Annotated in this window: 68 protein-coding genes and 1 tRNA gene (2 of these 69 cut by a window edge); 22 read left to right on the top strand and 47 right to left on the bottom strand. The window is 60.1% G+C overall.

From position 1 onward, the window contains the following. Together AC097N_RS15370 and AC097N_RS15375 are read left to right on the top strand one after the other, a co-directional pair. Positions 1 to 186: the 3' portion of a phospholipase A gene (locus AC097N_RS15370; RefSeq protein ID WP_479582454.1), read on the top strand. The gene continues 1,080 nt to the left of window position 1, outside the view; 186 of the gene's 1,266 nt are visible here — the last part of the coding sequence; the start codon falls outside the window, past its left edge; its stop codon occupies positions 184 to 186. An 89-nt stretch (positions 187 to 275) separates the two neighbouring features. Beyond that, entirely contained in the window at positions 276 to 1,964 is a 1,689-nt protein-coding gene (locus tag AC097N_RS15375; RefSeq protein ID WP_479582455.1) for an isovaleryl-CoA dehydrogenase, read from the top strand. A gap of 123 nt (positions 1,965 to 2,087) precedes the next feature. On the opposite strand, the gene AC097N_RS15380 is transcribed toward AC097N_RS15375, so the two are convergent. The 27 genes from AC097N_RS15380 to AC097N_RS15510 form a co-directional block, all read right to left on the bottom strand. Then, positions 2,088 to 2,468, bottom strand: coding sequence for a glutaredoxin family protein (locus AC097N_RS15380; protein ID WP_479582457.1), 381 nt, complete (start codon positions 2,466 to 2,468; stop codon positions 2,088 to 2,090). Positions 2,469 to 2,670: 202 nt separating this feature from the next. Next, positions 2,671 to 2,747: transfer RNA gene (locus AC097N_RS15385), tRNA-Met, on the bottom strand. A 21-nt stretch (positions 2,748 to 2,768) separates the two neighbouring features. Beyond that, positions 2,769 to 3,167, bottom strand: a complete 399-nt coding sequence (gene rplQ, locus AC097N_RS15390; RefSeq protein ID WP_479582460.1) for a 50S ribosomal protein L17 — start codon at positions 3,165 to 3,167, stop codon at positions 2,769 to 2,771. A gap of 78 nt (positions 3,168 to 3,245) precedes the next feature. Next, positions 3,246 to 4,235, bottom strand: a complete 990-nt coding sequence (locus AC097N_RS15395; RefSeq protein WP_479582462.1) for a DNA-directed RNA polymerase subunit alpha — start codon at positions 4,233 to 4,235, stop codon at positions 3,246 to 3,248. A gap of 117 nt (positions 4,236 to 4,352) precedes the next feature. Further along, a complete protein-coding gene (gene rpsD, locus AC097N_RS15400) occupies positions 4,353 to 4,976 on the bottom strand; it encodes a 30S ribosomal protein S4 (protein ID WP_479582609.1) in 624 nt (207 codons plus the stop codon). 81 nt (positions 4,977 to 5,057) lie between these two features. Further along, complete coding sequence (rpsK, locus tag AC097N_RS15405) at positions 5,058 to 5,462, bottom strand: 30S ribosomal protein S11 (protein ID WP_114972515.1); 405 nt, start codon at positions 5,460 to 5,462, stop codon at positions 5,058 to 5,060. 19 nt (positions 5,463 to 5,481) lie between these two features. Further along, positions 5,482 to 5,847, bottom strand: coding sequence for a 30S ribosomal protein S13 (gene rpsM, locus AC097N_RS15410; protein ID WP_342620440.1), 366 nt, complete (start codon positions 5,845 to 5,847; stop codon positions 5,482 to 5,484). 24 nt (positions 5,848 to 5,871) lie between these two features. Further along, positions 5,872 to 5,985, bottom strand: coding sequence for a 50S ribosomal protein L36 (gene rpmJ, locus AC097N_RS15415; RefSeq protein ID WP_084795560.1), 114 nt, complete (start codon positions 5,983 to 5,985; stop codon positions 5,872 to 5,874). 64 nt (positions 5,986 to 6,049) lie between these two features. Next, the gene (gene infA, locus AC097N_RS15420) at positions 6,050 to 6,268 is read right to left on the bottom strand and encodes a translation initiation factor IF-1 (RefSeq protein ID WP_077563621.1); all 219 of its coding nucleotides are present in this window, start codon (positions 6,266 to 6,268) and stop codon (positions 6,050 to 6,052) included. A 14-nt stretch (positions 6,269 to 6,282) separates the two neighbouring features. Continuing rightward, the gene (secY, locus tag AC097N_RS15425; protein ID WP_479582467.1) at positions 6,283 to 7,593 is read right to left on the bottom strand and encodes a preprotein translocase subunit SecY; all 1,311 of its coding nucleotides are present in this window, start codon (positions 7,591 to 7,593) and stop codon (positions 6,283 to 6,285) included. A 23-nt stretch (positions 7,594 to 7,616) separates the two neighbouring features. Further along, on the bottom strand, positions 7,617 to 8,048 hold the full coding sequence (gene rplO / locus AC097N_RS15430) for a 50S ribosomal protein L15 (protein WP_479582469.1): 432 nt from the start codon (positions 8,046 to 8,048) through the stop codon (positions 7,617 to 7,619). Between the two features lie 10 nt (positions 8,049 to 8,058). After that, positions 8,059 to 8,241 (bottom strand): 50S ribosomal protein L30, encoded by a 183-nt coding sequence (gene rpmD, locus AC097N_RS15435; protein WP_479582472.1) that lies wholly within the window; start codon positions 8,239 to 8,241, stop codon positions 8,059 to 8,061. A 15-nt stretch (positions 8,242 to 8,256) separates the two neighbouring features. After that, on the bottom strand, positions 8,257 to 8,781 hold the full coding sequence (gene rpsE / locus AC097N_RS15440) for a 30S ribosomal protein S5 (RefSeq protein WP_479582474.1): 525 nt from the start codon (positions 8,779 to 8,781) through the stop codon (positions 8,257 to 8,259). Positions 8,782 to 8,798: 17 nt separating this feature from the next. After that, a complete protein-coding gene (gene rplR, locus AC097N_RS15445) occupies positions 8,799 to 9,164 on the bottom strand; it encodes a 50S ribosomal protein L18 (RefSeq protein WP_479582476.1) in 366 nt (121 codons plus the stop codon). Positions 9,165 to 9,175: 11 nt separating this feature from the next. Next, on the bottom strand, positions 9,176 to 9,709 hold the full coding sequence (rplF, locus tag AC097N_RS15450; protein WP_479582478.1) for a 50S ribosomal protein L6: 534 nt from the start codon (positions 9,707 to 9,709) through the stop codon (positions 9,176 to 9,178). 25 nt (positions 9,710 to 9,734) lie between these two features. Next, positions 9,735 to 10,130 carry a 30S ribosomal protein S8 gene (rpsH, locus tag AC097N_RS15455; RefSeq protein ID WP_479582480.1) on the bottom strand — a complete coding sequence of 132 codons (396 nt, stop codon included), beginning with the start codon at positions 10,128 to 10,130 and terminating at the stop codon, positions 9,735 to 9,737. A gap of 18 nt (positions 10,131 to 10,148) precedes the next feature. Beyond that, a complete protein-coding gene (gene rpsN, locus AC097N_RS15460; RefSeq protein WP_479582482.1) occupies positions 10,149 to 10,454 on the bottom strand; it encodes a 30S ribosomal protein S14 in 306 nt (101 codons plus the stop codon). A gap of 8 nt (positions 10,455 to 10,462) precedes the next feature. After that, entirely contained in the window at positions 10,463 to 11,002 is a 540-nt protein-coding gene (rplE, locus tag AC097N_RS15465; protein ID WP_479582483.1) for a 50S ribosomal protein L5, read from the bottom strand. 2 nt (positions 11,003 to 11,004) lie between these two features. After that, entirely contained in the window at positions 11,005 to 11,325 is a 321-nt protein-coding gene (gene rplX, locus AC097N_RS15470; protein ID WP_479582485.1) for a 50S ribosomal protein L24, read from the bottom strand. A gap of 9 nt (positions 11,326 to 11,334) precedes the next feature. Continuing rightward, positions 11,335 to 11,703 (bottom strand): 50S ribosomal protein L14, encoded by a 369-nt coding sequence (gene rplN, locus AC097N_RS15475; protein WP_114972526.1) that lies wholly within the window; start codon positions 11,701 to 11,703, stop codon positions 11,335 to 11,337. Between the two features lie 192 nt (positions 11,704 to 11,895). Beyond that, entirely contained in the window at positions 11,896 to 13,503 is a 1,608-nt protein-coding gene (locus AC097N_RS15480; RefSeq protein WP_479582487.1) for a glycerol-3-phosphate dehydrogenase/oxidase, read from the bottom strand. Between the two features lie 77 nt (positions 13,504 to 13,580). Beyond that, a complete protein-coding gene (locus AC097N_RS15485) occupies positions 13,581 to 15,311 on the bottom strand; it encodes an ABC transporter substrate-binding protein (protein ID WP_479582488.1) in 1,731 nt (576 codons plus the stop codon). An 88-nt stretch (positions 15,312 to 15,399) separates the two neighbouring features. Continuing rightward, positions 15,400 to 15,708, bottom strand: coding sequence for a DUF2160 domain-containing protein (locus tag AC097N_RS15490; protein ID WP_479582490.1), 309 nt, complete (start codon positions 15,706 to 15,708; stop codon positions 15,400 to 15,402). A gap of 12 nt (positions 15,709 to 15,720) precedes the next feature. Beyond that, complete coding sequence (locus AC097N_RS15495; RefSeq protein WP_479582491.1) at positions 15,721 to 16,533, bottom strand: carbohydrate ABC transporter permease; 813 nt, start codon at positions 16,531 to 16,533, stop codon at positions 15,721 to 15,723. Further along, complete coding sequence (locus tag AC097N_RS15500) at positions 16,526 to 17,419, bottom strand: carbohydrate ABC transporter permease (RefSeq protein ID WP_479582493.1); 894 nt, start codon at positions 17,417 to 17,419, stop codon at positions 16,526 to 16,528. The genes AC097N_RS15495 and AC097N_RS15500 overlap by 8 nt, the downstream gene beginning before the upstream one ends. Then, complete coding sequence (locus AC097N_RS15505) at positions 17,416 to 18,492, bottom strand: ABC transporter ATP-binding protein (RefSeq protein WP_479582496.1); 1,077 nt, start codon at positions 18,490 to 18,492, stop codon at positions 17,416 to 17,418. Before AC097N_RS15505 ends, AC097N_RS15500 begins: the two co-directional genes overlap by 4 nt. Before the next feature lies 1 nt (position 18,493). After that, positions 18,494 to 19,570, bottom strand: coding sequence for an ABC transporter ATP-binding protein (locus tag AC097N_RS15510; RefSeq protein WP_479582498.1), 1,077 nt, complete (start codon positions 19,568 to 19,570; stop codon positions 18,494 to 18,496). Between the two features lie 162 nt (positions 19,571 to 19,732). On the opposite strand from AC097N_RS15510, the gene AC097N_RS15515 reads away from it, so the two are divergent. The 3 genes from AC097N_RS15515 (at position 19,733) to proC (ending at position 22,954) form a co-directional block, all read left to right on the top strand. Then, positions 19,733 to 20,500, top strand: coding sequence for a DeoR/GlpR family DNA-binding transcription regulator (locus AC097N_RS15515; protein WP_479582501.1), 768 nt, complete (start codon positions 19,733 to 19,735; stop codon positions 20,498 to 20,500). 43 nt (positions 20,501 to 20,543) lie between these two features. After that, positions 20,544 to 22,034, top strand: coding sequence for a glycerol kinase GlpK (gene glpK / locus AC097N_RS15520; RefSeq protein ID WP_479582503.1), 1,491 nt, complete (start codon positions 20,544 to 20,546; stop codon positions 22,032 to 22,034). A gap of 104 nt (positions 22,035 to 22,138) precedes the next feature. Further along, the gene (proC, locus tag AC097N_RS15525) at positions 22,139 to 22,954 is read left to right on the top strand and encodes a pyrroline-5-carboxylate reductase (RefSeq protein WP_479582505.1); all 816 of its coding nucleotides are present in this window, start codon (positions 22,139 to 22,141) and stop codon (positions 22,952 to 22,954) included. A gap of 59 nt (positions 22,955 to 23,013) precedes the next feature. On the opposite strand, the gene ubiA is transcribed toward proC, so the two are convergent. Genes ubiA through AC097N_RS15540 form a run of 3 tightly spaced genes read right to left on the bottom strand, consistent with a single transcriptional unit; the run spans position 23,014 to position 25,797 of the window. Further along, positions 23,014 to 23,931, bottom strand: coding sequence for a 4-hydroxybenzoate octaprenyltransferase (gene ubiA / locus AC097N_RS15530; protein WP_479582507.1), 918 nt, complete (start codon positions 23,929 to 23,931; stop codon positions 23,014 to 23,016). Further along, entirely contained in the window at positions 23,928 to 24,824 is an 897-nt protein-coding gene (locus tag AC097N_RS15535; protein WP_479582509.1) for a Dyp-type peroxidase, read from the bottom strand. The genes ubiA and AC097N_RS15535 overlap by 4 nt, the downstream gene beginning before the upstream one ends. 19 nt (positions 24,825 to 24,843) lie before the next feature. Further along, on the bottom strand, positions 24,844 to 25,797 hold the full coding sequence (locus tag AC097N_RS15540; protein WP_479582511.1) for a LysR substrate-binding domain-containing protein: 954 nt from the start codon (positions 25,795 to 25,797) through the stop codon (positions 24,844 to 24,846). A 200-nt stretch (positions 25,798 to 25,997) separates the two neighbouring features. On the opposite strand from AC097N_RS15540, the gene AC097N_RS15545 reads away from it, so the two are divergent. Further along, positions 25,998 to 27,119 (top strand): NADH:flavin oxidoreductase/NADH oxidase, encoded by a 1,122-nt coding sequence (locus AC097N_RS15545; protein ID WP_479582513.1) that lies wholly within the window; start codon positions 25,998 to 26,000, stop codon positions 27,117 to 27,119. A 35-nt stretch (positions 27,120 to 27,154) separates the two neighbouring features. On the opposite strand, the gene AC097N_RS15550 is transcribed toward AC097N_RS15545, so the two are convergent. Further along, positions 27,155 to 27,457, bottom strand: coding sequence for a putative signal transducing protein (locus AC097N_RS15550; protein ID WP_479582515.1), 303 nt, complete (start codon positions 27,455 to 27,457; stop codon positions 27,155 to 27,157). 31 nt (positions 27,458 to 27,488) lie between these two features. Beyond that, a complete protein-coding gene (gene recG / locus AC097N_RS15555) occupies positions 27,489 to 29,615 on the bottom strand; it encodes an ATP-dependent DNA helicase RecG (protein ID WP_479582517.1) in 2,127 nt (708 codons plus the stop codon). A 92-nt stretch (positions 29,616 to 29,707) separates the two neighbouring features. Here recG and AC097N_RS15560 point away from each other — a divergent pair, with 92 nt between their 5' ends. Further along, positions 29,708 to 30,037, top strand: a complete 330-nt coding sequence (locus AC097N_RS15560) for a nucleotidyltransferase family protein (RefSeq protein ID WP_479582519.1) — start codon at positions 29,708 to 29,710, stop codon at positions 30,035 to 30,037. Beyond that, positions 30,006 to 30,350 (top strand): HepT-like ribonuclease domain-containing protein, encoded by a 345-nt coding sequence (locus tag AC097N_RS15565; protein ID WP_479582521.1) that lies wholly within the window; start codon positions 30,006 to 30,008, stop codon positions 30,348 to 30,350. Before AC097N_RS15560 ends, AC097N_RS15565 begins: the two co-directional genes overlap by 32 nt. 111 nt (positions 30,351 to 30,461) lie before the next feature. On the opposite strand, the gene AC097N_RS15570 is transcribed toward AC097N_RS15565, so the two are convergent. The 3 genes from AC097N_RS15570 to AC097N_RS15580 all read right to left on the bottom strand — a co-directional run bounded on the left by AC097N_RS15570 (position 30,462) and on the right by AC097N_RS15580 (position 31,482). Beyond that, positions 30,462 to 30,701, bottom strand: a complete 240-nt coding sequence (locus AC097N_RS15570; protein ID WP_479582523.1) for a hypothetical protein — start codon at positions 30,699 to 30,701, stop codon at positions 30,462 to 30,464. A 113-nt stretch (positions 30,702 to 30,814) separates the two neighbouring features. Next, the gene (locus AC097N_RS15575; protein ID WP_479582525.1) at positions 30,815 to 31,246 is read right to left on the bottom strand and encodes a putative toxin-antitoxin system toxin component, PIN family; all 432 of its coding nucleotides are present in this window, start codon (positions 31,244 to 31,246) and stop codon (positions 30,815 to 30,817) included. Then, positions 31,243 to 31,482 (bottom strand): CopG family transcriptional regulator, encoded by a 240-nt coding sequence (locus AC097N_RS15580; RefSeq protein ID WP_479582527.1) that lies wholly within the window; start codon positions 31,480 to 31,482, stop codon positions 31,243 to 31,245. Before AC097N_RS15580 ends, AC097N_RS15575 begins: the two co-directional genes overlap by 4 nt. A 129-nt stretch (positions 31,483 to 31,611) precedes the next feature. On the opposite strand from AC097N_RS15580, the gene AC097N_RS15585 reads away from it, so the two are divergent. The 3 genes from AC097N_RS15585 (at position 31,612) to tgt (ending at position 35,949) form a co-directional block, all read left to right on the top strand. Then, entirely contained in the window at positions 31,612 to 33,555 is a 1,944-nt protein-coding gene (locus AC097N_RS15585; protein WP_479582529.1) for a pyruvate kinase, read from the top strand. Between the two features lie 101 nt (positions 33,556 to 33,656). Further along, positions 33,657 to 34,757, top strand: a complete 1,101-nt coding sequence (queA, locus tag AC097N_RS15590) for a tRNA preQ1(34) S-adenosylmethionine ribosyltransferase-isomerase QueA (protein WP_479582531.1) — start codon at positions 33,657 to 33,659, stop codon at positions 34,755 to 34,757. Continuing rightward, a complete protein-coding gene (gene tgt, locus AC097N_RS15595; protein ID WP_479582533.1) occupies positions 34,744 to 35,949 on the top strand; it encodes a tRNA guanosine(34) transglycosylase Tgt in 1,206 nt (401 codons plus the stop codon). The genes queA and tgt overlap by 14 nt, the downstream gene beginning before the upstream one ends. Before the next feature lie 56 nt (positions 35,950 to 36,005). On the opposite strand, the gene AC097N_RS15600 is transcribed toward tgt, so the two are convergent. The 5 genes from AC097N_RS15600 to AC097N_RS15620 all read right to left on the bottom strand — a co-directional run bounded on the left by AC097N_RS15600 (position 36,006) and on the right by AC097N_RS15620 (position 39,675). Then, positions 36,006 to 37,280, bottom strand: coding sequence for an FIST signal transduction protein (locus tag AC097N_RS15600; RefSeq protein WP_479582535.1), 1,275 nt, complete (start codon positions 37,278 to 37,280; stop codon positions 36,006 to 36,008). 49 nt (positions 37,281 to 37,329) lie between these two features. After that, complete coding sequence (locus AC097N_RS15605) at positions 37,330 to 38,031, bottom strand: PhaM family polyhydroxyalkanoate granule multifunctional regulatory protein (protein WP_479582537.1); 702 nt, start codon at positions 38,029 to 38,031, stop codon at positions 37,330 to 37,332. A gap of 93 nt (positions 38,032 to 38,124) precedes the next feature. Further along, positions 38,125 to 38,616, bottom strand: a complete 492-nt coding sequence (locus AC097N_RS15610) for a copper chaperone PCu(A)C (protein ID WP_479582538.1) — start codon at positions 38,614 to 38,616, stop codon at positions 38,125 to 38,127. Positions 38,617 to 38,668: 52 nt separating this feature from the next. Continuing rightward, positions 38,669 to 39,238 (bottom strand): YcnI family copper-binding membrane protein, encoded by a 570-nt coding sequence (locus tag AC097N_RS15615; protein WP_479582540.1) that lies wholly within the window; start codon positions 39,236 to 39,238, stop codon positions 38,669 to 38,671. A gap of 77 nt (positions 39,239 to 39,315) precedes the next feature. Continuing rightward, the gene (locus tag AC097N_RS15620; protein ID WP_479582542.1) at positions 39,316 to 39,675 is read right to left on the bottom strand and encodes a DUF2946 family protein; all 360 of its coding nucleotides are present in this window, start codon (positions 39,673 to 39,675) and stop codon (positions 39,316 to 39,318) included. A gap of 96 nt (positions 39,676 to 39,771) precedes the next feature. Here AC097N_RS15620 and AC097N_RS15625 point away from each other — a divergent pair, with 96 nt between their 5' ends. Genes AC097N_RS15625 through AC097N_RS15635 form a run of 3 tightly spaced genes read left to right on the top strand, consistent with a single transcriptional unit; the run spans position 39,772 to position 41,241 of the window. Next, positions 39,772 to 40,176, top strand: a complete 405-nt coding sequence (locus AC097N_RS15625; RefSeq protein WP_479582544.1) for a TraR/DksA family transcriptional regulator — start codon at positions 39,772 to 39,774, stop codon at positions 40,174 to 40,176. An 18-nt stretch (positions 40,177 to 40,194) separates the two neighbouring features. Continuing rightward, entirely contained in the window at positions 40,195 to 40,608 is a 414-nt protein-coding gene (locus tag AC097N_RS15630) for a VOC family protein (RefSeq protein WP_479582546.1), read from the top strand. A gap of 27 nt (positions 40,609 to 40,635) precedes the next feature. Beyond that, positions 40,636 to 41,241 (top strand): MarC family protein, encoded by a 606-nt coding sequence (locus AC097N_RS15635; protein WP_479582548.1) that lies wholly within the window; start codon positions 40,636 to 40,638, stop codon positions 41,239 to 41,241. 8 nt (positions 41,242 to 41,249) lie between these two features. Here the strand turns inward: AC097N_RS15635 and AC097N_RS15640 are convergent, their stop codons facing one another. Beyond that, positions 41,250 to 42,263, bottom strand: coding sequence for a fumarylacetoacetate hydrolase family protein (locus AC097N_RS15640; protein ID WP_479582550.1), 1,014 nt, complete (start codon positions 42,261 to 42,263; stop codon positions 41,250 to 41,252). A gap of 140 nt (positions 42,264 to 42,403) precedes the next feature. On the opposite strand from AC097N_RS15640, the gene AC097N_RS15645 reads away from it, so the two are divergent. The 4 genes from AC097N_RS15645 (at position 42,404) to AC097N_RS15660 (ending at position 44,780) form a co-directional block, all read left to right on the top strand. Further along, positions 42,404 to 43,516 carry a DUF3108 domain-containing protein gene (locus tag AC097N_RS15645; protein ID WP_479582552.1) on the top strand — a complete coding sequence of 371 codons (1,113 nt, stop codon included), beginning with the start codon at positions 42,404 to 42,406 and terminating at the stop codon, positions 43,514 to 43,516. A 98-nt stretch (positions 43,517 to 43,614) separates the two neighbouring features. Then, positions 43,615 to 43,911 (top strand): BTH_I0359 family protein, encoded by a 297-nt coding sequence (locus AC097N_RS15650; protein WP_479582554.1) that lies wholly within the window; start codon positions 43,615 to 43,617, stop codon positions 43,909 to 43,911. A gap of 59 nt (positions 43,912 to 43,970) precedes the next feature. Continuing rightward, the gene (locus AC097N_RS15655; protein ID WP_479582556.1) at positions 43,971 to 44,540 is read left to right on the top strand and encodes a ChaN family lipoprotein; all 570 of its coding nucleotides are present in this window, start codon (positions 43,971 to 43,973) and stop codon (positions 44,538 to 44,540) included. Positions 44,541 to 44,546: 6 nt separating this feature from the next. Further along, positions 44,547 to 44,780, top strand: coding sequence for a hypothetical protein (locus tag AC097N_RS15660; RefSeq protein ID WP_479582558.1), 234 nt, complete (start codon positions 44,547 to 44,549; stop codon positions 44,778 to 44,780). Between the two features lie 29 nt (positions 44,781 to 44,809). On the opposite strand, the gene asd is transcribed toward AC097N_RS15660, so the two are convergent. Next, entirely contained in the window at positions 44,810 to 45,655 is an 846-nt protein-coding gene (gene asd, locus AC097N_RS15665) for an archaetidylserine decarboxylase (RefSeq protein ID WP_479582560.1), read from the bottom strand. A 75-nt stretch (positions 45,656 to 45,730) separates the two neighbouring features. Here asd and AC097N_RS15670 point away from each other — a divergent pair, with 75 nt between their 5' ends. The 4 genes from AC097N_RS15670 (at position 45,731) to AC097N_RS15685 (ending at position 49,346) form a co-directional block, all read left to right on the top strand. Then, positions 45,731 to 46,603 (top strand): LysR substrate-binding domain-containing protein, encoded by an 873-nt coding sequence (locus tag AC097N_RS15670; protein WP_479582562.1) that lies wholly within the window; start codon positions 45,731 to 45,733, stop codon positions 46,601 to 46,603. Between the two features lie 162 nt (positions 46,604 to 46,765). Beyond that, a complete protein-coding gene (locus AC097N_RS15675) occupies positions 46,766 to 48,268 on the top strand; it encodes an FAD-linked oxidase C-terminal domain-containing protein (RefSeq protein WP_479582564.1) in 1,503 nt (500 codons plus the stop codon). A 12-nt stretch (positions 48,269 to 48,280) separates the two neighbouring features. Beyond that, entirely contained in the window at positions 48,281 to 48,628 is a 348-nt protein-coding gene (locus AC097N_RS15680; RefSeq protein WP_479582566.1) for a CidA/LrgA family protein, read from the top strand. Further along, complete coding sequence (locus AC097N_RS15685; RefSeq protein ID WP_479582568.1) at positions 48,621 to 49,346, top strand: LrgB family protein; 726 nt, start codon at positions 48,621 to 48,623, stop codon at positions 49,344 to 49,346. Before AC097N_RS15680 ends, AC097N_RS15685 begins: the two co-directional genes overlap by 8 nt. Positions 49,347 to 49,348: 2 nt before the next feature. Here AC097N_RS15685 and ptsP read toward each other — a convergent pair whose 3' ends face one another. The 5 genes in view from ptsP to AC097N_RS15710 are tightly spaced (each overlapping or abutting the next) and all read right to left on the bottom strand, a layout consistent with a single transcriptional unit that may run on beyond the window. Beyond that, positions 49,349 to 51,124 carry a phosphoenolpyruvate--protein phosphotransferase gene (gene ptsP / locus AC097N_RS15690; protein WP_479582570.1) on the bottom strand — a complete coding sequence of 592 codons (1,776 nt, stop codon included), beginning with the start codon at positions 51,122 to 51,124 and terminating at the stop codon, positions 49,349 to 49,351. Continuing rightward, positions 51,121 to 51,390, bottom strand: a complete 270-nt coding sequence (locus AC097N_RS15695) for an HPr family phosphocarrier protein (RefSeq protein WP_479582572.1) — start codon at positions 51,388 to 51,390, stop codon at positions 51,121 to 51,123. Before AC097N_RS15695 ends, ptsP begins: the two co-directional genes overlap by 4 nt. Then, positions 51,359 to 51,805, bottom strand: coding sequence for a PTS sugar transporter subunit IIA (locus AC097N_RS15700; RefSeq protein WP_479582574.1), 447 nt, complete (start codon positions 51,803 to 51,805; stop codon positions 51,359 to 51,361). Before AC097N_RS15700 ends, AC097N_RS15695 begins: the two co-directional genes overlap by 32 nt. Beyond that, positions 51,802 to 53,037, bottom strand: coding sequence for an MFS transporter (locus tag AC097N_RS15705; protein WP_479582576.1), 1,236 nt, complete (start codon positions 53,035 to 53,037; stop codon positions 51,802 to 51,804). The genes AC097N_RS15700 and AC097N_RS15705 overlap by 4 nt, the downstream gene beginning before the upstream one ends. Beyond that, positions 53,034 to 53,124, bottom strand: partial view of a hypothetical protein gene (locus AC097N_RS15710; RefSeq protein WP_479582578.1) — the end only. Its footprint extends 431 nt past the window's final position; only the last 91 of its 522 coding nucleotides appear in the window; the start codon falls outside the window, past its right edge; it ends in the stop codon at positions 53,034 to 53,036. Before AC097N_RS15710 ends, AC097N_RS15705 begins: the two co-directional genes overlap by 4 nt.

Consider the following 53,124-nt stretch of genomic DNA (forward strand, 5'->3'; position numbering starts at 1 on the left):
CGGGCGAATGCCAACGGCTCCGTGCGACTGGAATGGCTGCGCAACGTGAGTGACAGCGGCGTCCCCGGCGGGCGCAACGGTTTGCGTTTTCACACCCAGTTGTTCAGCGGCTACGGTGATTCGCTGGTCGACTACAACCGCCGCAGAACGGTGCTGAGCCTCGGTCTGAGTCTGGTGGACTGGTAAACCTCAACGGCCTGGTCATGGGCATTGCCAAACCCCATTGACAGCGCGCCCATGCCGATTCATGCTGCGCTCCTGATTGGAGGTGCTTCATGGACAGACCTGTCGAGACCGCAAAAGGCGCACGGTACCTTGCCGACACACACGTCGTGAGCAACGTCTCGCGCGAGCTGTGCGGCTACAACATGTACAGCGCAGACATCGCCTTGACAGAGGCGGTGCAACGCGAAGGTGCGGCATGGGCACAGCCCGAACTCGTGGAATTTGGCGCGTTGACGGGGTCGGCGGACTACCTGGAGCTGGGGCATCTGGCCAACAAGTTCCCTCCCGAACTGGACACCCATGATCGCTTTGGCAACCGCACTGACCTGGTGAAGTTCCACCCGGCCTACCACCAGTTGATGACCACCAGCATCGAGCACGGCCTGCATGCATCGCCCTGGACCGCCCCCGGCCCGGGCGCCCACGTGGCCCGGGCCGCCAAAAGCTATTTGCACACCCAGGTCGAGGCGGGCCACGGCTGCCCCATCACCATGACGTTTGCGGCCGTGCCCACCTTGCGTCTGCAGCCGGACCTGGCCAACGTGTGGGAACCCCAATTGACCGCACGCGTTTATGACCCCCGCAACCTGCCTGTGGCGCAGAAACAAGGCATTACCATCGGCATGGCGATGACCGAGAAACAGGGCGGATCGGACGTGCGGGCCAACACCACGCGCGCATTTTCCGTCGGCACCGGCGGGCCGGGGCAAGCCTACGAACTGGTAGGGCACAAGTATTTTGTGTCGGCGCCCATGTGCGACGCGTTTCTAGTTTTGGCCCAGGCGCCTGGTGGCCTGTCCTGCTTTCTGATGCCGCGCTGGCGCCCGGACGGCAGCAAGAACTCGATGCAGTTGCTGCGGCTCAAGAAGAAGATGGGCAACGCGTCCAACGCCTCGTCCGAGACCGAACTCCGCGGCGCGCTGGGTTGGATGGTGGGTGAAGAAGGACGTGGCGTGCGCACCATCATTGAAATGGTCAGCATGACCCGCTTCGACTGCATGGTTGGCTCCAGCGCCGGCATGCGCATGGCGACCTCACAAGCCTTGCACCACTGCAGCATTCGATCGGCTTTTGGCAAGGTGCTGAACCAGCAGCCCCTGATGCAAAACGTGCTGGCCGACCTGGCACTGGAGAGTGAAGCCGCGCTGACGCTCACCCTGCGCATGGCCCGCGCCATGGACCACCGCGCCGACGAACAAGAAGACTTGCTGGTGCGTCTGGTCACAGCGGTTGGTAAATACTGGATTTGCAAACGCACCCCGAACCACGCGTACGAGGCCATGGAATGCATGGGCGGCAGCGGCGTGATGGAAGACTGCATGATGCCGCGCCTGTACCGGGAAGCGCCCGTGAATTCAATCTGGGAGGGTAGTGGCAATGTGCAATGCCTCGATGTACTGCGTGCCCTGTCCAAAACACCAGCGGTCATGGAGGCATTCTTTGCAGAAGTCAGTAGAGCCAAAGGAGCCCACGCTGTCCTCGACGGGTTGGTTACCCGCCTCATGATGGATCTGCACGATCTGCAGGATTTCGAATACCGGGCCCGGGATCTGGTAGACCGCATGGCCGTGGCCTTGCAGGCCTCGCTGTTGATTCGCCATGCACCGGCCTTTGTCAGCGACGCCTTTTGCCACTCACGCCTGAAGCAGAGAGGGCATCACAACTATGGCACGCTGCCACACGGCGTGGACACCACCGCCATCATCGCCCGTGGGACGCCCAGGAGCCTTAAAAACTGAGTTGCTATTGGCAACATCGACAAAGAAGGAGCAGATCTTCCAATGCGCCCATCGATCAATATGGATATCGCAGTACGCTTGCGAAAGTCGTTGTTCACCCGTTCAATCAGAAACCCATACAACTCAATTGCTGGCAAAACGCCCTTGCAGGTAGGCAATAACCGCGCTCGAATCGGTGAGCCACTGGCTACTGCCGGTTGCATCCGTGATTTTCAAACAAGGTACCTTGGCCTTGCCGCAACCGCGTATCAAATCCGCACGGTTTACTTCATTTTTTTGTGCATCACGGCGTTCAATCGGGAGTGACAAACGGTGCATTTCCTGTCGAACCTTGATGCAGAAGGGGCAAGTCCGGTATTGGTAAAGAACAAGGTCACGGCATTGCTGATCGACGCGGGTTTGCGCTGCAGTCTGACGGACGAGACCTTTCGGGCGAGTGATCATTTCCCAAAGCAACATGACCGGACCGAGGACGATGCGCACGAATTTAAAGAAGATTTTCATGTGGGTACGGAAATTGGGGAAGGCAGGATATCTGTACTTCAAACCCGAGCAAGCCGGGGACTTCAATGATGGTGATCATGCCGCGATACACACAATGGTAGATCAGCACGCCTGGAAGTTGTGATGACACAGGTGCTAGCAGAAAGCAAAACGCCAACTCGGAAGTTGGCGTTTTTCTTACGGGGAAAGCCCCATATCTATCTGGTTGCGCGAGTAGGATTTGAACCTACGACCTTTGGGTTATGAGCCCAACGAGCTACCAGGCTGCTCCATCGCGCGGTATGTCTATATTATAACCTATTATGCAGCTTCAACTTCAATAGTTTCAACTTCATTTGATGGAGCGCGATCCACCAATTCAACCAGAGCCATTGGCGCATTGTCACCAACACGGAAGCCCATCTTCAAAATACGTGTGTAGCCACCTGGACGTGCTTTGAAACGTGGTCCGAGGTCGTTGAACAATTTGACAACGCTGTCACGGTCACGAAGACGATCAAAAGCCAAACGACGGTTTGCGACCGTAGCTTCTTTGGCCAAAGTGATCATCGGCTCAATGACGCGACGCAGTTCTTTTGCTTTTGGAACCGTGGTTTTGATGGCTTCGTGCTCGATGAGCGAATTCATCATGTTGCGCAGCATAGCCAAACGATGTGAGCTAGTGCGGTTAAGTTTACGTAGTCCGTGTCCGTGACGCATGGTAATTTCCTTTAGGTATTTAACAGGCAGCCGTATCAGGTACTGCCCGAGTCACTGAATCCCTTGCGGGTTCAAAATTTAGCGCTTTTCCAAAGCCGCTGGTGGCCAGCTTTCGAGCTTCATGCCCAAAGTCAGACCGCGGGAAGCCAGAACTTCCTTGATTTCATTGAGCGATTTACGGCCAAGATTTGGAGTCTTCAACAACTCGTTCTCGGTGCGCTGAATCAGATCGCCGATGTAATAGATATTTTCAGCTTTTAAACAGTTGGCTGAACGCACCGTCAACTCAAGCTCGTCAACAGGACGGAGCAGGATCGGATCAAATTGCGTATTGCCACGTGGCGCTGGTGCATCAAATGCAGCCAACTCACTGCCTTCCAACTGTGCAAACACGGCGAGTTGCTCGACGAGGATTTTAGCCGAAGCACGAACTGCATCTTCGGCAGAGATCGCGCCATTCGTCTCAATGTCAACCACAAGTTTGTCGAGGTCAGTACGCTGCTCAACGCGGGCGCTTTCCACCGTGTAGCTCACGCGCTTGACGGGTGAAAACGAAGCGTCGAGAACGATGCGACCAATTGACTTGGTGGGCTCATCCGCATGACGGCGCATTGTTCCAGGAACATAGCCGCGACCTTTTTCAACCTTGATCTGCATGTCCAACTTGCCGCCGTGCGACAAATGGGCAATCACGTGATCAGGGTTGATGATTTCAACATCGTGCGGCGTCTGGATATCACTTGCCGTGACAACACCTTCGCCATCTTTACGCAAGCTAAGGGTCACTTCGTCACGATTGTGCAACTTGAACACGACGCCTTTGAGGTTCAATAAAATGTTAACAACATCTTCTTGCACGCCATCAATCGAAGAGTACTCGTGCAACACACCAGCAATCGTGACTTCAGTTGCAGCGTAACCGGACATGGACGACAACAGAACTCGACGCAACGCATTGCCCAAGGTATGTCCGTAACCACGCTCAAACGGCTCGAGAGCAACCTTGGCGCGATTGGCGCCAAGTTGCTCAACATTGATTGCTTTGGGTTTTAATAGACTATTTTGCATGCAGACTTCCTCTCAATACCCCCGGCTCGTTACACCGGTAAGGCTGGTGAAGCGCCTAAAACGCGAAGCTTCGCGTTTTAGGAACAGTTTCAAATGAAAAAACGCGATTAAACGCTATTAACGCGAGTACAACTCAACGATCAACGATTCGTTGACGTCTGCTGCAAACTGATCGCGGTCAGGTACCGATTTGAAAGTACCTTCAGCCTTTTCAAGGCTCACTTCAACCCAAGCGGGCATGCCAACTTGCTGAGCCAACTGAAGCGCTTCGGCAATGCGGTTTTGCTTCTTTGACTTGTCGCGAACTGCAATGATGTCACCGGTCTTAACCATGTAAGAAGGAATATTCACGCTCTTGCCATTGACGGTCATGGCTTTGTGGGAAACCAATTGACGAGCTTCGGCACGTGTGGAACCAAAACCCATCCGGTAAACCACATTGTCAAGACGCGACTCGAGCAAAGCCAACAGGTTTGCACCGGTGTTGCCTTTGCGACGATCAGCCTCTTCAAAATAACGGCGGAACTGTTTTTCCAGAACGCCATACATGCGCTTGACTTTTTGTTTCTCACGCAACTGCAGACCGTAGTCAGACGTACGTGCACCCGAGGTGCGTCCGTGTTGACCTGGCTTGGAGTCGAATTTTGCCTTGTCTCCGATAGAACGGCGTGCGCTCTTGAGAAACAGGTCAGTGCCTTCACGGCGGGATAATTTGGCCTTGGGGCCGAGGTAGCGTGCCACTTGATCTTCCTTTATGTCATCTGACGCAACGAGTTGCGCGAGCCACCGGCGCAATGCCAGTGGCGGTGGGCTTGTTGATAATTAGATACGACGACGCTTTTGTGGTCGGCATCCGTTGTGCGGAACCGGCGTCACATCGGCGATCATGTTGATGCGAATACCAAGGGCAGCGAGGGCGCGAACCGAAGATTCACGACCAGGACCAGGGCCTTTGATTTCGACATCAAGATTCTTGATACCTTGTTCAATAGCGGCGCGACCAGCCACTTCCGAAGCCACCTGGGCTGCGAACGGCGTGGACTTGCGAGAGCCCTTGAAACCTTGACCACCCGACGAAGCCCAAGACAACGCATTGCCCTGACGATCGGTGATGGTGATGATGGTGTTGTTAAACGAAGCGTGAACGTGCGCTACACCGTCTGCAACATTTTTGCGGACTTTTTTGCGGACACGTTGTGCCGCATTATTGGCGGGAGCTTTTGCCATAGTGGTCTTTCAATCCCTTTTATTTCTTCAGTGACGCAGCAGCCTTACGGGGGCCTTTGCGGGTACGGGCGTTGGTGCGTGTACGCTGGCCACGCATGGGCAGGCCACGACGGTGGCGGAAGCCACGGTAGCAACCGATATCCATCAAACGCTTGATGTTCATCGTCGTCTCACGACGCAGATCACCTTCAATGGTGAATTGAGCAATCTGATCACGAATTTTTTCGAGATCAGCGTCAGTCAAATCTTTGACCTTCTTGGAATAAGCGATGCCACAGGCCTCGCAAATTTTTCGTGCCCGGGTGCGACCGATTCCAAAGATGGCAGTCAAGCCAATTTCAGAATGCTGTTGCGGCGGAATATTGATGCCAGCGATACGTGCCATTTTCGTCCTCTAAAACTCTTGCAATTAACCCTGGCGCTGCTTGTGGCGAGGATCTGTACAGATCACACGCACAACGCCCTTGCGCCGAATTACCTTGCAGTTACGGCATATTTTTTTGACCGAAGCCGAAACCTTCATTTCATTCTCCTAAAACTGTTTGAAGGATCTGCACGTTACTTCGTGCAAACCGATACCATTACTATTACTTAGCCCTGAATACAATCCGTGCCCGACTCAAATCGTAGGGCGTCAATTCGACAGTGACCTTGTCCCCTGGAAGAATTCGGATGTAATGCATGCGCATTTTCCCGGATATATGCCCCAGTACGATATGGCCGTTTTCCAACTTCACGCGAAAAGTCGCGTTTGGCAGGTTTTCAACCACCTCTCCTTGCATCTGAATAACATCGTCTTTTGACATATTTACCAATCGCCTTATGAAGACTTGAAATTAGCCTTCTTCAACAGCGATTCATATTGCTGCGACATCATGTAGTTCTGAACCTGGGACATGAAGTCCATCGTCACAACCACGATGATCAAAAGGGAAGTACCGCCAAAATAGAATGGCACGTTGTACTTCAAAATAAGGAATTCAGGCAGCAGACAAACCAACGTTATATAGATAGCACCAGCAAACGTCAGGCGGAGCAAGATTTTATCAATATATTTAGCAGTCTGATCACCAGGGCGAATTCCGGGAATAAAAGCGCCACTCTTCTTTAGGTTATCTGCCGTCTCACGGCTGTTGAATACCAGAGCAGTGTAGAAAAAACAGAAAAACACAATCGCTGCTGCATAAAGCATGACATAGATTGGTTGTCCGGGTGTCAATGATCCTGCGATGTCTTTCAACCAACGCATTGAATCACCTGCACTGAACCAACCGACCACCGTCGCTGGCAGCAAAATAATGGACGAGGCGAAAATTGGAGGGATGACACCTGCCATGTTCAACTTCAGGGGCAAGTGTGATGACTGACCGCCGTAGACCTTGTTACCGACTTGACGCCTGGCGTAATTTACCAAAATCTTCCGCTGGCCACGTTCAACGAAAACAACGAAGAATGTCACCAGTGCAACGAGAACTACGATAAACAACGCAACAATGATGCTCATTGCGCCAGTTCTAACCAGTTCGAGCAACCCGCCAATTGCATTCGGCAAACCCGCCGCAATGCCACCGAATATCAAAATAGAGATACCGTTACCCAAACCGCGCTCAGTGATCTGCTCACCTAACCACATGAGGAACAAGGTCCCAGCAGTCAAGGTCACGACCGCAGTCATTCTGAATCCAAAACCTGGTGAAATCACCAAACCTGCAGAGCTTTCCAAAGCCAAGGCAATGCCGATGGACTGGAACAATGCCAATCCCAACGTGCCGTAGCGGGTGTACTGAGTGATACGGCGGCGTCCAGCTTCGCCTTCTTTTTTCAGCTGCTCAAACGCAGGCAATACGTAACCTAGCAGTTGCATGATGATCGACGCCGAGATGTACGGCATGATTCCCAGTGCAAATACTGTAAATCGGGACAGCGCACCACCTGAAAACATGTTGAACATGCCCAAGATACCTCCCTGCTGGCCTTTGAAGAACTGCGCCAATTGCGCAGGGTCGATGCCAGGGACAGGGATGTGCGCACCCACACGGTAGACCACCAGCGCGAGCAGCAGAAAAACAAGCCGCCGACGCAGGTCGCCGAATTTGCCCGTCTTTGCTAATTGAGTCGCGTTAGTTGCCACGTGTGTTGTCTTTCAAATGCTGATTAAGCAATACTTCCACCAGCCGCTTCAATCGCGACTTTGGCAGCAGCTGTTGCACCAATACCAGTGAGTTTCACAGCCAAAGTGAGTTCACCGGTTTTGATGACCTTAACCACTTTTGCAAGCTCACCAACCAAGCCAGCCTGCTTGAGGACGACCAAGTTGATATCGGTAGCACCCAATTGCTCCAACGCTGTCAAGGTAACTTCTGCATTGAACTTCAACAGATGAGACTTGAAACCGCGTTTTGGCAAGCGGCGCTGCATAGGCATTTGACCGCCTTCGAAGCCAACTTTGTGGTATCCACCAGCACGAGATTTCTGGCCTTTGTGACCACGACCTGCCGTCTTACCGATACCTGAGCCGATACCACGACCAACACGACGCTTGTAGTGCTTAGCACCGTCAGCAGGCTTAATGCCATTGAGTTCCATCATCAACCTCTTAGAGCACTTTGACCAGGTAACTGATCTTGTTAATCATGCCGCGGACTGCAGGTGTATCAACCAATTCGCTTACGCTGCGAATTTTGCGAAGACCCAGTCCACGAACGGTGGCACGGTGCGATTCCTGGCAACCGATAGGGCTGCGAATCAATTGCACTTTGACTGTTTGTTGCGTTGTCATTTGTCAGACTCCCGCTTAGACGAAAATTTCTTCAACCGTCTTGCCACGCTTAGCCGCCACTTGCGACGGAGTCGTAGCGCGAGAAAGTGCGTCAAGAGTTGCGCGAACCATGTTGTAAGGATTGGATGATCCGTGGCTCTTTGCCACGATATCGGTGATACCAATCACTTCAAAAACGGCGCGCATCGGACCACCAGCAATAATGCCAGTTCCCTTAGGCGCTGGAGCCATCATCACTGCAGCAGCTCCGTGCTGGCCCATCACCTTGTGGTGAATAGAACCATTTTTCAGAGAAACTTTGGTCATGTTGCGACGGGCTTCTTCCATCGCTTTTTGCACAGCTGCAGGCACTTCTTTTGACTTGCCTTTACCCATGCCCACGCGGCCTTCGCCATCACCAACCACGGTCAATGCTGCGAAACCAAGAATACGGCCACCTTTGACCACCTTGGTAACGCGATTGATCGCGATCATCTTTTCGCGCAGACCATCTTCAGGCCCTTCGGCCTTACCCTGCATTTTCGCTTGAACTTTAGCCATCATTATTTCCGATCTGCTTAGAACTGCAAGCCAGCTTCACGTGCTGCATCGGCCAACGCCTTAACGCGGCCATGGTACGCAAAGCCTGCACGATCAAACGCTACTTTTTCAACACCAACCGCCTTGGCTTTTTCTGCCAGACGCTTGCCAATAGCTTGGGCAGCAGCAACATTGCCACCTTTGCCCGAGCCGCCCAATGCTTCACGCACTTCGACTTCTGCCGTCGACGCGCTTGCCAAGACCGTGCCACCGTCGCCAGAAATTACGCTGGCATAGATGTGCAGGTTGGTGCGGTTTACCGTCAATCGGGCAACGCCTTGCGATGCAATCCGAATACGGGTTTGACGGGCTCTGCGAAGACGCTGCTCTTTTTTGGTCAACATGATGCAGCTCCTTATTTCTTCTTGGTTTCTTTGATCGTGATTTTTTCGTCCGAATAACGGATGCCCTTGCCTTTGTAGGGCTCCGGCGGACGAATTGCACGAATCTCAGCAGCCACTTGGCCCACACGTTGACGATCCGCACCCTTGATCACGATTTCCGTGGGGGTTGGTGTTGCAACGGTGATGCCAGCAGGCATTTCTTTATTGACAGGATGTGAATAACCAACAGCGAGGTTGAGTTTTTCACCTTGTGCCTGGGCCTTGTAACCCACACCAACCAACTGTAGCTTCTTCTCAAAGCCCTTGGTCACACCGATCACCATGTTATTCACCAGCTGACGCATGGTTCCACTCATGGCATTGGCTTCACGAGATTCATTGGCAGGCTGAAAACTCAACTTGCCATCTTCACTGGTGACTTTAACCAAAGAATTTTGAGTCAAAACCAAGGCTCCACCAGTGCCTTTGACACTGATCTGATCTTGTTTGATTGACACATCCACGCCAGCCGGAACGGCGACGGGCATTTTTCCAATACGGGACATCTTAATTTCTCCTCAATGTCACGCTTTAGGCGACGTAGCAGAGCACTTCGCCACCGACACCGGTAGCGCGCGCTTTGCGATCAGTCATGACGCCCTGGGGTGTTGTGACAATTGCCACACCGAGGCCGTTTTGGACTTGGGGAATGGCATCGCTGCCACGGTAAACACGCAAACCAGGACGGCTAACGCGCTCAATACGCTCGATAACTGGACGGCCAGCGTAGTATTTCAATGCTATTTCCAACTCAGGCTTGCCTTCATTGGCATTGACCTTGAATCCGTCAATATAGCCTTCGTCTTTCAACACTTGCGCAATAGCCACCTTCACCTTGGAAGATGGAACGCTAACAGTGGTTTTTGCCACCATCTGCGCATTGCGAATGCGTGTCAACAGGTCGGCGATGGGATCACTCATGCTCATATCTATGTCTCCTACCGCTTACCAGCTGGCTTTAGTGATGCCAGGGATTTCCCCAGCGAAAGCCATTTCACGAATTTTTGCACGAGCCAAGCCAAAGTGCTGGAATGTGCCACGTGGACGACCGGTGATAGCGCAACGATTGCGCTGACGCGTCGGATTTGCATTGCGAGGAAGCTTCTGCAATCCAAGACGCGCTGCCGCACGCTCTTCGTCAGAACGCTTAGCGTCGCTTGCAATTGCCTTGAATTCCGCGTGTTTTTTCGCGTACTTGGCAACCAGGTTGTCGCGCTTGATTTCGCGCTGAATTAAAGCCATCTTAGCCACAGGTCACCTCAGTTCTTGAAGGGGAAACGGAAACCTGTGAGCAGTGCCTTGCACTCTTCATCGGTCTTGGCCGTTGTGGTGATACTGATATTGAGTCCGCGCAAAGCATCCACTTTGTCGTATTCAATTTCAGGGAAAATAATCTGCTCTTTAACGCCGATGTTGTAGTTACCACGACCATCAAACGCACGACCCGAGATACCACGGAAGTCGCGAACACGAGGAAGAGCAACCGTCACAAAACGATCGAGAAACTCGAACATCTGGACGCCACGCAGAGTCACCATGCAGCCGATGGCTTGGTCTTCACGAATCTTGAAACCAGCAATGGCTTTCTTGGATTTCGTGACAACTGGCTTTTGACCTGCAATCTTGGTCAGATCGCTGACAGCGTGATCCATAACCTTCTTGTCAGCCACAGCCTCGCTCACACCCATATTCAGAGTGATCTTTGTGAGACGCGGAACCTGCATCGGAGAGGTATAGCCAAACTTGGCCATCAACTCTGGAGCCAATTTTTCGCGATAGTGTTGTTGCAAACGAGCCATGCTTATGCCACCTTGATTTCTTCGCCGCTTGACTTGTAAACGCGAACGCGTTTTCCATCAGCCGCCAGCTTGATACCCACACGGTCAGCCTTGCCCGTAGCAGCATTGAAAATGGCTACGTTAGACTGATGGATAGGCATTGATTTTTCTACGATGCCACCCGCCGCACCCTTGAGAGGATTAGGCTTCGTGTGCTTCTTGACTACATTGATACCCTCAACGAGCACATAGGAATCATCTTTGCGCAACGCAATCTTGCCGCGCTTACCCTTGTCGCGCCCTGTGAGCACGATAATGTCGTCGCCTTTGCGAATCTTGTTCATGGCGCGTCCTTACAAAACTTCAGGAGCCAAAGACACGATCTTCATGAACTTTTCAGTGCGCAACTCGCGCGTCACTGGTCCAAAGATGCGGGTGCCGATTGGCTCCAACTTGGCATTGAGCAACACTGCCGCATTGCCGTCGAATTTAACCAAAGAACCGTCACTACGACGAATACCCTTGGCCGTACGAACTACCACCGCACTGTAGATCTCGCCTTTTTTGACGCGACCACGCGGAGCAGCTTCTTTAATACTTACTTTGATGACATCACCGACGCTTGCATAGCGACGCTTTGAACCACCCAGCACTTTGATGCACAGGACGGATTTAGCGCCAGTATTGTCGGCAACTTCTAATCGAGATTCAGCTTGGATCATTTCAATTATTCCCAACTTGCACCAGAATCGCCAACCAACTAATCTTTCGATCAGCAGCCAACACCCCAGTCAGTCTTGGGCCCGTCGTTTACAACATGAACCACTCACATTGCACCTTTTGGGCAGATACTTCATACTTTTTCAAGCGAAGCCCACAATTATGCCGAACTTTTCGGAGGCCTGCAAGCCTTTTTATTGCGGCAATCGTAAATAGTGGGCTGCCAGCTCTATAAATGCGGCTATTTCGGGGTCCAACCCCGTCTCCTGGCACAGGATCTCACCGACCTGAGAGGCCAGCGAACTCGCCAGAGCGGCATCAAGAAACAACAGACGAGTTCGTCGTGCCAAGACGTCTTCCACCTTGATTGCATATTCATACCGTGCGGCGAACCTCACCATACCTTCGGTCAACCCGTCGCACAGCTGGTTTTCGGACCCCGGCATCGCCAGCACCTCGGCTTGCTCAGTACCGTAAGAGTGAAGACCTGGCGGTTTGCAAATCGACTGTTGCTGATCGTCACCCCCTTCCGCACCCACGAGTTTTAAATGCGTGGTCACGCCTTTGGGACGATTTTCAAGCAACGCCTTTTCAGCACATTTGTCCAGGACATCTTCTGCCATGGCACGGTAGGTCGTCCATTTACCACCCGTGACAGTGACGAGACCGCTGCGACTCACCAGCACAGTATGTTCGCGACTGATGCCTTTTGTGTTTTCACCATCGTCATCCTGCGGCTTGACCAGCGGCCGCAACCCCACCCAAACACTTTTGACATCTGTGCGAACCGGGGCACGGCGCAAATAACGGGCGGACTCACTCAGAATGAACTCAACCTCCTCCCTAAAAGGAAGCGGCTCGCGCGCCAGATCATTTCGTGGCGTGTCGGTGGTGCCAAGAATCACTTTGCCTAACCAAGGCACGGCAAACAATACACGGCCATCGGCGGTCTTGGGCACCATCAAGGCAACGTCGCCCCCCAGAAAGTCGCGTTCCACCACGATGTGGACACCCTGACTTGGCGCCACGATGGGCTTAGTCGGGTGTTTTCCATTGCCGGGGTTAGCCTTTCCGTCTTTTTCCCTGAGCTCATCAACCCACACGCCGGCGGCGTTAACGACACAACCACTGTCGATTTGATATTGCTTGCCGGTCTGGGTGTCTTCACAAACAAGTCCTGCTATTTTTCCGGCTTCATAGCGCAAATCGACGGCACGGCAGTAATTCACAAGCAGTGCGCCTCGTTTCGCGGCAGTCCGTGCCAGCGCCAAAGCCAACCGAGCATCATTGAACTGGCCGTCCCAATACTTGACGCCTCCCTTGAGCCCTTGCGGTAGAACCGTTGGCAAATAACTCAATGTCTCGGCACGGTTCAGAAATTCTGTTTTCCCCAGCCCAGCCTTGCCTGCAAGAGCGTCGTACATCTTTAAGCCAAGACCATAAAACGGAGTCTCCCACCATTTGTAGGAGGGCATGATGAATGCCAATGGCTGCGCCAAATGAGGTGCATTGTTCAGCAAGGTGGTGCGTTCATGCAGCGCTTCACGCACCAGGGAGATATTGCCCTGCGCAAGATACCGGACACCGCCATGAACCAGTTTGGTCGCCCGGGACGATGTCCCCTTGGCAAAGTCATGCGACTCCACCAATACAACCCTGAAGCCACGCGCCACAGCGTCCAGCGCTACGCCCAGCCCGGTCGCACCGCCCCCGACAATCGCAATGTCATAGGGCTGACGCTCTGCCAATCGGGAGATCAGTTCACTTCGCGGGGTCAATAAGGGCTGCATGATGTGTGCCATAAAACAAATTAAAAAGCCGTGTGGCACTTCTGCTCACACGGCCATCTTTCAGAGCATTGAAAACCTCAATGGACTAACTAGCGGGTCTTGCCGTTCTTCCAGGCGTTCAACAACGTATCGTAGGCAATGGTTTCGCCTTTGGGCTTCTCGTTGGCCAACTTGGCCCAGGGAGCCCCTTTGTCGCTCAGCCATTTGCCGGGGTCACTCTTCGCATTGAGCTTGGGTGGACAATGCGCCATGCCAGCACGCTCCAAACGACCCATCACGTCGTCCATCTCGCTGGCCAGGTTGTCCATGGCGGCCTGCGGGGTCTTCTCGCCTGTTACAGCAACCGCTACGTTTTTCCACCACAGCTGGGCCAACTTCGGATAGTCAGGCACATTGGTGCCGGTGGGCGTCCAAGCGACGCGGGCAGGGCTGCGGTAGAACTCAACCAGGCCACCCAGCTTGGGCGCCATGGCGGTCATCGCAGCCGATTGAATATCGCTCTCGCGAATAGGTGTGAGACCCACTATCGTCTTTTTCAGCGACGTGGTTTTAGCCGTCACAAACTGTGCGTACAACCAGGCGGCTGCAACCTTGTTGGCATCGTGGTCCTTGAAGAAAGTCCATGAACCAACGTCCTGATAGCCATTTTGCATGCCCTGCTTCCAATACGGACCATTGGGACCCGGCGCCATCCGCCACTTGGGTGTGCCATCCGCATTCACCACAGGCAAACCAGGCTTGACCATGTCCGCTGTGAACGCGGTGTACCAGAAAATCTGCTGGGCAATTTGACCCTGCGCAGGGACGGGTCCAGCCTCGCCGAAAGTCATGCCAATCGCTTCCTTGGGCGAGTACTTCTTCATCCAGTCGATGTACTTGGTCAACGCATAAACGGCGGCGGGAGAATTGGTTGCGCCACCACGTGACACAGACGCACCTTGTGGTGTGCAGCCATCAGCGGAAGCCCGAATGCCCCATTCATCAACCGGTTTTCCGTTCGGGATGCCAATATCTGCAGTACCCGCCATCGACAACCAGGCATCGGTAAAGCGCCATCCCAACGAGGGGTCTTTTTTGCCGTAGTCCATGTGGCCATAGATTGGCTTGCCGTCGATGGTCTTGACATCTTCACTGAAGAAAGCTGCGATGTCCTCGTAAGCACTCCAGTTCAAAGGCACGCCAAGGTCATAGCCATACTTGGCTTTGAATTGGGCCTTCAGTTCTGGCTTGGCAAACAAATCAGCACGGAACCAATAAAGATTGGCAAACTGCTGGTCTGGCAGCTGGTACAACTTCTTGTCAGGTCCGGTGGTGAAGCTGGTACCAATGAAGTCTTTCAAGTCCAGACCTGGATTGGTCCACTCTTTGCCAGATCCGGCCATGTAATCGGTCAAATTCATGACCTTGCCATAACGGTAGTGTGTACCGATCAGGTCGGAGTCCGTGATCCAGCCGTCATAAATTGACTTGCCAGACTGCATCGAGGTCTGCAGCTTTTCAACCACGTCACCTTCACCAATCAGGTCGTGTTTGACTTTGATGCCGGTGATTTCTTCAAACGCTTTGGCAAGCGTCTTGGATTCGTATTCGTGGGTAGTGATCGTCTCGGAGACCACCGATATCTCCTTCACACCCTTGGCCTGAAGCTTTTTCGCTGCGTCAATGAACCATTTCATTTCGGCAGCTTGTTGTGTTTTAGACAAGGTCGAAGGTTGAAACTCGCTGTCGATCCACTTTTTTGCGGCGGCTTCATCAGCCCATACCTGGCTACCCACCGCGCAGGCTGCCGCCACGGCCAATACGGAGTACCGTAATTTCATGATCAATCTCCTCAGATTTATAAGACCCCTGACACAAAGGCTGCTTCGGCTCCAGGGGAAAACAAGCCGATCCTTGATACCGAGAAAATCAACCCTTGCGCATGATCAGCGCGAGCAAGGCAATCGAGACGATAAAACTGAACCAGATGGATGGGTCTGTCTCCATACCCAGGAGCACCCCCAGCTTGCCACTGAGGCCAACAAAAGCCAGGTTGGTATAGGCGGCCGCCAAAAGGCCGATGAAGAGGCGGTCACCCCGCGTGGTTTCCAGCGGGAGAAAACCCTTTCGCATCGTGGTCGGGGACTTGATTTCCCACACCGTCATGCCAAACAACATGAGCACAATGCAAAGGAAAAATACAGCGACAGGGGTGGTCCAGGCCATCCATTCAAACATGTTGAGCTCCTATCAAACGCGTCCCATCGCGAAACCCTTCGCGATGTAATTCCGAACAAACCAGATCACAATCGCGCCCGGCACAATGGTGAGGACACCTGCTGCGGCCAATGTGGCCCAATCCATCCCGGAAGCGGAAATGGTGCGTGTCATGGTCGCCGCAATCGGCTTGGCATTCACGCTGGTCAAGGTGCGCGCCAGCAGCAACTCCACCCAGCTGAACATGAAGCAAAAGAACGCTGCGACGCCCACGCCAGCCTTGATCAAGGGAAGAAATATCTTGACGAAAAACTTGGGAAATGAATAACCGTCGATATAGGCCGTTTCATCAATTTCCCGGGGAATGCCACTCATGAAACCTTCCAGAATCCATACCGCCAAGGGCACGTTGAACAGCAAGTGCACCAAGGCAACCGCAATATGGGTATCCATCAAGCCAACCGACGTGTAGAGCTGAAAGAAGGGCAACAAAAACACGGCCGGTGGCGTCATGCGGTTGGTCAACAACCAGAAGAACACATGCTTGTCGCCCAGAAAGCTGTAGCGGGAAAACGCATAAGCGGCAGGCAGCGCGACCGTCAGTGAAATCACGGTGTTGATGCCGACATAAATCAGGCTGTTGATATAGCCCGAGTACCACGCCGGATCCGTCAGAATCGTTTGGTAGTTAGCCCAGGTGAAGTGCTCTGGAAACAGCGAGAAGCCCGCCAGGATCTCATTGTTGGTCTTGAAAGACATGTTGATCATCCAGTAGATGGGCAACAGCGCAAACACCAGATAGACCAGCAGGAACAGGGTCCGCTTCTGAAATTTCGGCTTATTCATGGCCACCTTCCTTTTCCTGGGTGCCCACGCGCTGCATCCAGTTGTACAAAATGAAACACAGCAACAAAATGATCAGGAAATAGATCAACGAGAAAGCGGCCGCGGGACCCAGATCGAATTGCCCGACCGCCTTTTGGGTCAGGAATTGCGACAGAAACGTCGTCGAATTACCTGGACCGCCACCTGTCAACACAAACGGCTCGGTGTAAATCATGAAACTGTCCATGAAACGCAGCAACACCGCGATCATCAACACGCCACGCATCTTTGGCAGCTGGACATAGCGAAACACATCCAGCTTGCTCGCACCGTCGATACTGGCGGCCTGGTAGTACGCATCGGGAATGGAGCGCAGGCCCGCATAACCCAGCAGGGCAACCAGCGGCGTCCAATGCCAGACGTCCATGAGCAACACGGTGAGCCAGGCGTGCGCCGCGTTGCCGGTGTAGCTGTACTCAATACCCATGCCTTGCAAGGCAGCCCCCATCAAGCCAATATCGGTACGACCGAAGATTTGCCAGATGGTGCCGACCACATTCCACGGGATCAGCAAGGACAGCGAAACAATCACCAGCACCACGGAGGATTTCCAGCCCTGGGCAGGCATGGACAAGGCCAGCAAGATACCCAGCGGCAGTTCAACGGCGAGGACTGAAAACGAATAGGTCAATTGGCGCAACAAGGCACCATGCAGTTCTTCGTCGCGCATGATGGCGGCAAACCATTCGGTCCCGACAAAAACCCGGCGCTCGGGTGAAATGATGTCCTGCACCGAGTAATTGACCACAACCATCAAGGGCAGGATGGCCGAGAAGGCGACACAAATCAACACCGGCAGGATCAGGAACCAGGCCTTCTGGTTCACCGGTTTCACGGTAGTGCTCATGGCACGATCTCCTCATTGATATAAAAGCAGGTGTGCTCGCTCAGCACCTTGAGCCACACCAGGTCGCCCGGCAACAATTGCGCCGCATCGGCTGACAGGCGGGCCTTGACCGTGTGACCAGCGACATGGGCGCTCAACATGACGTGGGTGCCCACGTCTTGCACTTGGGACACCTTCATCTCCAAAGCGCCCGGTGTTTGCGCTGGCACCAACCGGACATACTCCGGACGAATTCCCAGCTTGAACTCGCCAAGCGGCAGTGTCCGGCCGGGTGGCAAACCAAGGTTTTTGCCCGCCAGTTGCAACCCTTCCTGGCTGACCTGACCCGGCAGGAAATTCATGCCGGGAGAACCAATGAAATGTCCCACAAACGTGTGGCTCGGCCGCTCAAACAAATCCGCCGCCGACCCCACCTGAACCACCCGACCGCGCGTCATCACGACCACCTGGTCCGCAAACGTCAACGCCTCCACCTGGTCGTGAGTCACGTAGATCAAGGTGAGCTTGAGTTCATGGTGAATCTGCTTGAGCTTGCGGCGCAATTGCCACTTGAGGTGCGGATCAATCACGGTCAGCGGCTCATCAAACAGCACAGCCGACACATCGGGGCGCACCAGACCGCGGCCCAGCGAAATCTTCTGCTTGGCATCTGCCGCCAGGCCCGCCGCCCGCTGGTTGAGCTGGCCGCTCATTTCCAGCATCTCGGCAATCTCGCCCACCCGTTTGTCAATCTGCGCTTTGGGCATCTTTCGGTTGCGCAGCGGGAACGCCAGGTTTTCAGCCACGGTCATGGTGTCGTAAATCACCGGAAACTGGAACACCTGGGCGATGTTGCGCTCTTGCGGCGACGCCCTGGTGACGTCTCGGCCATCAAACCTGACCGCCCCTTGAGAGGGCGTCACCAGGCCGGACATGATGTTGAGCAAGGTGGTCTTGCCACAACCCGACGGCCCCAGCAACGCATAGGCACCGCCGTCTTTGAATGCCATTTTCAAGGGCAGCAGCGCATAGTCGCTGTCCACCTTGGGATCCCGCCGGTAGGCATGGGCCAGATCAAGTTCAATCAGTGCCATATCAGCGCCCTCCGCCGCGCACCGGGGACAGCAGCAAGAGCCCCTGGGCATCGAACACATAAACCTGTGCCGGATTGAAGTAAAGAGGCACTTGCGCACCCAACTCAAAGTAATGAACACCGGTCAACTGCGCCACCAGCTCGCCCACCGGCGTGACCAGGTGAACAAAGGTGTCGGAGCCCGAAATTTCGGCCAGCTCGACCTTCCCCTGCAGGGACACATCCCCCGCCTGGGCGCTCACCCTCAAGGCACTGGCCCGCATGCCAACCGTCAGCTGACGCGAAGCGTTCGCAGGCAACCCCATGGACAGCAGCGGCCCGCCATCGAGCTGCACGCCACCCGACGCTGCTGCACTGGCAACCATCAGGTTCATGGGTGGGTCGCTGAAGGCCCGCGCCACGCGCAATGACTTGGGCTTGTGAAAGACCTCGGAGGTTGGCCCATATTGAAGCAATTCACCCCCATCCAGCACCGCGGTATAGCCCCCCAGCAAGAGGGCCTCACCGGGCTCGGTGGTGGCGTAGATGACCGTGGAGTTGCCCGCCGAGAACAAATCGCCGAGCTCATCACGCAACTCTTCACGCAACTTGTAATCCAGGTTCACCAGGGGCTCGTCGAGCAACATCAAGGGCGCGCCCTTGGCCAGTGCGCGAGCCAGTGCAACGCGCTGCTGCTGCCCCCCTGACAACTCGGCAGGCAGGCGGTCCAGAAACATCTCGATGTGCAGTTTTTCAGCCAGCTCACGCACCCGCTGATCAATGTTTTTTTCGCCGCGCAGTTTCAAAGGCGAAGCGATGTTGTCACGCACCTTCATGGACGGGTAATTGATGAACTGCTGGTACACCATGGCGACATTACGCTCCCGCACGGGAACACCGACCACACTGCGGCCATCCACCAGCACACGCCCACTGGTTGGGACATCCAGCCCGGCCATGATGCGCATCAAGCTGGTCTTGCCCGCCTGGGTGGCACCGAGCAACACCGTCACGGCACCACTGCGCGGCGCAATGCTCATGTCGTAAAGCCACGTCTGCGCTCCGACTTTTTTATGGATGCTCTCAAGCGTCAACTGCATCACACGACCTTTTTTGGAATGAATTCAGCATCGAACCTATTTTCGATTTCGAGAATTATTATTCGTTTTGATTCCTTTTTAATCGGTATTAACCCTATGAGAATTCCTTTTTGTTCGCTTTAAAGTCAAGGCCTTGTTTCCACTTGGGATAAAAATACAAGAATGAATCCAAACCCCAGACAACTCACACTGCTTGCCGTCGTACAGTCCCAGGGCTCCGTCACCGTGGAGCAGCTGGCCGACACCTTGGGCGTCACACTGCAAACCGTCCGGCGTGATGTTCAACGACTGGCCGACGAAGGCCTGCTCACCCGGTTTCATGGCGGTGTGCGCGTCCCCAGCTCGACCATTGAGAACATCGCGCACCAACAACGCGAAAACCTGAATGCCGAAGGCAAAACCCGTATTGCGCGGGCCGTGGCCGCGGCTGTACCGAACGAATGCTCGCTGATCCTGAACATCGGCACCACCACCGAAGCGATTGCGCGGGCGCTGCTGCAGCACACGGGACTGCGGGTCATCACCAACAACCTGAACGTGGCCACCATCCTCAGCGCCAACGCCCGCTGTGAAGTGATCGTGGTCGGTGGCGTGGTGCGCGGACGTGACCGCGGCATCGTCGGGGAGGCGGCGGTGGACTTCATTCGCCAGTTCAAGGTCGACATCGCGCTGATCGGTATCTCGGCCATTGAGGCGGATGGCTCGCTGCGCGACTACGACTACCGCGAGGTCAAGGTGTCGCAAACCATCATGTCCCACGCCCGCGAAGTCTGGCTGGCTGCCGACATCAGCAAGTTCAACCGGCCCGCCATGGTGGAGGTTGGCACGCTGTCCCAGATTGACCGACTGTTCACGGACGCACCCCCGCCTGACCCGTTCCCGGCCTTGCTGGCTGAGGCACAAGTGCGTTATGACGTCGCCCTGCGCTGAGCGCCCGGCGCATTCACCCCCATTTTTTACCCGTGACACTCACATGACTTATCTGCTTGCCCTGGACCAGGGCACCTCCAGCTCCCGCAGCATTGTTTTTGACCTGGACGGGCACATCGTTGCCCAGGCCCAGCAAGAGCTGACGCAAATTTATCCCCAACCCGGCTGGGTCGAGCATGACCCCCAGGAAATCTGGCGCACGCAGCTGGCCACCTCGCGTGACGCACTGGCCAAAGCGGGCATCCAGGCCAGCCAGGTGCGGGCCATCGGCATCACCAACCAGCGTGAAACGACGGTGGTCTGGAACCGGGTCACGGGCCTGCCCATCCACCACGCCATCGTCTGGCAGGACCGGCGCGCTGAACCCACCTGCGTGGCCTTGCGTGAGCAGGGACTGGCCGACCTGATTCAGGCCAAAACCGGGCTGCTGGTCGACGCCTACTTCTCCGGCACCAAGCTGAAATGGATTCTGGACCACGTGCCACTGGCGAGGCAGCAAGCGGCCAACGGCGAACTGGCCTTTGGCACGGTGGACAGCTGGCTCATCTGGCGCCTCACGGGCGGCGCCGTGCATGCGACCGATGTCAGCAACGCCGCCCGCACCATGCTGTTCAACGTGCACACCAACCAGTGGGACCCCGAGCTGCTGCAGGCGCTGGACATCCCGGCCAGCCTGATGCCGCAGGTCAAACCGTCCAGTGCGTTTTACGGCGAGGTGACGCCAGACTTATTGGGGCACACCATTCCCATTGGCGGCGTGGCGGGGGACCAGCAAAGCGCGCTGTTTGGTCAGGCTTGTTTCAAGGCCGGCATGGTCAAAAACACCTACGGCACGGGCTGCTTCATGCTGATGCACACGGGCCAGAAATTCCAGCTCTCCCACAACGGCCTCATCACGACCAGCGCCGCGCAAGCCACCACGCAGACCGAGTTTGCGATTGAAGGCAGCGTGTTTGTCGGCGGCGCCGTGGTGCAGTGGCTGCGTGACGGCCTGCGCGCCATCCAGGGCAGCCACGAGGTGCAGGCGCTGGCCCAAAGCGTGCCCGATGCGGGCGGTGTCATGGTGGTTCCCGCCTTCACCGGGCTGGGTGCGCCCTACTGGAAACCGGATGCCCGCGGCACCATCACCGGGCTGACCCGGGGCAGCACGGTCGCCCACATCGCACGGGCCGCGCTGGAGAGCATTGCTTACCAAAGCGCGGCCTTGCTACAGGCCATGAGCCGCGATGCGCAGGAAGCAGGCGGCAATGCGGTGGCTGAACTGCGGGTCGATGGCGGCGCCTGCGTGAACGACCTGCTGATGCAGTTCCAGGCCGATTTGCTGGGGATTCCGGTGGTGCGCCCGGCCGTGATCGAAACCACGGCGCTGGGCGCCGCCTACCTGGCGGGCCTGTCTACTGGCGCCTATCAAAGCACAGACGAACTGGGTGAGTTGTGGCGCTCGGAGCGACGTTTTCTGCCAACGCTGGCACCCGTGCGCGCCAGGGAACTGATGGAACGCTGGGAACACGCGGTCCGGCAAACCGTGCTTTGACCCCTCGCGCCGCGTCCTCGCCGGAACGCTTTGCCGGTCCGGCTTTTGAGTAAACTCGAAGGCTTTGGCCACACCGGGTGTGCCAAGTCACCCGAGGGGAACTCATGAGCGAGCGTATTGCATTCATCGGCGGCGGCAACATGGCCAGCGCCATCATTGGCGGCTTGATCGGCAAGGGTTTTTCGGCCCGCCATATTGATGTGGTGGAGCCCTTTGCCGAAGCACAGGACAAGCTCAACAGCAGCTACGGCATCGTCGCCCAACCCCAACCCGGCGCCTTTTTGGCACAGACGGACCTGGTGGTGTGGGCCGTCAAGCCCCAGACCTTCAAGGAAGCCGCCCTGCTGGCGCGCTTTCACACCAAAAATGCCTTGCACCTGAGCGTGGCCGCGGGCATCCGCAGCGACAGCATTGCACGCTGGCTGGACACCGAGCGCGTCGTGCGCGCCATGCCAAACACCCCGGCACTGATTGGCAAAGGCATCACTGCCCTGTTTGCCCGCTCAGCCGCCACCCCCCAGGACAAGGACTGGGTCAGCCAGGTCGTGGCCACGACGGGCGAGTTCCTCTGGCTGGAGGCCGAAGAACAGCTGGATGCGGTGACCGCCCTGTCCGGCTCCGGCCCGGCCTACATGTTTTACTTCATGGAAGCCATGACCGCCGCCGGCGCCGAGATGGGCCTCGCGCGTGAGCAAGCCTACCAACTGGCTGTGGCCACCTTCATTGGCGCCGGAGAATTGGCCCGCAGTTCGGGCGAGCCCCCGGAAATCCTGCGTCAGCGCGTCACCTCCAAAGGCGGCACCACCTATGCCGCCATCTCCAGCATGGAAAACGACGATGTCAAAAGCCAGTTCATGCGCGCCATGCACGCCGCCTGCCAGCGGGCCAAAGAACTGGGCGATGAATTTGGCGGTGTTTAGACCGGCGATGAGGTGTGACAAATTCAACATTTGCTTTGCCACTGGCCATGATCGCCACGTCAAGCCACGGCATAGCTCGCAACAATACCTGCGAACACCGTGAGACCGAGCCAGTGGTTGAGGCGAAATGCCCTGAAACAACCCTCCCGTGAACGGCTCCGAATCAGGGTGAAGTGCCAGGCGGCCTGTCCTAAGGCCAGCACAATTGCTATATAAAACATAGCACCTACCGCACGTTCAGCAAGGGCTACAGCCCAAATAGCCATATAAATCAGATAACACAGCATGACCACCGCCACATCCGCCCGCCCCAGGGTGATGGCCGATGTTTTCATGCCCAGACGCACATCGTCGTCGCGGTCCACCATGGCGTATTCAGTGTCATAGGCCAGCACCCAGAACAGGTTGCCCAGCATCAGCACCCAGCCCAGCGCCGGCACGCTGGCCTGCCACGCGGACCAGCTGAGTGCGTCACCCCCACCGACCGCAGAGAACGCCATCGGAATACCAAAGCTGAACGCCACGCCCAGCACCGCCTGTGGCATGGACACAAAGCGTTTGGCGTAGGGGTAGATGAGCGTGACTGCCAGCGCCCCCACCGACCAGGCCACAGTGACGGCATTGGTGGTGAGCACCAGGGCAAAGGCCAGCAGCGCCAGCACCGCCCCAAAGGCCAGCGCTTCTTTGACCGACACCGCACCGGTGGTCACCGGGCGCCCCGCCGTGCGTTTGACGTGGCGGTCAAAATCCCGGTCGGCCACGTCATTGATGCAACACCCCGCGCTGCGCATGAGGATGGTGCCCAGCGTGAAGACGGCCAGCAAATGCCAGCCGGGGAATCCCCCCGCAGCCACCCACAGGGCGCCCAGGGTGGGCCACAACAGCAACAGCCAGCCCGCAGGACGGTCCCACCGGATCAGGCTCAAATACAAAGCCAGCTTGCGCCGCGCGGCGCTCACCTCGCCCGGCCCGCTCACAGCCCGATCCAGCGCAGGTCCAGCCGCCCGTCATGCATCGGCGGGCACCAGAAAAAGGCACCGGTCACCGGCTGGGAGATGCGGAACAAGGCATCCGTCACGCCATCGTCCAGCCCCGCCATGCGACGCATCTGCACCTCAAACGCGTCAAAGGACTTGCCAAACGCCACGAACACCAGACCGGCCGCGCTGCCTTGCGCCCACGGCATGGAGCGGCGCACCACAAAAGCAGGCGGCTCGAAATCCTCCTGCGTGGTGCGCTTGACGTGGGCCGACGCGGGGGCGTCTTCCAGCTCTTCGTTGTCGCTGCGCTGGCGGCCGATGGTGTTGTCCTGCTCCGCCGTGCTCATGGCGTCAAACGCATCCAGGTTATGCACCCACTGTTGCAGCGCCATGAAGCTGGAACCGGCCAAACCGGGCGCCGCGTCCTGCACCAGGGCTGCCAGTTGGGCGTCTTCGCCCGCGGGGTTTTCGGTGCCATCCTCGTAACCGGTCAGATCACGGCCATGCCCGGTGGGGCCCTGGCCATATCGAAAGGCCTCAATCAGCTGGTCGAGCTTGAAAGCGGGCGCCAAGGCCTTCTCTATCGCGCGTGTCAACAGCACCAGGTCGCCCCGGTCGGTGCCACTCAACCAGCAGCACAATGCCACCGGCGTGCTGGGCACCTGCACACCCGGGCCCGACAGCGGCGCAAAGGGATGCAGGCCGGGCACCTCGACGCCAAGCACCTGCAGCAACTCAGGGCCCAGCCCGACGAGGGTCTGGGCACCATCGGCGAGCGCGGCCAGCCGGGTCAGGCTCTGAGGCAGCGCCTCGGCCGACGCGAGGGAGAAAAACAGATAACGGCCCACCAGCGGGACCGGCGCCAGAATGGCAGCCTGGGAAAGACTCATGTCAGCACAACCTTGTTGATCAGGACAAACGGTTCACGCCCGGCAACTCGCAGGCGTAGATGGCATTGCGCAACGCGGCAATGGCCTCGTAGCGGGTGAAGCTGCGGCGCCAGGCCAAGACCACGCGGCGGGTTGGCGGGTCGCCCTCGAACGGCAGGTATTTGACGTAGGCATCTTCATCCCGCTTGCGCCGGGGCGTGGCCGCCATGGCCTCTTTGGGCACACTCAGGCGCGGCACCAGGGTGACACCCATGCCGGCGGCCACCATGTGTTTGATGGTCTCCAGCGACGAGCCCTCAAAACTCTTGCGGATGCCCTCGGCATTGCTGGAGAAGCGGGCAAACTCCGGACACACCTCCAGCACATGGTCCCGAAAACAATGGCCACTGCCCAACAGCAGCATGGTCTCGCGCTTGAGTTCTTCGGTGGTGACGTGGTCGTGCGCGGCCAGCGGGTGGTTCACCGGCACAGCCGCCAGAAAAGGCTCGTCGTACAGCGGGGCCAAGGCCAGCCCGGCGTCCGGAAAAGGCTCGGCCAGAATGGCGCAGTCAATCTCCCCGGTGCGCAGCATCTCCAGCAGCTTGACGGTGAAGTTCTCCTGCAGCATCAGCGGCATTTGCGGCGTGTGGGTGATCATCTGGCGCACCAGGTCGGGCAGCAGATAAGGCCCGATGGTGTAGATCACGCCCAGCGTCAGGGGCCCGGCCAGCGGGTCTTTGCCGCGCTTGGCGATCTCCCGGATGTTGGCCGCCTGCTCCAGCACCGCCTGCGCCTGGCGCACAATTTCTTCACCCAGGGGGGTGACGGAAATCTCACTCGCGCTGCGCTCGAACAACTTGACTTCCAGCTCTTCTTCCAGCTTCTTGACCGCGACCGACAGCGTCGGCTGCGACACATAGCACGCGTCAGCCGCTTTGCCAAAGTGCCGCTCACGGGCAACCGCCACGATGTATTTGAGTTCAGTGAGTGTCATGCCGCAATTGTTGCATTCAAGCCCGGGAGATTCCAGCGATAAGCACGGCCGGCATGCCAAAGCCGGCTTATTTTGGAGAAAACACCTCTCCCCCGGGGTTGATCGGGAGCGCCCATGCCTGGTTCACCGGGGCATGACACAATTTGCGAGCTGGCCGATCAAGGCGCCAGCGCCCCACCCCCACCCCCTGAGGACGCCCGATGAGCCTGCTGTTTTCCCCTCTGAAACTGTCCTCCCCGCGCGGCGGGCTCGACTTGTCAAACCGGATCGTCGTCGCCCCCATGTGCCAGTACGCGGCCGACGACGGCGCCGCCAGCGACTGGCATCTGGCGCACTGGACCAACCTGCTCAACAGCGGCGCAGCGCTGTTCACCATTGAGGCCACAGCGGTCACAGCCCAGGGGCGCATCACCCCCCGCTGCCTGGGGCTGTGGGATGACCGCACCGAGCAGGCCCTGGGGGACACCCTGGCGCGTGCCCGCCAGCTCGCGCCGGCCATGCCCGTGTGCATCCAGCTCGCGCATGCGGGGCGCAAGGCGTCCAGCGCCATTCCCTGGGAAGGCGGGCAGCTGTTGTCTGCGGCCCAGGGCGGCTGGGAGACGGTGGGGCCATCGGCCTTGCCGCAATTGCCCAACGAGCCGCCGCCCGCTGAATTGACGGTTGAACAAATGACACGCATCAAGGACGCCTTTGTGCAGGCCGCGCAGCGGGCCGACCGCCTGGGCATCGAGGCCATTGAACTGCACGGCGCGCACGGCTATTTGCTGCACCAGTTTCTCTCGCCCCTGGCCAACCAGCGCACCGACGCCTACGGCGGCAGCTTTGAGAACCGGGTGCGTTTTCCATTGGAGGTTTTTGCGGCCGTGCGCCAGGTGTTTGACGGCGTACTGGGCCTGCGGGTGTCGGCCAGCGACTGGGTCGAGGGCGGTTGGGACGTGGACCAGACCGCCGAACTGGCGCGCCAGATCAAGACACTGGGCGGCGACTTCATCCACGTGTCGTCGGGCGGCATCTCGCCGCTGCAGAAGATTGCCATTGGCCCGGCTTACCAGGTGGCGTTTGCGCGCCAGATCCGCCAGGCGTCGGGGCTGACAACCCTGGCCGTGGGCCTGATCACCGACCCCCAACAGGCGCAGGACATCATCGAGGCGGGTGACGCCGACCTGATCGCCCTGGCCCGTGTGATGCTCTACAAACCCCGCTGGCCCTGGGAAGCGGCAGCCGCGCTGGGCGGCCAAGTGACCGCCAGTCCACCCTACTGGCGCTGCCTGCCCCGCGAGGCGCAAGCCATTTTTGGCAATGTGCGGGTGGGCCAGCGCTGAACTGACAACGCGCTCAAGGTAGCACTACCGCGGCATCAACGTGGCATCAGTGCGGCGCAGTTCCAGCACTGCTCGAAGCCGCCTTCCACCAGTTCACCACAGGCACAAAACCAGCGGTGCTGCGGCACATGTTGCAGGTCATGCAGCAGCGTTCTGGCCCGCGCCTCTTGCGTGGCATGGTGAATCCACACCTCGGGCAGGCATTGGTCCGGTGGCAGCTGACCGGCCAAGCCCACCAGAAACTCGCGTTGCACACTCGCTGTGATGCCCTCAACCGCCAACGCATCGGCCCACAGCGTGGCAATCGCCAGATTGGGGGCTTGGGTCAGGCGCAGCATGATGCCCGAGCATAAACGCTTGCGCCCTTATTCAGGCCTTCAAATACTCGGCCTTGCCACCGAGCCAGCGGTGTACATGCTTTTCGGCCAGCGCCGGATGCTGGTCGAGCATGACCGGTGCCAGTTCACGCGCCCAGTCCAGCAGATCGGTGTCGGTGGCCAGATCGGCAAAGCGCAGCATGGCCGCCCCTGACTGGCGGGCGCCCAGAAACTCGCCGGGGCCGCGAATCTCCAGGTCGCGCCGGGCGATCTCGAAGCCGTCGTTGGTCTCGGCCATGGCCTTGAGGCGCGCGCGCGCGGTCTCGCCCAGCCGCGGCGCGTCGCCCGTGGAGTACAACAGCACGCAGGCCGAGGCCGCAGCCCCGCGCCCGACCCGGCCACGCAACTGATGCAGTTGCGACAAGCCAAAACGCTCGGCATGTTCAATCACCATCAGCGAGGCATTGGGCACATCGACGCCCACTTCAATCACCGTGGTGCTGACCAGCACGCCCATGTCGCCGCTGGTGAACAGCGCCATGACCGCGCGTTTTTCCGCCGCCGGCATGCGCGAGTGCAGCAGCCCCACCATCACGCCGGGCAGGGCGGCGCTCAACTGCGCGTGGGTCTCGGTGGCGTTGGTCAGGTCCAGCGCCTCGCTCTCTTCAATCAGCGGGCAGACCCAGTAGATTTGCCGCCCCTCGGTCAGCTGGGCGCGGATGCGGGTGATCACCTCGTCGCGCCGGGCATCGTTCACCACCTTGGTGATGATGGGCGTGCGCCCAGGGGGCAGCTCGTCGATGGTGGAAACATCCAGGTCGGCGTAGTAGCTCATGGCCAGCGTGCGCGGAATGGGCGTGGCGGTCATCATCAGCAGATGGGGCTCTAACAGGGTCGAGGCGTCGTCCGGCGTCTCCAGCGTCAGCTTGCTGCGCAAGGCCAGACGCTGCGCCACGCCAAAGCGGTGCTGCTCGTCAATGATGGCGAGTGCCAGCTTGTTGAACACCACTTTCTCCTGGATGATGGCGTGCGTGCCGATGACCAGCCCGGCCTCGCCGCTGGCAATCAACGCCAGCATCTCGCGGCGCTCTTTGGTTTTCTGGCTGCCGGTGAGCCAGGCGGTTGTGATGCCCAGCGGCTCCAGCCAGCTCAGCAGCTTGGTGAAGTGCTGGCGCGCCAGAATTTCGGTCGGCGCCATCAGCGCGCACTGCCAACCCGCGTCAATACACACCGCGGCGGCCAGCGCCGCGACCACGGTTTTGCCGGAGCCCACATCGCCTTGCAGCAGGCGGTGCATGGGCACAGGCGTGCGCAGGTCTTGCATGATTTCTTCCACCACGCGCCGCTGGGCGGCGGTGAGTGCGAATGGCAGTGCGGCAAGCAGTTGCTCATGCAGGGGCAAATGGGCGAGGGACGGCGCCGCGGGCCGCAAACGCTGCGGCACCAGCACCGGGGCCCGCAGCCGGGCGCGTTCACGCTTGGACTGCAGCTGCGACAACTGCTGCGCCAGCAACTCCTCGGCTTTCAGCCGCTGCCACGCGGGGTGGCTGTGGTCCTCCAGCGTGGCCAGCGACACATCGGGCGTGGGGTGGTGCAAAAATGATAGCGCCTCCCGCATGTTCCACCTGGGCTGCAGGCCAATTTGGCTTAAATAGTCGACCGGAATGGTGTCCGTCAGGTCCGCCCGCGCCAGCCCGCCCAGCACCGCCCGGCGCAGGTAGGCCTGCGGCAAACCGGCCACCGTGGGGTACACCGGCGTGAGCGCACCGGCCAGTTCGCCGCCCGCGGGCTTGAACGCCGGGTGCATCAGGGTCAGCCCCATGAAGCCGCCGCGCACCTCGCCGCGCGCCCGGACGCGGTTGCCCACGGCCAGCGCCTTTTGGTGCGAGGGGTAGAAAGTGAAGAAACGCAGCAGGCAGGTGTCGGTCCCATCGTCCACCGTAACCAGCAGTTGCCGGTGGCCGGCGATCTTGACCTCGCAGGACGTGACCGTGCCCTCAATCTGCGCCACCTCGCCTTCGCGCACGTCGCTGAGTTTGACGATGCGGGTTTCATCCTCATAACGCAGCGGCAGGTGCAAGGCCAGGTCAATGGCACGCACCAGGCCGAGCTTTTGCAGGGCTTTCTGGGGCGCGGACAGGGGTTTGGGTTGGGTGGACGGGGACGGCGCAGCGGGCATGGCGTGATTGTGGCTCAGGCTGTGAGGTGAGCACGCCGGGTGCAACAGGGTCAACACCCTGTCCCTGTGAGAATCTGTTTGATAATGCCCGAATGCACATCTCACTGGCCTCTCAGCTACCCGGCATCTCCGCCTTGTGTGAAAGGCATGGTGTTGCCCATCTGGAACTGTTTGGCTCGGCGACGGGTGCAGAGTTCAATCCCGACTCCAGCGATTTTGACTTTTTGGTGGAGCTGGACGCGCAAATTCCAGGCTCTCGCGCCAAGCGCTGGACGGCACTGGCGGACGACCTTGAACAGTTGCTCGGCCGCCATGTTGATTTGGTGAACCCCCGCTACATCCGCAACCCCTACTTTTTGCAATCGGTCAACAAAAGCCGAACTGTCATTTATGACCGACAAACTACCCAAACTGCTGGTTGATGCCTTGGGGGCGATCGGTTCGGCCCGCGAGTTTGTTGCAGGCATTGCGCTGGAAGCGTATGTCGCGGACAAGATGCGCCGCTCAGCCGTAGAACGTCAACTTGAAATACTGGGGGAAGCCTGCTCGCGATTGGCAAAACTGGAGCCCACGCTGATGGGATCAGTGGTCAATTTGAAACTGGCCATTGATCTGCGGAACCGGATCATTCACGGCTATGACTCGGTGGATGATGAAATCGTTTATTTCACAGTCCTTGATGACTTGGAGAGCTTGCAAGCCGACTTGTCCCGCTTGTTGGCCGTGCGCGGCTGATTGAAATCCAAACCCGATTGCTTATAAATTTCGCGCTTTGACAGCCGCCGCCACAGCCAGCGCGGTCACCACATCACACACGGTTTTTCGATCCCCAACGGCTAGCGTCATTTAGCGCGCCAGCATGTCGCGGTCCTGCATGGTGAGCGCAGAGAAATCAACACCAGCTTCTTGTGCCTTGAAAGTGGGCGCAAGCGTGCCAAAACGCAACTCATCAGCACTGACGTGCAGCCACTCAGCCAGCACGCGCAATTTGTCCTGCATGGGAATGGATTTGCCCAAGAGCCAGTTGCGGGCGGTGTTGACCGTAACGCGTTCACCCCAATAGCGAAGATTGAACTCATTGGCCAAAACAGTCGCAGATGGCCGAACACCTATACCGTTTAACCCCGGTCCTATTTTTATATAAAACCAGCCTGCAGCCCAGGTAGAACGTGCGCAAGAAGCTATAAATTAAATAGCAATCAATGCCACATCTGAGCCACAAAAGCCTGCGGCAAGATCACCCGCGCTTGCATGGCCTCATCCTGCAGCAGCAATTTATCCCCGGTGACCAGCACCAGATCTGCGCGGGTAGCCAGCAGGTCCCACAAAAACTGATCGCCCGGGTCCGGCGCAAGGCGGACGGCCGCGATGGGCGCGGGGATCAGCACAATGGCGTGACGGGCCATGTCCGTCAAGATGAGGTCGATCTCTGTTTCAGACAAGCCATGAAGCTTGCACAGCTTCGGTCGAACCAGCACCGCGCGGTATTCGGCCAGCAGAGCCTCGGACAACACGAACGGAAATGCGGCACCCAGCATGCCATCCAGAATCCGGGCCACCGGTGAGTCCGCCTGCGAAGTGAGCAAGCCGGCCACGACAACATTCGTGTCAACAATGAAAAAAGTGCTCACGCGGCGTGACGCGTGGCTTGCACCGCCTCCTGCGCCGCATCGAATGCCTGCGCGTCGCTCAGCCCGCTGCGCGACCGCGCCCGGCGCACCAGGTCAAGCGCTTGCTCGCGTGACTTGATGCCATAGAAGTCCAGGCTCTCGTCAATCAACTGGCCAATGGTTTTGTCGCGCTGGGCCGCGGCTTCCTTCAGGGCGCGGTAACGCGGCTCGGAGAGGGTGATGGTCAAACGGCTCATGTGCATACTCCTCATTGGTGTTAAAGCACCAATATGCTAGCACGTGTGACCCAGCGCGGCTGAGGCAGGCAGACCTGCGGACCACCCTTTCGTCATGACCGTGTCACGAATTTTTCATAAAAAGAGGGCATGCCTACCAAGAAGTCCCCCATCGCCGCCCCTGAAACCCCGTCAACGCCAGACCCAGCCCCCTGGGACGCAGACATTTGCCTGGCGCTCATCGCCCAACTGCAGTTGATGCGCCACGCCATGCTAGAGCGCGAAAGCGCGATGGCAGCAGAACTTGACCAGGTCTTGCCCGAGCATCGCCCCAGTGCACGCAACCTGGTTCACTACCTGACGCTGCGCAGTTTTGAGTTGCGCCCCCTGCAGGAGCAACTGGCCTGGTTGGGGTTGTCGTCCCTCGGGCGGTCGGAGTCGAATGTGCTGGCCAACCTGGACAAAGTGCTGGGCATTCTTCACCGCCTGACAGGCCAAACCTGGCAGGACAAGTCCGTGGAAGAGCCGGTAGGCAGCGTCAGAAGCCGGGAGCTTCTGGTGTGCCACACGGTCAAGCTGCTGGGCGCGGCGCCGGCGGACCGGCCGGTTCGCATCATGGTGACGCTGCCCACTGAGGCCGCGACGGACTTTGGGGTAGTGCGCGGCCTGGTGGAGGCTGGCATGAATATCGCCCGCATCAATTGTGCTCACGACGGCCCCGACAACTGGCGTGCCATGGCGGCCAACGTCCGGCGCGCGGCGAAAGCGGCACGGCGTGAGGTGAAAATTTTGATGGACCTGGGCGGACCAAAAATCAGAACGGGCGAGGTAGCCCCCCGCCCGCCGGTCTTGAAGATCAAACCCGGCAAGGACGAATTCGGACGCGTTTTCCGCCCGGCGCGACTGGGCTTGCGGCCCATCAGCGGCAAGGAAGACCTGTCCAACGTGGATGCCAGCATTGGCGTCTGGGAGGTCTGGCTGCAACGCCTCAAGGTCGGCACCAGCATTGAATTCACCGACTCGCGGGGCGCCAAACGGCATTTTCTGGTGGTCCACCGTGACGAAAATGGCGCCATCGCCGAGTGCCTGCAAACCGCTTACCTGACGCCAGAAACCATTCTCACCGTGGGCGGGTCAGGGGGAAAGAAAAAGCACACCACGCTGGTCTGCCAGATTGCCAGCCTGCCCGGCGCGCTCCATCTCGACCGAGGCGATGCCTTGCGACTGACCAAAACGGGCGTGGGACATGCGGCCGTTTTGGCCGATGATGCCAGTGAAAACCATGAGGACCATGCGCACATCGCCTGTACCTTGCCGCAGGTGATTGATCAGGTCCACGTGGGAGAACGCATCTGGTTTGACGATGGCCGGATCGGCGGCGTGGTGCGTCACACCTCGTCCCACTGGCTGGACATCGAGATCACCCAGGTCCGGGAGGGTGGCGAAAAACTGGTGGGCGACAAAGGCATCAACCTGCCTGACAGCCTGCTGAGTCTTCCGGCCCTGAGCGAAAAAGACATTGAAGACCTGGCCGTGGTGGCGCTTGAAGCCGACATGGTGGGGCTGTCCTTCGTCCAGCAAGCTGCCGACGTGGCGCTGTTACGCGAGCACCTGCATCGCCTGGAGCGGGACGACATGGGCATTGTTCTGAAGATTGAAACCCTGCAAGGATTCGAAAACCTGCCGGAACTCCTGCTGGCCGCCATGGCCGCCAAGGCCGCTGGCGTGATGATTGCGCGAGGGGATCTGGCCGTGGAGTGCGGGTATGAACGCTTGGCCGAAGTGCAGGAAGAGATTTTGTGGTGCGCCGAGGCCGCCCACATGCCCGTCATCTGGGCCACCCAGGTCCTGGAGTCACTGGCCAAGACCGGCTTGCCCTCCCGGGCCGAGATTTCAGATGCCGGTTTGGGCGTGCGCGCCGAGTGCGTCATGCTCAACAAGGGCCCCTACATCACCGCCGCCATCCGAACGCTGGACGACATCCTGAAAAGAATGGGCGGCCACCAGGCCAAGAAGCGCCCCTTGCTCAGAGCCCTGCGCGCCTGGAGCGGCGTCGGCGTGCCCGCTGCTCAGCGAGGGCGCCGCAAGTCCTGAACAGACAGGGACTGGGGGCGCGCCGTCGGAGTCCATGCCCGGCCTGCGACAATCTCCCCCTTTCTTCAACTTGGCACGGGGCTGTCCGCCCCTCAAGCACCATGACCCTCACCGCCCCCGGCGCCACGCGCGCCTATTGCTTAAGCGACTTTGACTTCATCCTGCCCGAAGCCCTGATCGCCCAACATCCCGCCCCCGAACGCAGTGGCTCCCGGCTGCTGGACGGCACCGCCGCGACGCCGGTTGACCGCATCTTTCGTGACCTGCCCTCGCAGTTGCGCGCGGGCGACCTGCTGGTGTTCAACGACACCAAGGTCATCAACGCCCGCATCTTTGGCGAAAAAGCCACTGGCGGCAAGCTTGAACTCCTGATCGAGCGGGTGCTCACCGGCAACCAGGTGGCCGCCCACATGCGCGTGAGCAAGAAGCCTGAAATTGGCGCCACGGTGGCCCTGGTCGGCGCGCCCGGCACCCATGACAACCTGCGCGCCACGCTCTTGGGGCGCTGGCCCGATGCCGATGGGCCGCTGTTCCGCTTTGTGCTGTCCAACGACGCGGGCGACGACCCCTACACGCTGATGGAACGCCACGGTCATGTGCCGCTGCCGCCCTACATCACGCACACCGATTCGGCCGAGGACGCCACCCGCTACCAGACCGTGTTCGCCAAAAACCCCGGCGCCGTGGCCGCCCCCACGGCCGCGCTGCACTTTGACGAAGCGCTGCTGGCCAGACTGGACGCCATGGGCGTGCAGCGGGCCCACGTGACCCTGCATGTGGGCGCAGGCACCTTCCAACCCGTCAAAACCGAAAACCTGGCCGAGCACCAGATGCACAGCGAGTGGTATGACGTGCCCCTCGCCACGCAACAGGCGCTGGCCGACTGCCGCGCCCGCGGCGGCCGCGTGGTGGCGGTGGGCACCACCTCCGTGCGCACGCTGGAGAGCTGGGCGCAGACCGGCCAGACCACGGGGGACACCAACATCTTCATCACCCCCGGTTTTGAGTTCAAGGTGGTGGACGCGCTGGTGACCAACTTTCACCTGCCCAAGTCGAGCCTGATGATGCTGGTGAGCGCCTTTGCCGGGTATGAACACATCATGGCTTTATACCGCCACGCCATGGCCAACCACTACCGCTTTTTCAGCTATGGCGACGCCATGCTGCTCCACAAACAAGAGACTCGCCATGCTGAAGTTTGACCTCCTCAAGACCGATGAGGCGCAAGGCGCCTACGCCGGAAGCCACGCCCGCCGCGGCACCCTCACGCTCAACCATGGCGTAGTGCAAACCCCCATCTTCATGCCGGTGGGCACCTACGGCACCGTCAAGGGCGTGATGCCGCGCAGCCTGGAAGAAATGGGCGCACAGATCATCCTGGGCAACACCTTTCACCTGTGGATGCGCCCCGGCCTGGACGTGATGGCGCAGTTTGGCGGCCTGCACAAGTTCGAAAAATGGGACAAACCCATCCTCACCGACTCCGGCGGCTTTCAGGTCTGGTCCCTGGGCGAGATGCGCAAGATCAGCGAGGAAGGCGTCAAATTTTCCAGCCCCGTGAACGGTGACAAGCTGTTTCTGACACCCGAAATCTCGATGCAGATCCAGACCGTGCTCAACAGCGACATCGTCATGCAGTTTGACGAATGCACGCCCTACATCTCGGTCGAGCCCAAGACCAAGGGCCAGCTCACCACCGAGGCCGAAGCCCGTTACTCCATGGAACTCAGCCTGCGCTGGGCCAAGCGCTGCAAGGCCGAATTCACCAAGCTGGAAAACCCCAACGCGCTCTTTGGCATCGTGCAGGGCGGCATGTTCGAGCACTTGCGCCAAGAATCACTGGAGCAGCTGGTGGAGATGGACTTTCCCGGTTACGCCGTCGGCGGTGTCAGTGTGGGTGAGCCGAAAGACGAGATGCTGCGCATCATGGCGCACTCGCCGCACCGCCTGCCCGCCCACAAGCCGCGCTACCTGATGGGCGTGGGCACGCCCGAAGATTTGGTGGAAGGCGTGGCCCAGGGCGTGGACATGTTTGACTGCGTCATGCCGACCCGCAACGCACGCAACGGCACGCTGTTCACCCGCTATGGCGACCTCAAAATCCGCAACGCGCGCCACAAGGCCGACGAGCAGCCGCTGGATGCCAGTTGCACCTGCCATGCCTGCGCGGGCACCTCCGGCGTGTCCTGGGCTGAGGGTGGCCGTGACGGCTTCAGCCGCGCTTACCAGCACCACCTGGACCGCTGCGGCGAAATGCTCGGCCCCATGCTGGCCAGCATCCACAACCTGCACTACTACCTGAACCTGATGGCTGAAGTGCGCGCAGCGCTGGACGCGGGCACCTTCGGCCAGTTCCGGGCGCAGTTCAAGGCGGAACGGGCGCGGGGGGTCTGATCAAAACGCTATCAATTAAATAGCTACTCCTGCACGTCCCGCGGGGGCCAGAGGCCTTAATTGCTTGTAAACACCGTCAGCACGCCGGTGTAGCCATACAGGTGGTTGCGGGCAATCTCGCCCCCCGCAAAAAAGCCCACCAGCGGCACATCGCCCAGTGCCCGGCGCACGATTTGCAGTTCGGCGCTCGGCCCGCCAAAGTGGGGACCCCCGCGCCCCGAACAACTCACGTAAATCGCGCCCGCAATGCCACGGGCCGGATGCGGCGCGGCATCGGCCTCCGACGCGGCCAGCGCCATGGCAGCTTCCACCGGCAACTCTTCGGGCTCCAGCTCTTCGCGAATCTCGGCGCAGACGCGCATCAAATCGGCCTTGGCGGCCTGGGCATTGCGCCGGCAAAAAGCCAGTTGCATGCCCTCGTGCAGCTCGGTCGCCACGGCCACGCCGCGGCGCGCCGGGTCCAGGCCAATGATGTGGCGCACAATGACATCGCTGCCAAAATTGCCGGTGCGGCCCACGGCCACGCCGTCACTGCTCCCGCCACCGGCCGCCGGCTGCATCAGGCCAACCAGCGTGGCCCGCACCGCCATCAGCGCCTGCTCGGGCTGCTCCAGCGACACGCCCAGCTCGCGCAACATCACGTCCAGCGCGGGCTCGCCGTCCAGACGGGTTGCCACATTGTTTTCACACGCCGTCACCCCATGGGCTTTGGAAATGGGCAGGCAACCCTGCGTGACGCGCGACACCAGGCTGACGCCCTCCCCAAACGCCACGCCGCTCAGGCCGCCACTGAACACCCCGCTTGCAGCCCCCTGCCCGCTGATGTTGCCGTTGCCGCCCACGGCAAATTGCACCGAGTCGGAGCGGCTGGACGACAAGCCGCCAAAGAGATAGCCCGAGTCGGTGCGCAGCGCCATCTCGGCAATCAGCTCGGCCAGGTCCGGCGTGTCGGCATCGGCGTGAATCAGGGCAGTGTGCGCCTCAAAGCCCAGACTGAGCGGGGCCACGCCGGAGAACACCCGGTATTGGTCCGGCGGCAACTCGCACAGCATCACGGCCAGGGCGGGTTCGTCAAAATACTCCACGTTGTTGGATGCAATGCCGATGCCCACCGTGCCCGACCAGTCGGTGATTTCAGGCAGTTCGGCACCCAGGTGCTCCAGAATGTCCTGGGCCTGGGGGGCGTAGTGGTCGGTGATGTAGAGCAAGGCCAGCGTGGGACTGCTCGCGTAACCATGCAGGGCCATCTGGGCCCGCAGTTGCGCCAGCACCAGAGCAGCCGCCATCTGCCATTGCGGGTGGGTGGCATGACCGTAGGGGAACAGCTTCATGGGGCACCTCCCGGGAAACACATGGCTGACGTGAGGGACGTGACGGGCATCAAGCGGTGGGTTTGCGTGGCGCTTTTTTGGCCACGGCCTTCTTCTTGGCGGCCGCCTTGGGCTTGCTGGCGGCGGTGGTCGCTTTTTGGGTTGCCTTGACGGCTTCTTTTGCAAATCCGGCGGCCATGTTTTTGGTCGCATCCATCATGGTGTTTTTGCCCGCCTCTTTCATGGCGCCCGCTGCAATCTGCTGGAACTGCTGCGTCAACGAGCCCCACAGGTGCATGGGATCAATCAGGCCGGCAGCGGCCGTGGCGGCGGGTTTGGCTGCATCCCGAACTTTGCCGGCCGCTTCTTCCGCGTCGGACGCCAACTCGGAAATGGTCTTGCCTGCCGACGCGGCTTTTTCAGTCACCTTCTGCACACTGGAGGCCACGGTTTCAGCCGCCTTGAGCTTGAAGGCATTGGCCACATCGCCAATATTGAAGTTCATGCCTTTGAGCGTGGCCAGGGTCATTTTTTGCACTTCCAGCGCCTGCACGGTGGCACCCAGGGCTTTGGAGTTTTGATCCAGCCAGAAATGCACCGCCTTGAGTTCGGCAATGCGCTTCTCCAGCTCCTCCACGTTCATCGTCGGCGCCACCCAGTTGGCCAGGTTGGGCATTTGCGGAATGGTCTCCGTGGTGCCCTTGGCCAGGTTTTGCAAGAAGTCAAAACCGGGAATGAATTTACCGAAACCAGCGTCTGTTGCGTCCGTCATTTTTGTCTCCTGTGGGTTTGATCGATACCGTTCGATTCGCAGCTTACCCCAATGCGGACGCGATGGCGATGGGCATTTCCGGGGGGCTTGCCATCAGTGCTTGTGCATCTCCATGGCCTCTTTGCCCGTCGGCGCCGCACCGGGTGGCGCAATAGCCACCGGCACCTTGAGTTCCACTTTGCTTTCCACGCCCTTCGCGTCCTTGAACACCAGCGTCATGGGAATGGTGCTGTCCTTGGGCAAAGCCGCCTTCAGGTCCATCATCATCACGTGGTAACCGCCGGGCTTGAGTTCCACTGTTTTGCCCGCGGGCAAGTCCAGGCCGCCCGGCACGGCGCGCATGCGCATCACGTCGCCGTCCATCTTCATCTCGTGGACTTCAGCCACGCCGGCCACCGGTGAGGAGACGGACACCAGTTTGGCGCCGTCTTTGGCGGTGATTTTCATGAAGGCGCCGGTGGCCTTCTGGCCCTGCACGCTGGTGCGTACCCAGGCATCTTTGACTTCTACGGTTTGAGCCGACGCAAGCAGGCTCGTCGCCAGGGCCATGCCGCCCAGGAGGGTTTTGATGGATTTGGATTTCATGGTGTTTCCTTGACAGCGTTAAACGACAGGGTGGGGTAAGCGGATTGCAAAATCAATGCTGATGTCCGGCCACGCCAGATTCGATGATGTCCAGCAAAGCGGCGGGAAGCTTCAGGCCTTTGGTGGAGGTGCCCGATGCCGGTGTTTCGGCCCAGTCAATGCTACCCTTCTCACAAGTCTGCAGCACTTTGAACCACATCGGACCCGCCTGCTGGGGCAGGCCGCCGCGCAGCACGAACTCGTCGTACCAGCCGTCGAGCAACCAGCTGTCTTTGGAAACCGCCGTCCAGGTGATCTCGCTCACGTCTTCTGTGATCTGTTTACCGTGGTTGTCATACGGTTTGGCCAGCTTGGCTGATTGGAGAGACAGCACCCAACCGGCCTTGGGCATGGGCTTGGCGCCCTGAAAGCCAGCCGGCATGATGACCTTGAGCGCCGTGACAGGCGAACCGTCGCAACCATGCCCGACCCGGAACGTGGCGCGGTAGCTGGTGTTGGCCAGCGCGGCGGGCTCGCCCAATACGATATGAGAAAAAGAGGCTGAAGCCCCCGCCAACAGGGCGCAAGCAGCTACGATTTTAGTAGCAAATAACATGACCAGACCAGCACGATTTTTCCGCATGGAAAATCTCCGAAAATTTAATGAAATCAGCCTGTAGCCCACGTCAGACGTGCGCAAGGCGCTATCAATTCAATAGTTCAGGAGAAAGCGGGAGGCCCGCGCGCAGGCGGTGGTGCACCGGTCAGGGCGGCGATGTGGGCCGCCGGGATGCTCTGCATCACATAGGCCAGCGGCTGCACGGGTTCTGCGGTCTGGCGCGTCACCGGAGGCGGGGCACCGACCGTGGCGCACAGCGGGCACTCCATGGTCTTGGTGGCCACCTCTTTGCTGCTGCCGTCATCGGCCTTGACCAGCACCTTCATCACGCCCGTGCCGGTGCAAATCAGCTCCATGCCTTGCGGTTTGACGATGGGCGAGGCAATCGCCACCCCGATGGACAACGCAAACCACACCAGCACGAAGCGGGCGATGAGGTGGGCGTTGCGCAGAGTTTGCATGGGGTAGATTATTGCACCCCAAAACTTGACTTTCGTCAAAGACACCGGCTACGGGGCGGCGCAAGATGAAACCTCATACCCACAGAGGCCTCTTTCATGATCACAAAAATTACCGCCCCCTTCAAGGCCCAACTGCTCGTCCAGCGCGCCAGCTTGCTGGAGCAATTGGGCAACCTGCGTGGCGGCACGGTCGGTCGCGCCGAAGCGTCGGCCGAGCACTTCGCCAGGGAACAAGACTCCACGGCCCAGATCAACACCGCTCGCGATCTGGAGCTGGCCCTGGACGAACGCGAGACCACCGAGCTGAGACTGGTCGACGCCGCGCTGGCCCGCATTGAAGACGATACCTACGGCCAGTGCATCGACTGCGGCGTGGAAATTCCCGCCGCCCGGCTCCACGCCGCGCCCGAAGCCGCCCGTTGTATTGCCTGCCAGGAGAAAACCGAGAAGCAAACCCGAGTCACGGAGCAGGAGCCCAGACCGACCAAGCCAACGAAATGAGCCTGCTATCCTGAGAGCATGCGCAGCCTATTTCACCTCGCCTTCAACGTCACCGACCTCGACCAGACCCGCCGTTTTTACGGCGACGTGCTGGGTTGCACCGAGGGCCGTAGCACCGCCACCTGGGTCGATTTCGACTTTTTTGGCCACCAGTTGTCCATGCACTTGGGTGAGCCGTTCAAGACGGCGAACACCGGCCATGTGGGCGAGCACCTGGTGCCCATGCCCCACTTCGGCCTAGTGCTGGCCTTGCCCGACTGGACGGCGCTGGCGCAGCGGCTGCAGTTGGCCGGGATCGACTTTGTGCTGCCCCCGCAGGTACGTTTTGAAGGTGAGCCGGGCGAACAATGGACTATGTTTTTTTGCGATCCCTTTGGCAATCCGATCGAGATCAAGGGCTTCGCCTCGCTGGACACCCTGTACGCCAACTGAACGCCGCCCTCCGCCTGCTCCACTGTCATGAACTACACCTTCGCCTCGGCCACCATCCTGCTGATCCTGATCACCGACCCCATCGGCAACATCCCGATCTTTGCCAACGCGCTCAAACACGTGGCGCCGGAGCGTCGGCCGTGGGTGATTCTGCGGGAAGTGATGATTGCCTTCGTGCTGTTGCTGACCTTCATGTTCGTCGGCGAAGGCTTTTTGCGCGTGATGAACCTGAGCGAACTGTCGCTGCAAATTGGCGGTGGTGTGATTCTGTTCCTGATCGCCCTGCGCATGATCTTCCCGCCGCCGCCCGTGGCGGAGGCGCTGGAAGAACTGGGCGAGCCGCTGATCGTGCCACTGGCCATTCCCGCCATTGCCGGGCCTTCCGCGCTGGCGACGGTGTTGCTCCTGGTCTCCCAGGCGCCCGACCGGCGCATGGAGTGGATTGCCGCGCTGTGCGTCACCATGACCGTGAGCGCCGTGGTGCTGGTGCTGGCCGAGCGCATTCAGCGCGTGGCAGGCGACCGCTTTGTGGTGGCGCTGGAGCGCCTGATGGGCCTCGTGCTGGTGGCCGTGTCGATCGAGATGCTGCTGCGCGGGATCAAGACGTTTGTGAAACAGGTCGCGGGGGTGTGAGCCCCGGCTCAGCGTTTGGAGCTGACCTCGTCCACCGGCACGATCTCCTGGTCAATCGCACCAAACACGCTCTGCCCGTCGCGGCCCTTCATCTCGATGCGGATGGTGTCGCCGTATTTCATGAACTCGGTGGCCGGCTTGCCGTCCTGAAGGGTCTCGATGGCGCGTTTTTCCGCAATGCAACTGTAGCCGTGGCTCCAGTCCTTGTTACTGACCGTGCCCGAGCCGATGATGGAGCCGGCGCGCACGTTGCGTGTCTTGCACAGGTGCGCAATCAGCTGGCCGAAGTGGAAGGTCATCTCCGGCCCGGCCTCGCACATGCCCACCTTGCGGCCATTCCAGGTGCTTTGCAGCGTCAGGTTCAGGCGCCCCTTGTCCCAGGCGTTGTCGCCACTGGATGCAAACTCGTCCAGGGTCACGGCCACCGGGCTGAAGGCGGTGGCCGGTTTGCCCTGCACAAAGCCAAAGCCTTTGGCCAGCTCGGCCGGAATCAGGTTGCGCAGGCTCACGTCGTTGGCCAGCATGACCAGACGAATGCCGTCCAGCGCCTGCGCCGGCGTGACGCCCATGCGCACGTCGCCGGTGATGACGGCCACCTCGGCCTCGAAGTCAATGCCGAAAGACTCGCTGGTGCACACCACATCGTCACAGGCGCCCAGAAAGTCGTCACTGCCACCCTGGTACATCAGCGGGTCGGTGTAAAAACTGGCAGGCACGTCCGCGCCGCGCGCCTTGCGCACCAGCTCCACGTGGTTGAGGTAGGCGGACCCATCAGCCCACTGGTAGGCGCGCGGCAGGGGTGCCATGCATTGCTTCGGATCAAACGGGAACGCATGGCGGGTTTTGCCGCCATTCAGCAGAAAATACAAATCCTGCAACTGGGGCGAATAGAAGTTCCAGTCGTCCAGCACCTGCTGCAGCCGGTGGGCGATGCCGGTGGCATAGTGCGCGGTCGTCAGGTCGCGGGAGACAACCACCAGTTGACCATCACGCGAGCCGTCTTTGTAAGTGGCGAGTTTCATAGGGAATGCAGGGGGAAGGAACGCTGGGGACAATAGCGCGTCAAAGGCGTATTGTTAAACTGATTTGACCCATCATACCGTCCACCCTATCCGTGAATATCAACCCCACGCGCGCAGCCGCCCAGCCCCTGGAGCCTTCCATGAAAGGGCCCTCCCTGCCCGGCGCCTTGTCGTTCAAGGGGCTGCTGGCGCTGACCGTGGCGGTGTTGCTGGCCCACATGGTCTTGCTCCAGGGGGCGCCCCTGAGCTTGGGCCTGAGTTCGTCGCCGCCCCCGCTGCGGTTCACCGTGCGGGCGCTGGACCCTGAGCCGAATTCGCCAGCCGTGGCCCCCCCAGCACCTGGGCTTGCTGCGGCACCCCCTGCTGCTGCCGCGCCCGCACGCCAGCCCAGCACCGAGCCCCCGGCAACATCACGCTCAACCCCACCCGCCGTGTCGGTGGAGGTAGCGGCCACACATGCCGCCACCCCAGACGAGCCCCAGGCGCCAACACCTGCGGCACCACCGGCTGCCACACCTGCAACGGCCGCCGCCGAGGCGCCGGCATCCGAGGCCCCGCCGCCACCGGGCGCCTCCGGCGGGTCACGCCCACCGCGTGAGGCAGCAAGCCTGGCAGCCGCGTTCGCGGTGCCCGGGTCGGTCCACCTCAACTACCGGGTCGAGGCCAACAAGTTTCCCTACAGCGCACGGGCCGAACTGGTGTGGCAGCAAAGCGCCCAGGGCTACAACGCACGGCTGGCCGTGAGCGCCTTCGGCCTCACGCGTGCCCAGACCAGTCGCGGGCAGGTGAGCGCCAACGGCCTGGCGCCCGTGCGGTTTTCAGACAAGGTGCGCAGCGAACTGGCCGCCCACTTTGACCGCGAAAAAGGCAAGGTCACGTTCAGCGCCAACACGCCTGATGTGCCCCTGCTGGCCGGGGCGCAGGACCGCCTGAGCATTCTGGTGCAACTGGCCGCCATGCTGGCTGCGAACCCAGCGCAGTACCCGGCGGGCAGCACCATCACGTTTCAGTGCATCAACGCCAAAGACTCGGAAACCTGGTTGTTCACGGTGGGTGGCACCGAAACCCTGGCCCTGCCGGGAGGCGAACTGGCCACCCTGAAACTGGTGCGCAACCCGCGCCAGGAGTTTGACCAAAAGGTCGAGTTGTGGATGGCGCCCACCCTGGGCTACCTGCCTGCACGCATCCGCCTGACCGAGTCCAATGGCGACTTCATCGACCAGAAATGGCAGTCCACCGAGCCCCTGCCCTGAGCCAGCCTGCAAGCCGGGCCCCGTGGAATGGCCCTGCCCTTGAAATTGCCGCCAATGCGGCCACCTGAACAAAAAGGATGATTAAGGGATAATTCACCATGCACACGCTTTACGACTCTGACACCTACTCTGTGACTCACATGCTGGCCAATCCCGCGCCTGAGGCAACGGTGGCCGGGGCAGAAAAAACGCGGCCCGTGCCTACGCTGGCACGCCACGGCTTTGAAATTGTGGACAAACGCGCCAACAAAGAGGTCTACCTCGACGGTTCCTGGGCCGAGTTGTTTCAAATGCACATCTCCGCCTGGCAGGAAAACACCCCCACGCAGGAAGAAGTGGAAGACACGCTGGAGCAGTACGCCGAACTGGCGCAAAACCCGGTCGTGGTGCACTGACCCACCCGCTCGATTCGACCCGGCCGCCAATGAACGTCAAACGGCTCTGGGTTCTGATAATGACTCTCCTCGGTTTGACCGGGTGCGGGGCCTTCCCCGCAGGCGCCCAACCCGACAACCTCCCCAACCGGCAACTCAGCCAGCTCAAGCAACTCCTGCCCGCGGACGCGATCCTGCTGGGTGAAAAGCACGATGCGCCGGACCACCAGCGCATCCACCGGTGGGTCGTTGACGCCCTGGTCGCCCGGCAGGTGCTGGCCGCGCTCGTGCTGGAGATGAGCCCGCAAGGCCAGTCCACCGGCCAACTCACCCCGCTCGCCACCGAAGCCCAGGTGCAGACCGCCTTGCAGTGGGATGATGAAGCCTGGCCCTGGGCTGCCTACGGACCCGCCGTGATGGCCGCGGTGCGTGCGGGCGTGCCGGTCCTGGGCGGCAACCTGCCCAAGGCGCACCTGCGCGAGGCCATGGCGGACCAGCGACTGGACGGCCTGCTCAACGGCCCGGCGCTCAAGGCGCAGCAACAAAGCATCCGCCTGGGCCACTGCGAACTGCTGCCCGAGAGCCAGATTTCACCCATGACGCGCATCCAGATTGCACGCGACGTGGCCATGGCCCACACCATCACCTAGGCGGCAGTGCCGGGTAAAACGGTGCTGCTGCTGGCCGGCAACGGCCATGTGGACCGGACCTTGGGGGTGGTGCAGCATTTGCCACCACAATTTATGGCAAAAACAGTGTTTCTCGGCGTGGAACGTGCGCAGACAGCTATTAAAAATATAGTACCCTTTGACCAGACTTGGTCCACCCAGCCCGCGCCGGACGTGGACTATTGCGCCAACTTTGCCGCCCGGCAGCCGGCTCAGCCCTGAACCGGGCTCGTAGTCCGAGCTCGCCCAGCCTAACGCTGACCGGCCATCGCCTCACCCAAGCGGATGGCACCGCCCGGCGCCCAGGCGGGGTTGAACTGCAGAGGGCCTTTGGGAAACAACATCACTACGGTGGAGCCCAGCAGGAAGCGGCCCATTTCCTCGCCTTGCTGGAGCACGATGTTCTGGTCGTCATAGCGCCATTCGCGCACCACCCCGCCGCGCGGCGGGTTGACGATGCCGTGCCACACGGTGGCCATGCTGCCCACGATGGTGGCGCCCACCAGCACCAGCACAAACGGCCCTTGTCCGGACTCGAACACACAGACCACGCGTTCGTTGCGGGCAAACAGCCCCGGCACGCCGCGTGCCGTGGTGGGGTTGACCGAGAACAGGTCGCCCGGCACATAAATCATGCGCGTCAGGCGCCCGCCCACCGGCATGTGGATGCGGTGGTAGTCGCGCGGGCTCAGGTACAGCGTGGCAAAACTGCCATCGTCAAACCGGGCCGCCAGCGCGGCGTCGCCGCCGACCAGCGCGGTACTGGAAAACTGGTGGCCCTTGGCCTGAAAAATCTGCTGGCCGGCGATCGGGCCGAACTGGCTGATGGCGCCATCCACCGGACAAATCAGGTCGGCGCGGGCCAGCGGGCGGGCATTGGGCTTGAGCGCCCGCGTAAAGAACTCGTTGAATGAGGGGTAGCTGGTGATGTCCGGGTTGGCCGCCTCGGCCATGTTGACGTTGTAGCGCTGTACAAACCATTCAATCAGCCGGGTGGTCAGGGCGCCGCCCTGCGCACGCGCCACGCGGCCGGCAAAAGCGGTCATGGCCTGCTTGGGAATCAGGTACTGCGCCAGCACGGCAAGACGATCGGACATGGGGAGCTACCTGAGTTGAGATTGGCCGGAATTGTACCCAGCGCCTCCCGGCCCCCGCAGTGGGACAATGCCCCCATGACTGCTGCCCGCATCCCCCCGATTCAATGCCTGTTGACTTTTGAGGCGCTGGCCCGCCTGCGCAGCGTGACGCAGACGTCCGAAGAACTGTGCGTGACGCCCAGCGCCGTGAGCCACCGCGTGAAACAACTGGAGCAGATCATCGGCACCAAGCTGTTCGGCCGGGCTGATTTTTCGCTCACCACCGAGGGCACCGAGTACCTCGCCCACGTGCGTGAAGGGCTCGCCATGCTGGAGAAGTTTCCCAGCTCGGCCTCGGCACCGGGCAAACGCAAGCTGCGCCTGGCGGTGACGCCCACCTTTGCGCGCTCCATCCTGCTGCCGCGCCTGCGCCAGTTCACCGAGGCCTATCCCGAGATTGACCTGACCCTGCAAGTCTCCATCCCCTTGCTGGACGTGGTCGCCGAGGATGCCGACCTGATGATCCGCTTTGGCGCCGGTCGTTATGCCGACGTGGAGCACGTGTGCCTGATCAAGGACGAGGTCACGCCCATGGCCTCACCTGCCTACGTGCGCGAACACGGCCCGTTTGTGGCGCCGGAAGACCTGGAAGGCGAGAGCTTTCTGCGCAGCCCGCTGGAGCCCTGGCGCACCTGGTTTGCCGCCAACCACCTGGACTGGCCGGAACCCGTGGAGGGCTCGCAGTTCAACGACATCGGTCTGCTGTGCGATGGCGCCGCCGCCGACATGGGCGTGGCCCTGGTGCGCCTGAAGTTGGGCGCGCCCTGGCTGGAACATGGCTCGCTGGTGCGCCTGTATGAGCGCAACGTGCCCAGTCCGCACGCGCATTACCTGTGCTGGCGTACCGGCATGATGGACCGCTGGGAGTGCGCCGCGTTTGCGGAATGGCTGAAGAAGAGCGTGGCCTGAGTTTTTATATGAAATCAGGCTGTAGCCCAGGTGGAACTTGCACAAGCAGCTATTAAATAGATAGCAACTTGTTTTCACGTTTGTTTGCAAAAATCCTCACGCCCGCCGCCCCGACTTCGCCCTACAGTGGAGCCTGTAATTGAATGGACGCGTGAACCCACCATGAATGCCCCCCTCTCCCCTTCCCAGCGCGACATGCTACAAAGAACAGAGCGCCAGGCGCAGATCGTGCGCGGGCTGGAGGCGCTTTTGCCTTCACACGCGCTGATCTGGAACAAGGAAGACACCACGCCGTATGAGTGTGACGGGCTGACCGCCTACCGCGAGCGCCCGCTGGTGGTGGCCCTGCCGGAAACCGAAGACCAGGTCCGCGCCGTGCTGCGGGTCTGCCATGCGCTGGAGGTGCCGGTGGTGGCCCGCGGCGCCGGCACCGGCCTGTCGGGCGGCGCCATGCCGCACCGCCTGGGCGTCACGCTGTCACTGGCCAAGTTCAACCAGATCCTCAACATCAACCCGCTCAGCCGCACGGCGGTGGTGCAATGCGGCGTGCGCAACCTGGCCATCAGCGAAGCCGTGTCGCGCCACGGCCTGTATTACGCGCCCGACCCCTCCAGCCAGATTGCCTGCACCATCGGTGGCAACGTGGCCGAGAACTCGGGCGGCGTGCACTGCCTGAAATACGGCCTCACCTTGCACAACATCGTCAAGATCAAGGGCTTCACGATGGAAGGCGAAGCCGTCGAATTTGGCTCGGACGCGCTGGACACGCCCGGCTTTGACCTGATGAGCATCGTCATCGGCTCCGAGGGCATGCTGGCGATTGCCACCGAAGTCACCGTCAAACTGATCCCCAAACCGCAACTGGCGCGCTGCATCATGGCCAGCTTTGACGACATCCGCCGCGCCGGTGATGCGGTGGCGGCCGTCATTGCCGCGGGCATCATTCCAGCCGGGCTGGAGATGATGGACAAGCCCATGACCGCCGCCGTGGAAGACTACGTGCATGCGGGCTACGACCTGAATGCCGAAGCCATTTTGCTGTGCGAGAGTGACGGCACGCCCGAAGAGGTGGAAGAAGAAATCGGCCGCATGAGCGCCGTGCTGAGCGCGCGCGGCGCCACCGCCATTGCGGTCAGCAAGGACGAAGCCGAGCGCCTGCGGTTCTGGAGCGGGCGCAAAAATGCCTTTCCCGCCAGCGGACGCATCAGCCCGGACTACATGTGCATGGACTCGACCATTCCGCGCAAACGCCTGGCCGATATCCTGCTGGCGATCCAGGAGATGGAGAAAAAGTACCAGCTGCGCTGCGCCAACGTCTTCCACGCCGGCGACGGCAACCTGCACCCGCTCATTCTGTTTGATGCCAACGACCCCGACCAGCTGCACCGCTGCGAACTGTTTGGTGCCGACATTCTGGAGACCAGCGTCGCCATGGGCGGCACCGTGACCGGTGAACATGGCGTGGGCGTGGAAAAACTCAACTCCATGTGTGTGCAGTTTTCGGCTGAAGAAAACGAGCAGATGTTTGGCGTCAAGCGCGCCTTTGACGCCAAGGGCCTGCTCAACCCCGGCAAGGTCATTCCCACGCTCAACCGCTGCGCCGAGTACGGCAAGATGCTGGTGCGCGGCGGGCAGATCAAGCACCCGGACCTGCCGCGCTTCTAGGCGCCACACGCCATGATTGCCCTGCGTGGCCTGGCCTGGCTTCTGGCGCTGCAATCCCTCGGCGAACTGCTGGCGCGCGGCCTCTCGCTGCCTTTTCCCGGCCCGGTGGTGGGCATGCTCTTACTGCTGTTGGCCCTGCGCTGGCCACCCGTGCGCGAGCCGGTGGCGGCCTGCGCCAACTTTCTGCTGTCCCACCTCTCCCTGTTGTTTGTACCGGTGGGCGTGGGCGTCATGACCCACTTGGGACTGGTGGGGCAATATGGCGTGCGCATGCTGATCGTGGTGGTGTTGTCCACCTGGGCAGGGCTGGTGGTGACGGCGCTGGTCTTGCACGGGCTTCGGGAGAAAACCGATGCCTAAGTTCGTCGAACTCTGGATTTACCTGTCGGCCACGCCCCTGTTTGGCTTGACGGCCACGCTGGTGGTTTATGTGCTGGCGCAAGCCGCCTACGCCCGCCTGCAACAGGCGCCGTGGGCCAACCCGGTGTTGTGGACTGTCGTCACAATTGCCAGCGTGTTGCTGGCCACCGGGGTGAGTTACCCCACGTATTTTGCGGGCGCGCAGTTCATCCACTTTCTGCTCGGCCCCGCAGTCGTGGCGCTAGCCTGGCCGCTGTGGGAGCGTCGCGCCGAGTTGCGCAAACGCTGGCGGGTGCTGCTGCTGGCCGCGCTGGCGGGCGGCACGGCGGCCAGTGGTTCCGCGTTGGCCCTGGGCTGGGCAGTGGGCTTGCCTCTGGATGTCGTGTTGTCGCTGGCGCCCAAATCGGTCACGGCCCCCGTTGCCATGGGCATTGCCGACAAGATTGGCGGCATCCCCGCGCTGGCTGCGGTGTTTGCCGTGGTCACCGGCATGGTCGGGGCGTTGAGCGGCAAATACCTGTTTGATGCGCTGGAAATTCCGACCAACCCCGCGGGCTGGATGGCGCGAGGCTTTGCACTGGGTACGGCCGCACACGGCATTGGCGCGGCACGCGCCCTGCAGGTCAATGCCGATGCGGGCGCCTACGCCGGGTTGGCGCTGGGCCTGCAGGTGCTGTTGGCCTCGCTGCTGATTCCGCTGGCGTTCCGGCTGTTTTAAACTCAGTGTTTGGTGAGCCGCAAACCGGGTTCGTCGTCGGCCATGATCTCTTCGGCCCAGACCTCCAGTTTGCCCGCATCGGCTCGCAGCACCTCTTGTTTAACGGCCAGAATTTGCGCGGGATGCATTGAAAAACTGCGCAAACCCAAGCCCAGCAACAAGCGGGTCAGGGTGGTATCCCCCGCCATCTCGCCGCACACACTGACGTGTTTGCCCTGCGCCCGACACTCGGCAATGGTGCCCGCCACCAGCCGCAACACGGCGGGGTGCAAGGGGTCGTACAAATGCGCGACCGACTCGTCAGCGCGGTCAATGGCCAGGGTGTACTGGATCAGGTCGTTGGTGCCGATGGACAGGAAGTCAAAGTACTTCAAGAATACCTTGAGCGTCAACGCCGCCGCAGGAATTTCGATCATGGCGCCGATCTTGACCGGGCCATAGGCCACGCCGCGGTTGTCCAGCTGCACCCGGGCATGGTCAATCAGGGCCATGGTCTGGCGGATCTCGCTGGCGTGCACCAGCATGGGAATCAGCAGGTTCGCCTGGCCGTGGGCCGCAGCGCGCAGGATGGCGCGCAACTGCGTCAGAAACATGGCGGGGTCGGCCAGGCTCCAGCGGATGGCGCGCAGACCCAGCGCCGGGTTCAGGTGGGCCTCGTCCTTGAGCGAGTTGTCCAGCGGTTTGTCTGCCCCCACGTCCACCGTGCGAATCGTCACCGGCAGGCCCTGCATGCCTTCGATAGCGCGTTTGTAGGCCTGGTACTGCTCTTCTTCGTTGGGCAGCTTGCCCTGGCGCCCCATGAAGAGAAACTCGCTACGGAACAGGCCCACACCCACCGCACCGGCCTTGAGGGCGCTCAACGCATCCTCCGGCATCTCGATATTGGCCAGCAGTTCAATCTTCTGGTTGTCCAGCGTGACCGCGGGCGTGTTGCGCAGGCGTGACAGGCGGCCGCGCTCCAACTCACCCTGGCGCTGCTTGAAACCGTATTCCGCCAGGATGATGGGCGACGGGTCGACCACCACCACACCGGCGTCCCCGTCCACAATGACCCAGTCGTCCTGGCGCACCAGCTGGCTGCTCAGGCGCGCGCCGACCACGGCCGGAATGTCCAGGCTGCGGGCGACGATGGCGGTGTGCGAAGTCTTGCCGCCCACGTCGGTGATGAAACCCGCGAACACGCTTTGCTTGAATTGCAGCATATCGGAGGGCGACAGGTCGTGCGCGATCAGAATCAGGGGCACGTCCACGGTATCGTCCAGCAACAGGTCTTGCTGGGATTTGTTGCGTACGCCGCGGTTGTGGGTCTGCACCACGGGCGAGGAGATGCCTTTCATGGCAAGCAGCACCTTTTCGGTGATCTGCTCCAGGTCAGCCTTGCGCTCGCGCAGGTACTCGTCTTCCATTTCGTCAAACTGGCGGGCGATCACTTCGAGTTGCGTCGTCAAGGCCCATTCGGCGTTGTAGAGGCGCTCGGTAATCCAGTGTTTGACGCCGCCGACCAATTCTTCGTCGTTCAGGAGCATCAAGTGCACATCCAGCAGCGCCGTCAGCTCCTGTGGCGCCTCTTTGGGGCCCATGTGAACAATGCTGGCCTGCAGACGCTGGATTTCCTCCACCACCGCATCGCGCCCCGCGCGCACCCGTTCGATCTCGGCCCCCACCTGCGAGGCCTCAATGAAATAGTGCGCAACATCCACGCGGCTGGACGCAACCAGCACCGCACGCCCAATGGCAATGCCGCGGGCAACCGCCAGACCGTGGATGGAAAAGGTCACTCACCTTCTCCAAATTTATCCGTCACCAGGGCCAGCAGGGCGTCCATGGCTTCCTGCTCGCGCTCGCCGTGGGTCTCGATGTCCACATTCGTGCCCATGCCAGCCGCCAGCATCATGACGCCCATGATGCTCTTGGCGTTAACGCGCCGCTCACCCTTGGCCATCCAGACCTCGCATGGAAAACTGCCCGCCAGTTTGGTCAATTTGGCCGACGCACGCGCGTGCAGGCCGAGCTTATTGTTGATGGTCGTGGTTGTTTTGATCATTTTTCTTTCTTACCTGGTTCTGGGGCGCCGTCACGGCCACCTGCATCACGCCCTGCGTGCCACCGGCCAGGGCCCGCGCGATCAGCGCATCCAGCGACTCCCGCCGGTAGGTCACGGCACGCAGCAGCATGGGCAGGTTGATGCCGGCGATCAATTTCGAGTTCACACCGTCGACGAGTTTTTGGGCCACATTGCATGGGGTCGCCCCAAACATGTCGGTCAACACCAGCGTCTGCGGGGTGTTGAGCAAGGACAGCGCCATGCGTGCACCGGCCAATGTTTCTTCAGGGGGCACATTGGGCTGCACGTCAAACGCAGCCACGCCTTCGGCGCCGTCCGGAAATACGTGCAACACGCATTGGCGCAAGGCATGGGCCAAGGGTGCATGGGCGATGATGAGGATGCCGTTGTTCATGTAGCTTCATTATGGCTTTTCGCCATCAAAAAATAGGCATAGGCGGCCATGGAGCACAGCAAAAACACACTCATCGCGGCCTGGAAGGCCTGTATTTCGCCCAAGCCCAGGGCCTTGAATCCATCCACACCCAGCCCAATGCCCCATTGCACGGCAAACACGCCTGCAAAAATCATCAGGTTGTACGCCGACAACGCGCGGCCTGCAAGGGCGGGGGCAAAGGCCATGCCCACGGCCGGCTGCGCCAGTGAGACAAAGGTACAACTCACACAATATAAGGCCCATAGGGCTGCAGACCAGGTAGACAGCGCGGGGCCAGCTATGATAATAATAGCAAGAAAAACAAAGCTGGCCGGCAGGCCACGTGCAATCAAATGCTCCGCGTGCCATCCTCTGCGGGCCAGTGACGGGGTGACCATGCCCCAGGCCCAAAAGGTGACCAGCATCGCTACATTGATCCAGAACAATCCGCTGGCCGCCTGCAGCGGGCTGTAGCCCGCCACCTTGATCATCCAGGGCGAGGCCCACAGCGTCTGCATGGCGACCAACCCGCCATAACAAAAAACCCCCATGGGGGCCATTTTGCGGAAATAGGGGTGCCGCCAGACCTCCGCGTAACTGGCCTTGGCCTGCCCCGCGTCATTGGCATCTTGTGACGCCAGACGCCACGTCGGTACCTGCCAGGCGATCAGCAGCATGGACAGCAGCACCAGGGCGGCCAAGCCCACAAACAGCATGCGCCAGCCGACCAGCGGCATCAGCCATTGCACCGGCAGGGTGGAGGCCACCATGCCCAGCGAGCCGGTCATCAGCATCCACGAGTTGGCGCGCATCTGGGTGGAGGCTTCGAACCAGCGGCGGTAACCGGTCAAGGGCGCCATCAAACAGGCGCTGACGCCCACACCACACAAAATACGGGCAGCTAGCAGGCCGGCAAAACTCGTGGCCCGTGAAAATGCGAAACAACCCAGCACCGCCACCGTCAGAAACCCGAGGATGACTTTTTTCGGTCCGTGCCGGTCCAGCCAGGTGCCCAGCGGCAACTGGGTTGCGGCAAAGCCCAGAAAGTAGCCACCGGCCAGCAAACCCAGGTCACGCGCATTGAGCGCAAACTCTTGCGTCAAGGTGGGTGACAGCGTGGCGGTGATGGCACGGATCAGCGCCGAGAAAAAGTAGGCGAAGGCAAATGCCAGAAAAACGGCAACCGCCTTGCGCGGAGAAAGCAGGCTCATTGAATCCGCAGACCTGCGAAATAGGTGTCCGCCTCAGCCGGGCTTGCGCCCTCGCCATACACCGTGGCCTGAAAAACCTGGGAGCCC

The sequence above is a fragment of the Rhodoferax sp. LS1R11 genome (genome assembly GCF_056521395.1).

Bases quoted from the DNA above. Each gene is read 5' to 3' on its own strand.
- AC097N_RS15655 (WP_479582556.1), top strand. From the start codon at position 43,971: ATGACTCTCCTCGGTTTGACCGGGTGCGGGGCCTTCCCCGCAGGCGCC.
- glpK (WP_479582503.1), top strand. From the start codon at position 20,544: ATGACTTATCTGCTTGCCCTGGACCAGGGCACCTCCAGCTCCCGCAGC.
- rpsH (WP_479582480.1), bottom strand. From the start codon at position 10,130: ATGAGCATGAGTGATCCCATCGCCGACCTGTTGACACGCATTCGCAAT.
- AC097N_RS15395 (WP_479582462.1), bottom strand. From the start codon at position 4,235: ATGCAAAATAGTCTATTAAAACCCAAAGCAATCAATGTTGAGCAACTT.
- AC097N_RS15500 (WP_479582493.1), bottom strand. From the start codon at position 17,419: ATGAGCACTACCGTGAAACCGGTGAACCAGAAGGCCTGGTTCCTGATC.
- AC097N_RS15600 (WP_479582535.1), bottom strand. From the start codon at position 37,280: ATGAAGCTGTTCCCCTACGGTCATGCCACCCACCCGCAATGGCAGATG.
- AC097N_RS15505 (WP_479582496.1), bottom strand. From the start codon at position 18,492: ATGGCACTGATTGAACTTGATCTGGCCCATGCCTACCGGCGGGATCCC.
- AC097N_RS15675 (WP_479582564.1), top strand. From the start codon at position 46,766: ATGAATGCCCCCCTCTCCCCTTCCCAGCGCGACATGCTACAAAGAACA.
- AC097N_RS15510 (WP_479582498.1), bottom strand. From the start codon at position 19,570: ATGCAGTTGACGCTTGAGAGCATCCATAAAAAAGTCGGAGCGCAGACG.
- AC097N_RS15640 (WP_479582550.1), bottom strand. From the start codon at position 42,263: ATGAAACTCGCCACTTACAAAGACGGCTCGCGTGATGGTCAACTGGTG.
- AC097N_RS15645 (WP_479582552.1), top strand. From the start codon at position 42,404: ATGAAAGGGCCCTCCCTGCCCGGCGCCTTGTCGTTCAAGGGGCTGCTG.
- AC097N_RS15700 (WP_479582574.1), bottom strand. From the start codon at position 51,805: ATGAACAACGGCATCCTCATCATCGCCCATGCACCCTTGGCCCATGCC.
- AC097N_RS15480 (WP_479582487.1), bottom strand. From the start codon at position 13,503: ATGGCACACATCATGCAGCCCTTATTGACCCCGCGAAGTGAACTGATC.
- AC097N_RS15375 (WP_479582455.1), top strand. From the start codon at position 276: ATGGACAGACCTGTCGAGACCGCAAAAGGCGCACGGTACCTTGCCGAC.
- AC097N_RS15495 (WP_479582491.1), bottom strand. From the start codon at position 16,533: ATGAATAAGCCGAAATTTCAGAAGCGGACCCTGTTCCTGCTGGTCTAT.
- AC097N_RS15685 (WP_479582568.1), top strand. From the start codon at position 48,621: ATGCCTAAGTTCGTCGAACTCTGGATTTACCTGTCGGCCACGCCCCTG.
- rplE (WP_479582483.1), bottom strand. From the start codon at position 11,002: ATGGCTCGTTTGCAACAACACTATCGCGAAAAATTGGCTCCAGAGTTG.
- AC097N_RS15560 (WP_479582519.1), top strand. From the start codon at position 29,708: ATGCACATCTCACTGGCCTCTCAGCTACCCGGCATCTCCGCCTTGTGT.
- AC097N_RS15695 (WP_479582572.1), bottom strand. From the start codon at position 51,390: ATGATCAAAACAACCACGACCATCAACAATAAGCTCGGCCTGCACGCG.
- AC097N_RS15615 (WP_479582540.1), bottom strand. From the start codon at position 39,238: ATGCGGAAAAATCGTGCTGGTCTGGTCATGTTATTTGCTACTAAAATC.
- AC097N_RS15380 (WP_479582457.1), bottom strand. From the start codon at position 2,468: ATGAAAATCTTCTTTAAATTCGTGCGCATCGTCCTCGGTCCGGTCATG.
- AC097N_RS15540 (WP_479582511.1), bottom strand. From the start codon at position 25,797: ATGACACTCACTGAACTCAAATACATCGTGGCGGTTGCCCGTGAGCGG.
- AC097N_RS15705 (WP_479582576.1), bottom strand. From the start codon at position 53,037: ATGAGCCTGCTTTCTCCGCGCAAGGCGGTTGCCGTTTTTCTGGCATTT.
- rpmD (WP_479582472.1), bottom strand. From the start codon at position 8,241: ATGACAACGCAACAAACAGTCAAAGTGCAATTGATTCGCAGCCCTATC.
- AC097N_RS15580 (WP_479582527.1), bottom strand. From the start codon at position 31,482: ATGAGCCGTTTGACCATCACCCTCTCCGAGCCGCGTTACCGCGCCCTG.
- AC097N_RS15620 (WP_479582542.1), bottom strand. From the start codon at position 39,675: ATGCAAACTCTGCGCAACGCCCACCTCATCGCCCGCTTCGTGCTGGTG.
- tgt (WP_479582533.1), top strand. From the start codon at position 34,744: ATGCTGAAGTTTGACCTCCTCAAGACCGATGAGGCGCAAGGCGCCTAC.
- proC (WP_479582505.1), top strand. From the start codon at position 22,139: ATGAGCGAGCGTATTGCATTCATCGGCGGCGGCAACATGGCCAGCGCC.
- rplN (WP_114972526.1), bottom strand. From the start codon at position 11,703: ATGATCCAAGCTGAATCTCGATTAGAAGTTGCCGACAATACTGGCGCT.
- AC097N_RS15550 (WP_479582515.1), bottom strand. From the start codon at position 27,457: ATGCTGCGCCTGACCCAAGCCCCCAATCTGGCGATTGCCACGCTGTGG.
- AC097N_RS15535 (WP_479582509.1), bottom strand. From the start codon at position 24,824: ATGAGTCTTTCCCAGGCTGCCATTCTGGCGCCGGTCCCGCTGGTGGGC.
- rpsK (WP_114972515.1), bottom strand. From the start codon at position 5,462: ATGGCAAAAGCTCCCGCCAATAATGCGGCACAACGTGTCCGCAAAAAA.
- rplR (WP_479582476.1), bottom strand. From the start codon at position 9,164: ATGTTGACCAAAAAAGAGCAGCGTCTTCGCAGAGCCCGTCAAACCCGT.
- rpsE (WP_479582474.1), bottom strand. From the start codon at position 8,781: ATGGCTAAAGTTCAAGCGAAAATGCAGGGTAAGGCCGAAGGGCCTGAA.
- recG (WP_479582517.1), bottom strand. From the start codon at position 29,615: ATGCCCGCTGCGCCGTCCCCGTCCACCCAACCCAAACCCCTGTCCGCG.
- rpmJ (WP_084795560.1), bottom strand. From the start codon at position 5,985: ATGAAGGTTTCGGCTTCGGTCAAAAAAATATGCCGTAACTGCAAGGTA.
- AC097N_RS15490 (WP_479582490.1), bottom strand. From the start codon at position 15,708: ATGTTTGAATGGATGGCCTGGACCACCCCTGTCGCTGTATTTTTCCTT.
- AC097N_RS15650 (WP_479582554.1), top strand. From the start codon at position 43,615: ATGCACACGCTTTACGACTCTGACACCTACTCTGTGACTCACATGCTG.
- AC097N_RS15625 (WP_479582544.1), top strand. From the start codon at position 39,772: ATGATCACAAAAATTACCGCCCCCTTCAAGGCCCAACTGCTCGTCCAG.
- rplO (WP_479582469.1), bottom strand. From the start codon at position 8,048: ATGGAACTCAATGGCATTAAGCCTGCTGACGGTGCTAAGCACTACAAG.
- AC097N_RS15585 (WP_479582529.1), top strand. From the start codon at position 31,612: ATGCCTACCAAGAAGTCCCCCATCGCCGCCCCTGAAACCCCGTCAACG.
- AC097N_RS15670 (WP_479582562.1), top strand. From the start codon at position 45,731: ATGACTGCTGCCCGCATCCCCCCGATTCAATGCCTGTTGACTTTTGAG.
- rplF (WP_479582478.1), bottom strand. From the start codon at position 9,709: ATGTCCCGTATTGGAAAAATGCCCGTCGCCGTTCCGGCTGGCGTGGAT.
- AC097N_RS15565 (WP_479582521.1), top strand. From the start codon at position 30,006: ATGACCGACAAACTACCCAAACTGCTGGTTGATGCCTTGGGGGCGATC.
- AC097N_RS15680 (WP_479582566.1), top strand. From the start codon at position 48,281: ATGATTGCCCTGCGTGGCCTGGCCTGGCTTCTGGCGCTGCAATCCCTC.
- infA (WP_077563621.1), bottom strand. From the start codon at position 6,268: ATGTCAAAAGACGATGTTATTCAGATGCAAGGAGAGGTGGTTGAAAAC.
- rpsM (WP_342620440.1), bottom strand. From the start codon at position 5,847: ATGGCACGTATCGCTGGCATCAATATTCCGCCGCAACAGCATTCTGAA.
- AC097N_RS15485 (WP_479582488.1), bottom strand. From the start codon at position 15,311: ATGAAATTACGGTACTCCGTATTGGCCGTGGCGGCAGCCTGCGCGGTG.
- queA (WP_479582531.1), top strand. From the start codon at position 33,657: ATGACCCTCACCGCCCCCGGCGCCACGCGCGCCTATTGCTTAAGCGAC.
- rplX (WP_479582485.1), bottom strand. From the start codon at position 11,325: ATGAACAAGATTCGCAAAGGCGACGACATTATCGTGCTCACAGGGCGC.
- AC097N_RS15515 (WP_479582501.1), top strand. From the start codon at position 19,733: ATGAATCCAAACCCCAGACAACTCACACTGCTTGCCGTCGTACAGTCC.
- rplQ (WP_479582460.1), bottom strand. From the start codon at position 3,167: ATGCGTCACGGACACGGACTACGTAAACTTAACCGCACTAGCTCACAT.
- AC097N_RS15635 (WP_479582548.1), top strand. From the start codon at position 40,636: ATGAACTACACCTTCGCCTCGGCCACCATCCTGCTGATCCTGATCACC.
- asd (WP_479582560.1), bottom strand. From the start codon at position 45,655: ATGTCCGATCGTCTTGCCGTGCTGGCGCAGTACCTGATTCCCAAGCAG.
- AC097N_RS15610 (WP_479582538.1), bottom strand. From the start codon at position 38,616: ATGAAATCCAAATCCATCAAAACCCTCCTGGGCGGCATGGCCCTGGCG.
- AC097N_RS15605 (WP_479582537.1), bottom strand. From the start codon at position 38,031: ATGACGGACGCAACAGACGCTGGTTTCGGTAAATTCATTCCCGGTTTT.
- AC097N_RS15630 (WP_479582546.1), top strand. From the start codon at position 40,195: ATGCGCAGCCTATTTCACCTCGCCTTCAACGTCACCGACCTCGACCAG.
- AC097N_RS15545 (WP_479582513.1), top strand. From the start codon at position 25,998: ATGAGCCTGCTGTTTTCCCCTCTGAAACTGTCCTCCCCGCGCGGCGGG.